Below are 56,144 nucleotides of genomic sequence, written 5' to 3'. Positions count from 1 at the left end.
AACCGGAGCGCGGGGTCGTCGCGCAGGGTGCGGGCGACGCGCAGCAGGTGCTCGCGTTCGATGTGGAAGGTGGCCTCACCGCGGTCGACGACCGTCTTCTCGATGACGTTGGAGGGCAACAGGCCCTGTTCCTCCAGGGCGCCCTCCAGCTCGTCGGCGACCTCGTCGAACCAGCCGCCGTAAGGGCGGGTCGCCGGTCCCGGGAGCCGGACCGAGCGGACCAGGCCGCCGTAGCCGGAGGTGTCGCCGCCGTTGTTGGCGCCGAACATGCCGCGCTGGACGCGGATCTCCTCGCCGCCCTGGCCGCGCTGGCCGGGGAGGTTGTCGGCGGCGAGGTCCTTCTCGGGGTTGACCCCGTTGTGGCCGTTCGCGTCGCTCACCGCAGCAGCCCCTTCATCTCGATCAGAGGCAGAGCCTTGAGCGCCGCCTCCTCCGCCTCGCGGGCCGCTTCCTCGGCGTTGACGCCGAGCTTGGAGCTCTGGATCTTCTGGTGGAGCTTGAGGATCGCGTCCATCAGCATCTCGGGGCGGGGCGGGCAGCCGGGCAGGTAGATGTCGACCGGGACGATGTGGTCGACGCCCTGGACGATGGCGTAGTTGTTGAACATGCCGCCCGAGGAGGCGCAGACGCCCATGGAGATCACCCACTTCGGGTTGGGCATCTGGTCGTAGACCTGCCGCAGGACGGGCGCCATCTTCTGGCTGACCCGGCCGGCGACGATCATCAGGTCGGCCTGGCGCGGTGAGCCGCGGAAGACCTCCATGCCGAACCGTGCAAGGTCGTACCGGCCCGCTCCCGCCGTCATCATTTCGAAGGCGCAGCAGGCGAGGCCGAAGGTGGCGGGGAAGACGGACGCCTTGCGTACCCAGCCCGCGGCCTGCTCGACGGTGGTCAGCAGGAAACCGCTCGGCAGCTTTTCTTCGAATCCCATGACTTAAAAGCCCCTCAGTCCCATTCCAGGCCGCCGCGCCGCCAGACGTACGCGTAGGCGACGAAGACGGTGAGCACGAAGAGCAGCATCTCCACGAGCCCGAAAACACCCAGGGCGTCGAAGGTGACGGCCCAGGGGTAGAGGAAGACGATCTCGATGTCGAAGACGATGAAGAGCATCGCCGTCAGGTAGTACTTGATCGGGAAACGCCCGCCGCCGGCCGGCGTGGGGGTCGGCTCGATTCCGCACTCGTAGGCTTCGAGCCTGGCGCGGTTGTACCGCTTCGGACCGATCAGCGTGGCCATGACCACGGAGAAGATCGCAAAGCCTGCCCCGAGGGCTCCCAGTACGAGGATGGGCGCATACGCGTTCACCGCTCCTCGCTCCTCTCAGTCGGCACTGACTGGTGGCGGTTCGACCGGGCCCACTCGCCTCTTCCGTCACACGAACCCCGCACGTCCCGGGCGAAGATCGCGAACATGTGAAGCAGGTCACAAGCCCAGCTGCCTCGCATCTTATGCCCGTCGCTCTGTGATCTGCGACACGGGGTATTACACAAGCTTTGTGATCTCCACCACCTGACGATCGATCATGAAGTCGGATGAGTGGTGATCTTCGCACTCGAAGCGTTCAGCTGATCACGAGAGGTGACATTTTCGACCGTCCGCGCAGGCGGGAGAGGGTTTCGAGCGGGCGTCTCTATATCAAGAGGGTTCCTCTGCATGCAAATTCGCGGTGGACGGACCGCGCTGATAGAGGACCGCGTTCACACCTGAGAGGGAGGCGCGGGAGGTGATGTGGACGCGTGCACACGTTCACGAACTCGGGCGGGCTCGACCCGCGCACGAGACGCACCCCTACCGGTAACCGTTCCGTGACCTCCGCCACATTGATGAGAGGCCCCTGAGAACCAGGCTTGGCCAATCATCTCAACCGATGGTAGGTCGGGGGCAATTCGGACGTTATGGCGAAAGAACGTGATCACAGGTGTGATCACAGGCGCCCGCAATGTCCGTTACGGCGTCAATAAAGAATGACACGCACAGGATTCACGGCCCCGATTGAACAACTGTGGCGCAGCACACGTTTCTTGAAGATATGAAGGAGCCCCTGGTACCGGTTGTTCCCATGTCCCACACCGCTCACATACGCAGCCACCGGAAACCCCGCCGCAGCGCGACGACGAACATCGCCGTGCGCGCCGGAGTTGCCAGTGGCGTCCTCGGCATGGCAGCGGCGGGCGCGGCCTCGGCGAGTGCCGCCGAACCCGTGACGCAGACGCTCGAACTGCCCATCCTCACGGCCGATGTGGCCACCCAGGTGGCCCAGTCCGCCGACGCCACGCAGCAGGCCGCCGCGAACTACTCGCTCCAGGCCGAGCGCGACGCGGCCGCCGCAAAGGCCGCCAAGCAGGCCAAGTCGGACCTCGCTGAGGCCAAGAAGAAGGCCGAGGCCAAGAAGAAGGCGGAGGAGGCCCGCAAGGAGGCCGCTGAGCGCGCCGCCTCGCGCAGCGCCGAGCGGACCACGCTCAGCGCCACCACCACGTCCTCCAGCGCCTCCACGAGCACGTCCACGGCGACCGGTTCGGCCGCCGCTGTGGTCGCCTTCGTGAAGGCGCAGATCGGCGACGCCTACGTCTCCGGCGGCACGGGCCCCAACTCGTGGGACTGCTCGGGTCTCGTGCAGGCCGCCTTCAAGTCGGTCGGCGTCAGCCTGCCGCGCGTCTCCCAGGACCAGTCGACGCAGGGCACCCAGGTCTCGCTGAGTAACCTCCAGCCCGGCGACATCCTCTACTGGGGCAGCGCCGGCAGCGCGTACCACGTGGCCGTGTACGTGGGCGACGGCATGTTCGTGGGCGCGCAGAACCCCTCCAGCGGCGTCGGGGAGCACCCGCTGGACTACGACCCGCCGACCGGCGCGGTGCGGGTGCTCTGACAACAAGGGCAACCCGAGACAAGCCGAGGCAACTCGGGCATCGCACAAGCACGGTAGGGCCGCAGCCGCTCGGGGGCAGCGGCCCTTCCGGCACGCCCGCCCCGCGAAGGCCGCCCGCGGCCGCCCTGCGGCGGGCCGCCCCCTACGGCGGGTCACCCCCCGCCGCGAGACGCCCTGCCGCGAGTCGTCCCGCTGCGGGCCGCCCTTCTCCCGGTTTTCCACAGGCCCCCCCGCCAGGGTTTTCCACAGGCCCGCCCGCGATCCGGTGACTCCTGGGATTCTCGATGCATGCCGCTCTCACGGAGCGGCCCGAGACCCGAGAAGGGGACACCGCGATGCCACGCGTCTTCGTCCAGGGCAACCCCCTGGACCACTACCCCCGTCACGCCCCCGAGGCCCGGCGCGGTTCGGTGCGCCGGATCACCGAGACCGGCGAGGAAGTCCTGCACAAGCCGTGCCGGGACGTCACGGAGTTCGGACCCGACCTCGCCGCACTCATCGACGACATGTTCCTCACCATGTACATCGCCGATGGAGCCGGTCTCGCGGCCAACCAAGTCGGGGTCGACTTGAGGCTGTTCGTGTACGACTGCCCCGATGACGACGGTGTCCGACATGTCGGTCACATCGTCAACCCCGTGCTGGAGACACCGGACCCGGCCGGGCGACGGCTGCTCGACGACAGCGAGGGCTGCCTGTCGGTACCGGGTGCCGTCATGGACGTACCGCGCCCGGACCGGGCGGTCGTGCACGGGCAGGACAAGGACGGCAATCCGCTCACCCTTGAGGGAACGGGGTATTTCGCCCGCTGCCTCGCGCACGAGACCGACCATGTGAACGGACGCGTGTTTCTCGACCGGCTCTCGGGGCGGGACCGGAAGGAGGCACTGCGGCAGGTGGCGGCCCGGCGGGAGGAGGTCTACGCCCGCAGAGCCGCCAACATCGAGGCGCTCACCTCGTAGCGGCGCCCACCTCGTACCGGCAGTCACCCCGTAGTGGCGCTCACGCCTTCGGGGCCACCTTGCTCAGGCCGTTGATGATGCGGTCCATCGCGTCGCCGCCGGTCGGGTCGGTGAGGTTCGCCAGGAGCTTCAGGGTGAACTTCATCAGCAGCGGGTGGGTCAGGCCGCGCTGGGCCGCGATCTGCATGACCTTCGGGTTGCCGATGAGCTTCACGAAGGCGCGGCCCAGCGTGTAGTAGCCGCCGTAGGTGTCCTTGAGGACCTGCGGGTAGCGCAGCAGGGCCGTCTCGCGCTGGCCGGGCGTGGCCCGCGCGTGCGCCTGGACGATGACGTCGGCGGCGATCTGGCCGGACTCCATGGCGTAGGCGATGCCCTCACCGTTGAAGGGGTTCACCAGGCCGCCGGCGTCGCCGACGAGGAGCAGGCCGCGCGTGTAGTGGGGCTGGCGGTTGAAGGCCATGGGGAGGGCCGCGCCGCGGATCGGGCCGGTCATGTTCTCGGGGGTGTAGCCCCAGTCCGCGGGCATGGAGGCGCACCAGGCCTTGAGGACCTCGCGCCAGTCCAGTTCCTTGAAGGAGTCGGAGGTGTTCAGGACACCCAGGCCGACGTTGGAGGTGCCGTCGCCCATGCCGAAGATCCAGCCGTAGCCGGGCAGCAGGCGGTCCTGGGGGCCGCGGCGGTCCCAGAGTTCCAGCCAGGACTCCAGGTAGTCGTCCTCGTGACGGGGGGAGGTGAAGTAGGTCCGGACGGCCACGCCCATCGGGCGGTCCTCGCGGCGGTGCAGGCCCATCGCGAGGGAGAGGCGGGTGGAGTTGCCGTCGGCGGCCACGACGAGCGGCGCGTGGAAGGTGACTTCGCGCTTCTCCTCACCGAGCTTGGCGTGCACACCGGTGATCCGCCCGGTGCGGTCGTCGATGATCGGGGCGCCGACGTTGCAGCGCTCGAAGAGGCGGGCGCCCGCCTTCTGCGCCTGGCGGGCGAGCCGTTCGTCGAAGTCGTCGCGTTTGCGGACCAGGCCGTAGTCGGGGAAGGAGGCGAGATCCGGCCAGTCAAGCTGGAGGCGGGTGCCGCCGCCGACGATGCGCAGACCCTTGTTGCGCAGCCAGCCGGCCTCCTCGGAGATGTCGACGCCCATGGCGACCAGCTGCTTCACCGCGCGTGGGGTGAGTCCGTCGCCGCACACCTTCTCGCGCGGGAACTCGGTCTTCTCCAGCAGGAGCACGTCCAGACCGGACTTGGCGAGATGGTACGCCGTCGTGGAGCCGGCTGGCCCCGCGCCGACGACGATGACATCGGCGGTGTTTTCGGAGAGGGGCTCGGTCACGGCGGGGGCTCCCCAAGGCTCGAAATCTGCGTGCCGACCGGCACTGGACATGGGCAGTCTATTCAGCGGTACTGATCACCCGGCTGAAGGGCTGCCCCTGTGAACCGAGCTCTCCCCGCGGTACGGCTGCGTGTACCCACGCACGAAGACGCGTTCGCCTGGTACCGGGTCTTCGACGACCCGGACGTCATGGAGTTCCACGGCGGCCAATCCGCGGAGCTGTCGGTCTACGAGGAGCTCACCGCCCGGCAGCGCCGGCACGACGCGGAGTTCGGTTTCTGCCTGTGGACGATGGCCGACGAGTCCGGGCGGGTCGTCGGCTTCACCGGCGCCCAGCCGTGGCCGCGGGACTGGGGGCCCAGGGGCGAGATCGAGATCGGCTGGCGGCTCGGCCGGGAGCACTGGGGCCAGGGGTACGCGACGGCGGCGGCGCTGACGACGCTGGAGCGGCTGCGGGCGGCGGGCGTGCCGAAGGTGGTGGCGATGGTGCGGCCCGGGAACGAGCGGTCGGTCGCGGTCGCCCGGCGCCTCGGAATGGAGCTCGCGGAGACGTTCCCGCACCCGAGGCTCCAGGAGGACACGCTCTGTTTCCGGCTCGACCTGCGGGATGATAACGCAGAGTAACGATCTGTTACAGAAAGACACCTGGCGCTTCCGGGTGCCATATGCCGGGGGTTACCCTTCCAGTACCGCTGGGGGTGACATCTGTGCATATAACACCCAAAACACCCGAAGTGCGCGTACCGCGGCTGGTCGGACTGATGGCCGTGGACGCGCGCGAGACCGCCCAGGCGCGGGGGCTGTTCCTCAACGCGCCGGACCGGCCGGACTTCCATCTCGCCGTCGTCGACTACGTCGTACGCCAGTTCCCGCAGCCCGGTGCCGAGGTGCCGCGGGACTCGATGGTGTACGTGTGGTTCGACTTCGGTGAGGGCGAGGGCGGCGGAGGCGTGCGCGAGCCACGCATCCCACGGCCACCGACGGGCGGTCTGCAACGGGAGCTGGACCGGCCCGGTGACACCTTCGAGGTGATCGGCGGGTGACGCCCGGGACGGGACTCAGGCCTCCCGGAAGCGGGCTCAGGCCTCCTTGAAGCCCCGGTGCAGGGCGACGACCCCGCCGGTGAGGTTGCGCCAGGCCACCTTCGACCAGCCCGCCTCGCGCAGCCGTCCGGCCAGCGCGGGCTGGTCGGGCCAGGCGCGGATGGACTCGGCGAGGTAGACGTAGGCGTCCGGGTTGGAGGAGACCGCGCGGGCGACCGGCGGCAGCGCGCGCATCAGGTACTCGGTGTAGACGGTCCGGAAGGGCGCCCAGGTGGGGTGCGAGAACTCGCAGATCACCACCCGGCCGCCGGGCCGCGTCACCCGGTACATCTCCCGCAGGGCCGCGTCGGTGTCCTGGACGTTGCGCAGGCCGAAGGAGATCGTGACGGCGTCGAAGGTGTCGTCCCTGAAGGGCAGCCGGGTGGCGTCCCCGGCGGTGAAGGGCATCCAGGCGGTGCGCCGCTTGCCGACCTGGAGCATGCCGAGGGAGAAGTCGCAGGGCACGACGTAGGCGCCGGCCTGGACGAACGGCTGGGAGGAGGTGCCCGTGCCGGCCGCCAGGTCGAGGATCTTCTGCGCGGGCCGCGCGTCGACCGCCCGGGCGACCTCCTTCCGCCAGTGCCGGTCCTGGCCGAGCGACAGCACGTCGTTGGTCAGGTCGTACCGTTCCGCCACGTCGTCGAACATCGAGGCGACTTCGTGCGGCTGCTTGTTCAGGGAGGCGCGGGTCACCTCGCCATTCTTGCAGCCCGCCGTCACGGCAGAAGCCGGGGCTTCTTCTTCGCCGCCACGTCCTCCACCCAGCCGCACAGCAGGATGAACACGGCGATCAGGATCCAGCCGACGCCGAACATGAACCACTGGCTGTCCAGCGGGAGCCACTTCTCGAACGCGGGCACGTTCCACATCTGGTCGATCAGCGGAACCGCCAGGATCAGCGCGATCTCGTGCCAGAGGTAGATCGTCACCGCGCGGGCGTTGAAGACGGTGACCGTGCGGTCCAGCCGCCGGAAGCGGGTCAGCCAGGCGAAGTCGATCCTGAAGTACGCCTTCGCCCACATCAGCAGCAGCACGAACCCGGCCGACCAGAAGGCCTGCGCGAGGGGGTTCTCGTCCAGGTCGTAGGTCCCGAAGTCGGCCTGGTGCGAGAAGGCGTACCAGCCGCCGTACCCCATCGCGGCGAGCGAGGCGACGACCACCAGGGCCGGCTTCATCCGCTGGAGCACGCCGTCGCGGTGGGCGAAGCCGAGGATCCAGCAGAAGAGGTACGTCGACAGGTCCCACAGGGCGCTGCCGAGCCGGTTGTCCGGGCCGGACCAGACGAAATTCAGGATCAGGATCGGGACGAGGGAGAGGACGAGGACCGGGACGGGCGCCTTGCGGAAGATCCACAGCAGGGCCGGGGAGAGGAGCACGAACCAGAGGTACGTCCGCAGGTACCAGAGGATCTCCCAGGCCTGCTCGCCCCACGCGTTGCCCGGCGGGTCGCCGAGCGGCACGACCCAGTAGACGATCTGCCAGCCCGGCATCCAGTCGTGGACCAGCATCGCCAGCACGACGAAGAGGCCCCAGAACCAGAACGGCGGGAGGAGACGGCGCAGCCGGCTCTTGACCACCTTCAGCGCCGGACGCTCCAGGGACTTCGCCATCAGCGTGCCGGCCAGGCCGAACATGATGCCCATGGACGGGAACACCATGCCGCACCAGGCCCAGCCGAAGGTGTGGTAGGTGACGACACGGATCAGGGCGACCGCGCGGAGGGTGTCGAAGTAGCGGTCCCTGCCCGGGGGCTTGGGCTGCGGATCGGGAGCGGGTGCCGGTCCCTCGGCACGAGGCTCGGACTCGGGCCTGGGCTCGGGCTCCGGCTCCACCGCCGGAAGCGGGGCCGTCTGCTCCGCCACCGGGGCGGGCCCGTACTCGACGTACTGCTGTTGCTGCGGATACGGCTGTTGCGCGTACTGCTGCTGACCGTAGCCGCCGTGGTCGTAGCCGTAGCCGTAGCCCTGCTGGTACGGGTTCTGCTGCTGGTCCCAGGTCATCAGCCGCTCACTCCCGCCGGGGTGCCTACCTCGCCGGTGCGCTTGAGTTTCTGCCAGCGCAGGCGGCCGCCGGTGAGGGCGGTGATGCAGGAGTGGATGAGGACGAGGTACATCATCTGACGGTAGGCCAGCTGCTGGAGGGGCATCATCAGGAGGTAGCGGTACCGCTCCTTGTCCAGCCGGAACGCGTAGGCCGCGCAGCCCAGTTGGATGCCGAGGACCGCCAGCCAGGCCAGCAGGGCCGCCTCGAAGTCGACGAAGATCATGGAGTAGACCGTGAAGACGTCGATGAGCGGGGCGAAGACGGGCGTGACGATCTGGAAGAGCACCACCAGCGGCATGCCGACCCGGCCGAAGCGGCCCGAGGGGCCCTTGTCCGTCAGGGACTTGCGGTGCTTCCACAGGGCCTGCATGGTGCCGTACGACCAGCGGTAGCGCTGGGACCACAGCTGCTTGAGCGAAGCGGGCGCCTCGGTCCAGGCCTTGGCGTGCTCCTGGTAGACGACCCGCCAGCCCGCGCGGTGCATGGCGATGGTGATGTCGGTGTCCTCGGCGAGGGTGTCCTCGCTCATCCCGCCGACCTCCAGCACCGCCTCGCGGCGGAACGCGCCGATCGCGCCGGGGATCGTCGGCATGCAGCGCAACAGGTCGTACATACGGCGGTCCAGGTTGAAGCCCATCACGTACTCGATGTGCTGCCAGGCACCGATGATCGTGTTGCGGTTGCCGACCTTGGCGTTGCCGGCGACCGCGCCGACCTCGGGGTCGGCGAAGGGCTGCACGAGGTGTCGTACCGTCTCCGGTTCGAAGACCGTGTCGCCGTCCATCATCACGACGATGTCGTAACTGGCGCTGCGGACGCCGTTGTTGAGGGCGGCCGGTTTGCCGGCGTTCTCCTGGCGGATGACCCGGACGTTGGCCATACCGAGCTTGTCGGCGGCGGCGCGGGCGATCTCCGAGGTGCCGTCCGTGGAACCGTCGTCGACGACGATGACCTCGATCGGGTGCGTGCTCTGCGCCAGCGACTCCAGGGTGTTGGCGATGCACTCCTTCTCGTTGTACGCCGGGACGATCACGCTCACCGGTCCGGTGACCGTCGGCCCCCAGCTGAACCGGCGTTTGTTGCGCAGCCGGTAGTGGCGGCGGGCGATGAGCAGCATCATGCCGAAGCGGCCCATGACCGCGACGCCGACGACGAAGAGCAGGACCGACAGCACCGGCAGCGCCCATTCGGCGATCGCGACCGCCACGAGGAGCGCCTTGCCCTCGTAGAGGGTCATACCGGTGGCGGTGCGGTGGGCCGCCTGGAGGCCGGTGGTGAGGGAGTTGCGGTTGCTGTTGCCGTTTCCTGTGCCCGTGCCCGTGCCCGTGTTCGGGGTGTTCTCGCCGTTCGGGGCGGTTCCGCCGGGCGGGGTGCCGGTACCGGTGCCGTTTCCGCCGGCGTTGCCGGTGCCGGAGCCCGTTCCGGTGCCGGTGAGGGCGCCGGCCTCGGCGACTCTGGTGGCGGCCGTGCCTCCGGTGCTCCCGGTACCCCCGGTGCCACCGGCCGTCGTGGCGGACCGCCCGTTGCCCGTGCCCTGCTTCTGGATGACACCGCTGATGGTGGTGAAGGTGTAGCCCTTCGCCTTCATCTTCTTGATGTACTGCGGCAGCGCCTTGATGGTCTGCGAGCGCTCGCCACCGGCGTCGTGGAAGAGCACCGAGGCGCCCTTGTTCTTCTTCGGCGTGGCCCAGTTGATGATCTTGGAGACGCCCGGCTTCTTCCAGTCGTCGCTGTCGGTGTCGACGAAGACGCTGGTGTAGCCCTCCTTGCCGAGCTTCTGGTAGACGGGCCAGCTGTAGTTGTCGATGGCGTCCGTCTCCGAGGAGTACGGCGCCCGGAACAGGGTCGTCGTGATCCCGGCCGCGCCCGCGAGCGCGAGCTGGGTCTGCTGCATCTCGCGGTTGGTCCGGGCGTCGCTCTGGTACGACAGGTCGACGTGCGTGAAGGTGTGGATGCCCACCTCGTTGCCCTGCTCGACCATGGTCTTCACGATGCTCGGGTAGCGCGACACCATCGAGCCGACCAGGAAGAACGTGGCCGGGATGTCGTACTGGTCGAGGATCTTGAGGACCTGCGGGGTGTAGGTCGGGTTCGGGCCGTCGTCGAAGGTGAGCGCGATGGTCTTGGAGGGGACCGAGACCGTGGTCGCCTGGCCGCCCCGGAAGGTGAGGATCGGGCCGCCGTCGAGGACCTTGTCCGGCACCTTGCTGGAGCTGGCGCCGGTACGGACCCGCTGGTCGCCGCCGACCTCTGCGCGCAGATAGCCGTCGAGCAGCATCACGCAGGTCAGCGCCAGCAGGAGCAGCAGGGCGAGGATGACACGTGGTTTCTGCAGCGCCGCGGCCCGGCCGGCCGCCCGCTCGATGCGGGAGGGGGCGCGCCTGCGGCCGCGCGAGGAGGTCGGTGTAGTCATGGGAAAAGGGCCTGCGTTCCGATCAGTTGGCAGCGGCGGACGCGGATTCGGATGCGGATGCCGACGGGGTGGCGACCGTCGAGGGCGGCGCCGACGGGCGGCCGCTGGGCAGGCCGGCCTGACGGCCGATGCCGCCCTGCGGGCGCTCGCCGCCGGGGGCGTTGCCCGCGCGTGCGAAGCCGGGGATCAGCGAGTCCGGGGTGAGCGAGGTGCCCCAGCCCATGAAGGCGGCGCCGAGCACGCCCGTGTAGGCGAGGCAGACGACGCCGAGGAGAAGGCCGACGCGGCGCAGCAGCTTGGACCGGCGTCCCGAGGAGTCGACGAACACGGGCCCCTCGGCAGACCCGTTGCCTTGTTTGCGGCGGCGACCGCGCCCGGCGGCGCGGCTTTCGATGGCAGGCTCGGATTGCATATCCCGAGATATTAGGGAGCCTTTATGTGACCGCCTTCGGAGTTCTTGTGAGGCGCCCATGAGAAACGCCTTAACCTGTCTTTTCACTGAGAGATTCTGTGAACACCTGCGGAGACCGCCGGGGAGGGGAAACTTACTCAACGCCCCTTTTGTGGCGCCCCATTCGCCCGATACACACCCTTCATTCCATGAGTTTTCTATGTATCGATCGAACCGTTGAACACCATGTATGTGTGAGACGTTTTCCTTTCGAATCAGGGTTTGTTTCGACTCTGAGACACAAATCACGAGAGCGGGTGCATCTTAATGCGGGGTTTCCTGAGGCCGGCCGCTGGGCTTACCTGCCTGTTTGCCATGGCAGTGACGGGTTGCTCCTCGGGCTCCGACGGCACGTCGGACGCGGCGCCCGCACCGTCGAAGCGGAGTTCGGCCTCGCCGAGCGCGACCGACGAGTCCGACACATCGGGCACATCAGGCACATCCGATACGTCGAGTACGTCCTACGCTCCTTACGTCAGCGCGACGGAGGCCGCCGACACGGACGACGCGGGCTCGCCGTCGGCGTACAACCTGGCCTTCGTGATCTCCGGCGGCAGCAGCTGCACACCGAAGTGGAACGGGACGACCGCGATCGGCAGTTCGGCCGTGAAGTCCCGCATCTCCCAGCTGAAGCAGGACGGCGCGTCGGTCCGGGTGTCCTTCGGCGGGGCCTCGGGCAAGGAGCTCGCGACGACCTGCTCCAGCGCCTCGAAGCTCGCCGCGGCGTACGGCGCCGCGCTGGACGCCGCGGGCTCCACCCAGGCCGACTTCGACATCGAGGGCGACACGCTGACCGACTCCGACTCGGTCGCCCTGCGGTCGCAGGCGATCGCACAGCTCCAGAAGGAACGGCCCGACCTGGAGGTCACCTTCACCCTGCCCGTGATGCCGTCGGGGCTCGACTCCGACGGCCTCGCGCTGCTGGAGTCCGCGAACAAGTACGACGTGCAGGTCTCGACGGTCGACATCATGACCATGAACTACGGCGAGTCGTACGACGGGGACATGGGCGGCTACGCGGTCACCTCGGCGAAGGCCACGCACACGCAGCTGAAGAAGGTGTTCGGGCTGTCCGACGTGGGGGCGTGGGGCGGGATGGCGCTGACCTCGATGATCGGGGTGAACGACGTGGACGGGGAGACGCTCACGTTGTCGGACGCGGCCGACGTGCGGACCTTCGCGGAGGAGAACGGGATCGCCTGGGTCTCGATGTGGTCGACGTTCCGGGACCAGCAGTGCGAGAGCGGGAGTTCGGGGGATGACGACGCCGCGACCAACTGCAGTGGTGTCAGCCAGAGTTCGGGGGCGTTCGCGAAGGCGTTCGCGGGCTGAGCGGCGTCTGCTCCGCTACTTCCGTCTGTGGACGAGTCGTCCCGCGCAGACGGTCGCGAGGCACGCCTCCGTCTCGTCGAACACGGCCAGGTCGGCTCTGGCTGTCTCGACGAGCCGTGCGGGGCGCGGTGCGGAGACCACGGAGACGTCGTTGCGTTCCGCCGCCGCCCGGAGTCCGGGTGAGTCGACGTACGCCTCCAGGACCACCACCGCTCCCAGCTTCAGCACGGCGTGCACGCGCTCGCGCGGGCTGGGGGCGTCCGGCAGGGGGCCGTCGTGGAGCCGGGCGGGGCCGAGGGACCCCGGCCACCGGCGTACCCGCGCCTGCGGGAACCGCTCGCGCAGCTCCTCGTACGTCCCCACGGCACCGATCCGGTCCTGTACGACCACCACGGCGCCGTTCTCGATCGGATCGGAGTCCCAGGCGACGAAGACCCGGTCCGCCGTGTGAATCGTCTCCACGGCCCGGTCAGTTGGAGGTGAGGAGCTTCAACTCCGGGTGCGCCGTGCCGCCCTCGATCGCCGTCGACGAGATGTGCGACATCACCCGCTCGTCCACGGGGTCGTTCGCCGGGTCGTCGTGGACGACCAGGTGCTCGTACGTCGTCGCGCGCTGTGCCGGGACACGGCCCGCCTTGCGGATCAGGTCGATGATCTCCAGGCGGTTGGAGCGGTGCTTGGCGCCGGCCGACGAGACGACGTTCTCCTCCAGCATGATCGAGCCGAGGTCGTCGGCGCCGTAGTGGAGCGAGAGCTGGCCGACCTCCTTGCCGGTCGTCAGCCAGGAGCCCTGGATGTGGGCGACGTTGTCGAGGAAGACCCGGGCGATCGCGATCATCCGCAGGTACTCGAAGAGGGTCGCCTGCGTGCGGCCCTTCAGATGGTTGTTCTCGGGCTGGTAGGTGTACGGGATGAAGGCGCGGAAGCCGCCCGTGCGGTCCTGGACGTCCCGGATCATCCGCAGGTGCTCGATGCGCTCGGCGTTGGTCTCGCCGGTGCCCATGAGCATCGTGGACGTGGACTCCACGCCCAGCTTGTGCGCCGCCTCCATGATCTCCAGCCAGCGCTCGCCGCTCTCCTTGAGGGGCGCGATGGCCTTGCGGGGGCGCGCGGGCAGGAGTTCCGCGCCGGCGCCCGCGAAGGAGTCGAGGCCGGCCTCGTGGATGCGGGTGATGGCCTCTTCGACCGAGACGCCGGAGATCCGGGCCATGTGCTCGACCTCGGACGCCCCCAGGCTGTGGATCACCAGCTGCGGGAACGCGTCCTTGATCGCCTTGAAGTTCTGCTCGTAGTACTCGACGCCGAAGTCGGGGTGGTGGCCGCCCTGGAACATGATCTGGGTGCCGCCCAGCTCGATCGTCTCCGCGCACCGGCGCAGGATGTCGTCGAGGTCCCGGGTCCAGCCCTTGGCCTTGTCCTTGGGGGCCGCGTAGAAGGCGCAGAACTTGCACGCCGTGACGCACACGTTCGTGTAGTTGATGTTCCGCTCGATGATGTACGTCGCGATGTGCTCGGTACCCGCGTACCTGCGGCGGCGTACGGCGTCGGCGGCGGCACCCAGCGCGTGCAGGGGCGCGTCGCGGTAGAGGGCGAGCGCCTCTTCCGGGGTGATCCGCCCACCGGCGGCGGCACGGTCGAGGACAGACTGGAGGTCGGCCTTCTCGGTCACCAGGGCGTCCCTTTCGTCAAGGGTTGTGGACAGACCCGGCCAGCCTACGCCAGCCGCTACGGCAGGTCCGCCTCGGTACGGCCGAGGAGGATCCGGTCGAAGAGGGCACCGCCGCCGTCCGTGCGCACGGCGAGCTGGGTGATCTTCATCAGGTCCGGGTCCTGTGCCCACAGGGTCCACAGGTCCAGGCGCACCACACTCCAGTCGGCCGGGACCTGCCCGACCGAGTGCTCGGTCAGCAGCGTGGGGGCCGGCGGCCAGTGGGAGATCCCGGCGTTCACGCCGAAGACCCGGCCGTCGTTGCGCGAGCCGTCCCCGATCCGCAGGCCGATGCCCGTGGTCTCGGGGCCGAGCGCCTTCCAGGCGAACTGGAGATGGCGGTACTCGCCCGGAAGGCTCGGATGTTCCACGATCTTGAAGTCCCAGTCGTGCATCGAGTAGCCGAAGGCGGCATAACTGGCGGGGTACTGGCCGCCCGGCAGCGGCCCCGGCACCCGCAGGCACCTGGTGCTGCCGGAGTACGCGCCGCCCTCCTGGATCTCGACGCCCCTGCCGCCGATCAGCAGGTCGTGTACGTCGTCCTCGCGGTCGTCGAAGAGGACGGCGACGGGGTTGTTCTCCACCACGTCACGGTGGGAGGGGCCCAGGACCCGGCCGTGGAAGACCAGTTCACCGAACCGGAGGTTGCCCGCCGGCCAGGTGCCGCCGCCGGTCGTGACGAACCGGAAGCGTCCCGAGCGCAGGTCGACGTCGTGGCTGTGCACGGCCCGGTCGGACAGCAGCATCGGGCCGTCCCGCCAGACGGCGTTCCGGGCGTCCCACCACTGGAGCAGCACGTCACGCATCCAGGACTCGGGGTGCGCGGGGTCCTCGGCGACGGTGACACCGGTCAGCTCCAGCTGGGAGCGGAACGTGTCCAGGGTGAGCACGAAGCGCTGGTCCGAGCCGCGGGCGCCGAGACCGCCGAGGAGCGTCGGATGCAGCCATGGCTCGGCGGGCGGAGTGGCACTGCCGTCGGTCAGGAGTGCGAAGGCCTCGGGCTTCGGACCCATGTCGTACTCGGGGTTGACCATCCTCATGGTGAAGATGGCGTGGGTGTCCGCGAGGAGGTTGGGGGTCAGGTCGTACGGCTCGGAGCGCGCGTTGCCCCAGTCCGTCCTGCGCACCACGGGCACCGGGTCGGGGGCCGTCAGCTTGGCACGGATGTCCGTCTCCTCCGGGGCCAGCCGGGTCCGCCAGCGCTCCTCGAGATCGGCGCCGTACCGGACGACTGTGCCCATCCAGGTGGCGGCGAGCAGATCGCCGTCCGGCAGCCAGGCCGGCACCGGGAGCGCCCGCAGGTCGGTGGCGGTCAGCAGGGTGCCGTCGCGCCGCAGCACGGACAGCGTGCCCAGCTCGCTGCCGACGGCGATCCGGGTCCCGTCGGGCGAGACGCGCGGGCGGCGCAGGAAGTCGTCCCCGGTGTGGGTCCACAGCAGGCCGGCCGTGGTGTCGTAGGCCCTCAGCTGGTTGCCGGTGGTGACCGCGAGGAGGGAGCCGTCGGCGGAGACGGCCAGCTCGGCGGCCGCGGTGGGCAGGGTGGTGACGAGGGCTCCGTCGCGGATCACGTACACGCGGCCGCCGTCGGCCTCCGACGCGATCACCGCCGTACGGCGGTCGCCGCTGACCGCTCCCGCGCCGAAGGCCCCGCCGAAGCTCGCGCCGACGGCGGTGGGGATCGTCCACAGGGTGGTGCCGTCCGCCGCCGAGCGGCCGGTGATGGTGTTGTCGGCGTAGGTGATCAGGGTGTCCTCGTCGAGGGCGAGGAGGCGAAGCGGCGTGCGGCGGTTCTCCGTCCACCAGGAATCCGCCCACTTCTCGTCGCCCTGGTCGTCCCACACGGCGAGACCCAGGTCGCCGGAGGTGGCGATCCAGGAACCGCCGGGCGCCACCGCGAAGTTGTTCAGGCCGTAGTCGTACCCCCATTCCGGCTTGGACCAGTCGGTGGCCTTCTTGGGCAGGCCGAACAGGGCGAACCGGCGCTGCGGTCGGCCGGCGGGGTCCAGCACGTAGAGGTGGTAGCCCTCCGGGGAGTTCAGGTCGAAGCCCTGGACGGCGAAGCCGTCGGGGCGGGCGGTGGGGCCGTAGGCGAAGTGGTGGCCGAGGCGCCGGCGCCAGCGGGTGCGGCCGGTGGCGAGGTCGAGGCCGTAGAGGTTGTGGTCCCAGTCGAAGGTGTTGAGGGCCGCGGTACTGCCGTCGGCGGCGACCGCGATGTCCCTGACGTGCGGGCCGAATCCGTCCTCCGAGGCGGTCGGCAGCGGGGTGTGCAGCAGCGGGACGATCGCGTAGAGGCGGGCCGGTACGGTGCGCAGGTCCGCCGTGAAGGTGCCGCCGAGCAGCGAGACCGGCTTGCCGGTGAGCACGTCGACGACCTGGTGCAGGGCGGGCAGTCGTACCGTCAGCTTCGCCCGCACGGGCAGGCGTTGGGCGCACAGCAGCCCGACGCGCCAGGCGGTCCCCGGTTCCCAGTCCGGCATGGTGTTGTTGACGGCCCAGATGTAGGTGGTGTCCCCGGCCGTCCATTCGCTGAGCAGCACCTCCGGGTTGTCGCACTCGGCGACCGGGGGGACGGCGAGCAGCACCTCGGCGAGGGCGGCGCCCTGGGCGAGGAAGACCTTGCGGAGCCGGAAGTAGGCGGTGTCGTCGTTCTGCACGGTCCGCTCGAGGAGCGGCTGGACGTGGTCGAAGCCGATGCCCAGCGGATGGAAGTCCGCGGCGATGCCGGTGTGGCAGGTGGCGTCGGCGTACACCGTGACCTTGCCCGCCGGCGCCGGAGGGTCGGCGTGTACGGCCTTCAGGGCCTCCGCCAGCCGTGGCTCAGGGTCGACGCGCTGGCCCACGAGCAGGACCGCCTGGTAGCCGCGCAGCACATCGGCGGTGACGTCCTCGCTGTGGACGAAGGAGGCGGGCCGGCCGGCGTACAGGCAGGCGCTGTACGCCTCGTATAGCCGGGCGAAGTAACGGCTGAGGGTCCACCCGTCGAACCGCTCCAGGCGCTGCATGCGGGTGGAGACGACGATCGCGACCCGGTTGGCGCTCTCGGCGCCCGCGACGGCCGGGCCGAGGCGGCCGATCAGGTCGAACGCGGCGCGCTGGACGGAGGTCTTGCCCGCTCCGCCGGAGCGCGGCTCGCCGCGTTTGGGGCCGCTGCCGCCGGTCCGTTCGGCGTAGGCGGCCACGCCCTCGGTCTGGCGGACGCCCTCGTCGGGGACCAGGCCGGTGCCGTCCGGGCCGCGCAGCATCTGCTGGAACAGGGTCGGCAGGATCATTCCGCCGGTGCCGTCGTCGTTGGTCAGCTCCGGGTGGCCCCACACCGGTTTGCCGGGCCGCCGCAGGAAGTCGACCATGTGGGCGGTGGCCAGCGGGATCTGGATCTGCTCGCCCTGATAGTGCAGATCGACCTCGTCGGCCTCGGCGAACAGCGGCGCGGGCGGGGTCTGCACCGCGTAGTAGGGCCTGGTCAGCGCGCTGGTCAGGCCGGGCGCCACCGTGTTCAGGGTCTCGCGGAACTCGGCGGCCTCCGCCGGTTTGCGTCCGACGGTCCGGTCGGTCACGGTGTCGAGCACGGGTGCCCAGGTCCGGCCGCCATGGTCGATGGCGTTCACGGCGTCCGTGAACTCCTGCTTCTCCTGGGCGCCCGACGCGTCGGCCACGCCCACGGGGCCGTTCCACCAGTTGGCGCCCCAGGTCCAGCCGCGGAACGCGGCATAGACGCCCAGCCGGCCGGTGACCCTGGTGAGGTCGCTCTTGAGCGTGGGCAGTGTGCGGTTCTCGTAGTTCCCCGGCCAGTCGAGCGGCAGGAAGGTGTCGTTGACGTGGAGGACGGCCTGTTCCTCGATGCCGTGTGCGCCGTATCCGGCGATGACCCGGCGGCCCACGTCCTCCAGGCCGGCCTTGAGCGGGTGGACCGCGATCGGGGAGGCCGCGAGCCGTCCGGCGAGGTCGGTGCCGGTGTCGGCCGCGTTGTCCGTCTCGAAGGTGGCGGGCCAGCCGCTCGCGCCGAGCCGGTCGACAGCGAGGTTGAGGCCGAGCGCCCGGACCCGGTTCAGGTGGGCCTGGACCAGGTCCGGGAGGTCCGCGTAGCCCGGCAGCGCGCTGCTGACCGGGTTCGTGGCCCTCGCGCGCGGGTCGACGGGGAAGCAGGCGTGGTTGGGGGCGTAGATGTCGGTGTACAGGGTGAGGTGGAAGCCCGGCCTGCGGGTCAGGCCCGGCCCGATGTCGAGGTACTGGGGGGCGACGGTGAAGGTGAGGCCGGTCGGCGGCTCGGCGTCGACGGCATACCGTCCGGGCTCCAGGGTGCCGGTGTACTCCGCGTCGATGTCCAGCCGGCCGCTGCCCGTGCCGTCCAGGTCGACCTTCCACTCCCGCAGTGCCGCGCCGTCCCGGGTCAGCACGGCCCGTACGGCGGTCGGCAGCGGTACCCCCGGGCCCACCCGGGCCCGGACCGTGACGGTGACGGCCTCGCCGCGCCCGTAGTGGAGGCGGTTGACGTTGACCGGAGGGAGGGGATCGCCGTGCTCGTCCTTGTCGATCCGGCAGCTCATCAGGGACAGCGAGCCCTGTACGGTCCCGGCCGGGCGGATCTCCACGGTGCCGTCCACGACGTACTCGGACAGCTGTCCGGCGACATCGGGCGACACCCGTACCTGGTAGAGGCCCCGCGCGTCGGCCGGCGGGGTCACCGCGCCGCCGGTCAGCGGGAGTTCGGTGAACTCGGGGACGCCGAGGGGGCGCAGCCAGACCCGGAAGCGCGGCCGGTTCGGCCAGCGGCCCGGGGTGTGGGTGACGGTCAGGGGCATCGGCCGGCCGGCGGTCCACACATCGGAGTCGTACTCCACGGTGAGGCGCTCGACGTCGGCTTCCACGCGTGTGGCGTCCGTGCCACCGGCGGTGTCGTACACCTCGAACAGATAGCGGGGGTCGTTCCGCTTGACGTAGTACCTGCCCTCGCGGAGCCGCAGGTGCTGCACCTCGTAGCCGTCGCCGGGCAGCCCGATCGCGCCGTCCGTCTTCTGCCCGTCCGGCTGGTAGATCCGCAGCGGCTGCCGGCCCGTGCCCTTGAGGATCACATGGAGGTCGCCGTCCTCGGTCGTGTCGAAGCCGCCGTAGAGGTCGCCCGAGACCTTGACCTGGTCGGACCAGAGGCACCTGCCGGCGAGGTCGCTGGCGCAGACGAACCCCTCCGGGCTGTCCTTCTTCGGCCATGCGGTGTAGATGCGCCCGGCGTGCTCCGCCACCCGCAGGCCGACCGCGCCACCGGCCGAGACGGCCTCGGCCGGGAGGCCGGTAAGGGGGATCTCCTGGTCCAGGGTGCCGTCGGGCAGCAGCCTGAGCACGCGCCGCCGATGCTGGTCGAGGACGTAGAAGACGCCGGACTCCGCCGCCTCCAGGCCCGAGGGCGAGGTGTAGCCGAGGGTGTCGTCACCGGCGAAGTCGTCGTAGTGGCCGAGTTCGTTGAGCTCCTTGTCGTAGAAGACGACCCGGTGCTGGAAGTGGTGCTCCGCGATCGCGATCACCCCGGCCGCGTCGGCCGTGGCGAGCAGCGCGGCGGCGCCGGCCCGGGTGAAGCGCTGGTGCGTACCGTCCGGCGCCAGGCGCAGCAGCCGGCCGTCGGGGCTGCCCCCGACGACCAGATAGATGTTCTTGTCCCGGCCGTAGCCCAACTTCAGGTTCGGCACGTCGAAGACGGGGTTGTACCGGACACGATCTGCTCGATCTTCCGTACGCCCATGACGGCTCTCCCCCGATCCCCGACCACGCCCCGTGCGGCTCGGCGTCCTGCGGCTCGCTCCACGCGACCCGCCTCACGCGGCCCGCCCCACCAGGATCGCGATCACCGGAGGCAGGACACAATCACTGAATCGGGTGAAGTGTCCGTACGCCCGTGCCCTGGGCTACGCCGTGTACGCCCCCACCAGGAGCCCCGCGAACGCCCCCGCTATCAGGAACGGCCCGAACGCGATCGCCGTCTTGCGCCCGGCCCGGCGTACGACGACGAGCGCACCGCCGTACAGCGCGCCGAACAGGAAGCCCGCGAAGGTGCCGAGCAGCACGGTGGGCCAGCCGTACCAGCCGAGGACGGCGCCCATGCCGAGCGCCAGCTTCACGTCGCCGAAGCCCATGCCGCCGGGGTTGATGAGGAAGAGGACGAAGTAGGCGCCGCCGAGGGCGAGGGCCGCGTAGAGGGAGGTGAGCCAGTCGCCCGCGTGCTCGGGGAGCAGGGCGGCCGCACCTAGGAGGGCGAGGGCGGCGGCCGCGGCGGGGAGGGTGAGGGGGTCGGGGAGGCGCTGGACCCGGAAGTCGACCAGGGCGAGCAGCACGGCGACGGGGGCCAGGAGCAGCCAGACGGCCAGCTCCGGACGCGTGCCGGTGGCCAGGGCCAGCAGGACGCAGACCACGGCGGTGGCGAGGGCGAGGGGGGTGGTACGCGGGCCGTGGACGGCCTTCTCCGGTGGGCACGGCCCGCACCGCCCCCGGCCCAGCCACCCGCTGATCGGATGTCCGGCGGGGCACTCCTTGCGCCACTGCTCCCCCGCCGGTGCCGAGAAGCGGTACGCGGCGCGGGGCAGCAGGGTGCCGGCCGCCGCGCCCCAGAGGGCGGCGGCGGCCGGGAGGGCGAGGTCCAGGGCGGTCATCCGGTCGCGGCGGCGCCGTCGCGCCAGGTCGGCAGGAGTTCGTCGAGGAGGGCCTCGGTGCGCGGGGGCAGGCCGCGCGCACCGCTGCGGGTGACGAGGTCGGCGGCGAGGGCACGGACGCGGTCCGGGTCGCCGGTGGCGTGCGTGGCGCGCAGCAGCTCGTTCCAGAGGCGCTCGTCGGTCGCGGCGGTCTTCAGCGCCGCGCCGAGCGCCTCGATCGCCTTCTCCGCGCGGTCCTTCTCCAGGTGGAACGCGGACAGGGCGAGGCCGATGTCGGCGACCAGCAGCGGGAGCTGGGCGTCGATGATCTCGTGGGTGAGCCAGCGGTACCGGCCCTCCGCGCGGTCGGCGAGCAACGGGCCGCGCACCAGCACGAGCGCGTCGGTGAGGAGGCGGCCGCGGACCGCGCGGCTGCCGACGCCCTTGCCCTGGGTGGCCTCGTAGTAGAGGGAGCGCAGCACGTCCAGGTCGGAGACCACTGACTTGGCGAGCACGAGACGGCCGGTGGCGTCGGAGCGCAGCCGCGGGCTGCCGTCCGGGTCGGTGCCCAGCCAGGCCCGCAGCCGGTCAAGGAGCGCGTCGCGGACGTCCTCCGTCACCCCGCGCGGCCACAGCGCGGACGACAGCACGCGCGGGTGCACACCCTCGCGGTGCAGCAGGAGGAGCGCCAGGGCCTCGTGGAGGAGCGCGCTGCGGTCCCCGTCCGGCGTGTCGAGGCCCATGATCTCGTACGGTCCCACCAGCCGCGCGTACACCGCGGGCCGTCCCTGCTCGCTGATGTCGACGAGGAACGGCGGGGCGTTGGTCGGCCCGTCCGGGTCGCGCTCGGGGTCGGCCTCGACGAACAGTTCGACGACCGCGCGCTGCTGCACGGCGGGCAGCAGCTGGGCGTCCAGTTCGAGTCCGAGGAGCGGGGCGAGGAGCTTGCCGTCCGGGGTGATCTCCATCGCCCAGGAGGCGCCCGGCAGGTCGGCGCTCTCGGTGCCGACCAGGTAGCCGATGCCCAGCCGGGCGGCGTCGGCGGCGAGTTCGGCGAGCCGCACCGCGTCCTCGGCGGACGGCTGGGCGGCGAGCAGCACCAGGTTCGGCGCCCAGCGGGTGTGCTGGGCCGGGCCGGTGCGGCCGGTGAGGACCGAGTCGTGGCCGGCGGCGCCCAGTGCGCCGCGCCGCTGCCGGGTCTCCGCCTCCATCGCCTCGAACAGAGCCTCCGCGTCGTCGAGATGGCGCAGCCGGTTGGGTGCGAGCGGGGTGAGGTCGGCGCCGAAGCCGACAAGGGTGATGGTCATGCGGTCCGACCAGCCGTTGGTGGCGAGTTCGGCGGCGACCGAGGCGAACACGGCGGCCCGGTCGGCCTCCCGGCCGCTGAGCGAGACGATGCCGGGCACGGCCTCCAGGTTGAGCAGCAGCCGCGAGTCGTCCATGGTGCCGAGGCTGACCAGGCCGGGGTACGGCGCCGCGGCGTCGGTGTCCTCGTAGCGCTCGGCGTCCGCGCGGGACAGCGTCCAGAACGTCTGGTCCTGGCCGAGCTGCCAGGGCGCCGGGGGCTTGCCCGCGGGCTGGGCGAGTTGCAGATGCAGATCGCCGTGGCTGAGCCAGGCCGCGTAGACGACCGGCAGCGAACGGGACTCGGCGGTGAGGGCGGCGGCGAGTCCGCGCAGGGACCGGTCGAGCAGTCGTACGCCTTCCGGGTCCGCGCCGACCAGGAGCGCGTCCTGCACGTCCTGGGCGTCGCCGGTCGGGGTCGGCGGCTCCATGCCGCGCCGGCCGCCGACGGCGCCGAGCGCCGACTGCCACAGGGCCTGCCGGCGCCGGCGGCCGAGGGCGGCGAGCAGCCCGGCGGCGAGGAGGGGGGCGCCGAGCAGCGCCTCGGACAGCCCGAAGGCAGACCCGAAGAACGACCCGGAGGCCGATCCGGAGGCCGATCCGGAGGAGGCGTGGCCGGAGGCGTCGTGCGCCTGGGCGGGCGTGCCGGCGTCGCCTGCCTGGCGCTGGCTGGGCACCGAGATCTGCGCGGTGGCCCCGTCCTCGCCCGCGTGCTGCCCGCCCTGCTGCTGTTGCTGGTGCTGCTGGGCGTGGTCGCCGGTCCTGGCGTAGTCGCCGATCTGCTGCTGGACGTCCGGCGAGACATGCGCGTCGGGGTTCTCGACGAGCTCGCCGCCGTGGGCGTCGCCGGGCATCTCCATGATCCAGCCGGGCCGGATGAGGCTGGCCTCGGAGAGCCGGGAGCCGTCGGGCTGGACGCGGTCCTTGTTGAGCTCGTAGATCTCCTTGTACCGGCGGCCGTCGCCGAGGTGGCGCTGCGCTATCTCCCAGAGGGAGTCGTGGTGGCGGCCCTCGGGCGGCTGGATCCGGTAGTACTTCGTCGCACCGTGCGCGGCGGTGGTGGAGCCGTGCTCGGCCTGGGCCTGGGCGGCGGCATGGCCGGCCTGCTCGGCGAGGGCGGCGGCGGTGCTCTTGGCCTGCTCCTGCTGCTGGGCGAGGAGGCCGGGGGTCGCCTGGGCGGCGGCCACCGTGCCCTTCTGGTTGCCCTCCATGCTGTGGCCGAGCTGCGACAGGCCCGGGGTGAGGCTGGCGGCGGTGGCGCCGACCAGCAGCAGGGCCGCGACCAGCTGCCGGGCGAGCAGCTGGCTGGGGCCGGCGCCGGGGACCCGGCCGGGCAGGCCGACGCCGGAGACGGCGGCCTTGACCTCCACCAGCACGCAGGCCGTGAACTGGGCCCAGGCCAGCCACACGATGACCGTCAGGGTGTTCAGGAACGTGTCGACGCCGATCGGCTGCGACAGCCAGTCCATCGTCGGCGCGCTGTGCGGCAGGGGCCAGCCGACGGTCATGGCGAGGGCGCCGGGGACGCCGACGACGAGCGCGAGCAGCGCCACGAAGGCGACGAAGGCCTTGACGAAGTCCCCGAACGTACGCCGTCGCACCCGCACCGGCTGCGGGGTCCGGTTCCGCGGACCCGACGGGTTCCCCGTCGGTCTTCCCGTCGAGCTTGATGTGCTGCGTCGCGCCATGGCGGGTGTCCTGGGGTCGTGTGGAAGGAGTGGGCCGGGGGCGCATCGAGCCTATCGAGGTCCCCTTGACGATCCTATTGACTGGCACCGACAGCGTCGAAGGGAAGAACGGCGAACGCCTGCCCGTTTCCTCCCTTTTCATCAAGCGGGGCCCCAATGGCCGGAGTTGCCGCCACCCGGTCCGCACACCGCCTCTCCACATGCCCCACACAACCCCCCACCAGCGCACAAGGGACTGTCATACCCCCCTGGTAGCTTCGTTCCCAGCTGCACACATGTCGAACTCCGGGGGAGACTCAACCGTGGCCAGCCGCACCCTGACCCTGCCCGCCCTGACGGCCGCCGCGGCCCTCCTGCTGACCGCCTGCGGCGGAAGCGGTGACGACGGCAGGACCGATGACATCAAAGGCGCGGACACGCGGTCCGGCAGCCCGTCGGCGTCCGCCTCGGCATCGTCGGCCGCGTCCGGCGTCGAACGCCCGGTGATCACGCTGCCGAGCAGCTTCCAGCTGACGTTCGAGAACTGGACGATTAGCGATCCGGCGGAGCAGGCGGTACTCGACGACGCCAGGGAAGAACTCAAGGCGGGGTACGCGGCGATCATCGCGAACGACCCCGACAGCACCGACGTCTCCTTCTACGACAGCGAGGGCGTCGTCGGGCAGACCAAGGCGTGGATCAAGACGTACACCGACAAGAACCTCACCGTCATCGGCAAGTTGCCCGTCTTCGGCCCCAAGGTCGTCGTGGGCAGCGGCGGCAAGGGCGCGTCCGTCACCTACTGCACGGACGAGAGCAAGGCGTACACGAAGAACCGCAAGACGGGGAAGGAAGCGGGCAATCCCGCGGGCACCGACCCCTACGTCGTCTACACGGTCTCGATGGCGAAGAGCGCCCAGGGGGTCTGGCAGAACTCGTCCGTCCACTCGGAGCGGGGCGGGTGCTCCCGGTGAGGCCGCGCCTGCGGGGCATACCCGTGCTCGCCGCGTCGCTCGTCGTGGCCCTGCTGGGCGCCACGCCCGCCGTCGCGATCGGAGACGAGGGCACCGGCACGCGAGGCGGGGCCGACGGGAACGAGCTCTCCGCCTCGGCCAGTTACTCCCGTATCAAGGTCACCCGGATCAGTGGCCCCACCGGCGGCAAGCTGGGCTCCGTCACCGCCACGGACGTCAACTGGAAGCCGCCGCAGTGCTGGTACGAGCCCGTCTTCACCCCGCAGCAGCTGAAGGACTTCTCCGAGCGCGTCGGCGACGGTGACGTCGGCATGCGCACCGCGTGGTTCGGCAAGGGGCTGTGGACCGACCACTTCAAGGACGGCAAGGACACCACCACCATCTTCACCGAGCCGGCCACGGTCCCGGGGTACAAGAACTACAACCTCGGCAAGGACGGCCACTTCTGGCGCGGGGTGGCCCCCGACGGCATCGAGGCCATCGACGACGGCTCGCTGTGCAGCAAGCTGATGTTCTGGGTCCCGGCCGGGCAGGTCCCCGACGACCCCGACGCACCCACTCCCGAGACCCTCGCCGACTACGCGTACAACAAGATCAAGGTGCCCACCACCTCGGTCGAGCTGAAGCCGGCCGCCAGGTCCACCGTCAACCTGCCGACCTGGGCCTGGCTGGACAAGGGCCGCTTCCAGGAGGTCAAGGTCCGCGCGGAACTGCCCGGCACCGGCCTGTGGGCGGAGACCACCGCCAAGCCGGTCGCCCTGCATCTCGACCCGGGCACCGATGACGCCGAGACGTTTCCCGCCTCCGGCGACTGCACGATCAACGACGACGGTTCCATCGGCACCGAGTACCGGCCGGGCGACGCGGACAAAACCCCGTCCTGCGGCGTCCGTTACCTGCACGCCACCAACGGCACCCCGTACCGGCTGCAGGCCTCCGTCACCTGGCAGATCAGCTGGCGCGGCGCCGGCGGCACCGGTGGCGAACTCCCCGACGGCACCTTCGGCAACACGCAGGAGATCACCGTCCAGGAGATCCAGTCCGTCAACCGCTGACCCGCAGGGAGGACAGCAGGAAGCGGGTGAGGGCGGACGTGGCGAAGCTGATCGCCGCCACGCCCTCCTCCGCACGGAGTTCGACGACCGTGCGGGCCGGGCCGTACGGGCGGACGTGCACATTGCCGAGCACGGCCGGACCCTCCAGGCCCTCCTCCAGCAAGGCTCGCGCGAAGGTCCAGGTGACCTCCTCGCCGTCCAGGGAGATCCACGGCGGGAAGACGAAGTGCACGGCCTGCGGGTCGGCCGAGGTGTAGCGGAGGGTCGCGGGAACCGCCACCTCCTGCTCGTCCGCGGTGAGCAGGCGGGCGCCGGTGGGCTGTTCGAGCGTGATGGGCACGGGCTTCTCCGGGTGCGGTGTGGTGCGGTGCAGGTCGTCGTAACTGTGAGAGCGCCCGGCGTCCGTTTGATTACGCGGGAAACACAAGCTAGTTGAGTGACATGTGTCACTTTCTGAGGTGCTTGAAACTTTGCTTGAAAGTTCCGCCATCTACAGTGACAAGCCCTTTCCCCGCCCCACGCCGGCAACTGGAGCGTTCCGCCATGCACGACGGTTCCTCTGCAGTCATCAGCACCACCGCCTACGCCCGGATCTACGAGGAACAGCAGCCTCGTCTCGTCGCGTATGCCCGCTCCCTCACCAGGAACGCGTGGGTCGCCGAAGACCTCGTCGCCGAGGCGCACTTCCGGGTGTGGCGCCGACTGGCCGAGGGGCACGAGATCGACAACGTGTCGGCGTATCTGATGACGACCGTCCGGCACCTCGCGTACGCCGCCGGCGGTGCGGTGCGCGAGACGCCCCGGGATCCGCACGCCGGCGAGCAGGCCGAGGCGGGGCGGCACGGCGACGATCCGGCCGAGCAGGTCTCCTCCGTCGATCTGCTCGTGCGCGTGCTGGCCCAGTTGCCCGAACGCTGGGTCAAGGCGCTGTGGCTGGCCGAGGCGGAGGGGCAGTCGCTGGCGCAGATCGGGCCGCAGCTTGGCACCAAGGAGGGCGCCACCGCCGTCCTGCTGCACCGCGCCCGCGAAGGCATGCGGCAGGCGTTCCTGCGCACGCAGACCGGCGCGCCGGACGACCCCGCCTGCCAGGTCCACTGGAGCCGGATGCCGGCGTACGTGCGGGGCACGGCGACGGAACGACAGTCCGACCGGCTGCTCGCCCATGTGGACACCTGCGGCGACTGCCGCGCCCGCCTCGCCGCGCTGATGACCGCCAACGACCGGCTCCCGGCCCTCGTCGGCCCGGCTCTGCTGGTGTTCGCGGTCGGGGGTACGGCGGGCAAGTTCCTGCTCACCCTGACCGCCGCCGGGGCTGCGACGGGCGGGCACGTGGGCGGGGGCGGGCTGCTGCACGGCGTACGGCAGGCCACCACCGTCGGCGGTACGAAGGCGCCGGTGGTGGCCGTGGCGGGCGCGATGGCGGCCGGGGCGGCGGCGCTGGTGCTCATACTCGGCCCGGGCCAGTCCGCCTCGGCCCCGGCCCGGCGGACGCCGGTCGCGGACGCACCGGTGACCCAGGTGCCGGTGGCCGGGACGCCGGTGGTGCCAGAGGAGGCGCCCGCGGCGACCGGGAAGGGTGGCGGTACGGGGGCGGAGCGTGCGGGCGGGTCCGGGGATACGGCCGACCAGGTGCGTACGGTCGTCACCCGGCCGTCGGACACCGGTGGGTCCGCGTCGGATCCCGGCGGGAAGGCCGCCTCGGGTGGCGAGGGGGGCGGCGAGACCGCACCGCCTGTGACGACCGAGCCGACGCCGTCCGAGCCCACGGACCCGACGAGCCCGACGGAACCGACTCCTCCGGCCGACCCGTCTCCCCCGGTGGAACCCACCGAACCGACTCCCCCGGCGGAGCCGACCGACCCCGCGCCCCCCGCCGAGCCGACCGACCCGGCCCCCGTGGACACCCCGCCGACCGAGGACCCCGACCCGGCCCCGGCCACCCCACCCGCCGACGACGACTGCCCACCCGGGCACGGCAACGGCAACGGCAACGGCAACGGCAACGGCAACGGCAACCGTAACGGCCAAGTCCCGCAGCAGCGGCAACAGCCGTCGGCCCGGTAACCCTCAGCCGCCGACCTCGTTCTCCGCCGTCGCCTGGCCGTGGACCACGACGGCGCCGCCGTAGAACATGCCCGTGAAGACCGGTTCGTACGTCAACTGGACCTCGACCTGGACCTGTTGCGCGTCGGCGGCGATGCAGTGCGTGCCCGCGATGTCGGCGTTGGACATGTCCATCTCGCGGGCGAAGGTCTTCACCCGGGCGTCGCAGTCCTGGAAGTTGATCGGCGCGGTGCCCTGGTTCTCGTACAAGGCTTCCTTGTCGATGTCCTGCGCCGCGTACCGCGCCGCCTGTTCCGCGATGTCGGCGGCGCGCTCCCGCTTGGAGATGGACAGGCCGCCGTCGATGACGAAGGCAGAGAGGGAAAGGAAGACAAGAGTGAAGATGATGACCGCGCCGGCGCCGGAGCCCCGGTCGTCGAGGCGGAGCCGGCGCGCGGTCCACCAGGTGCGCAGCAATGCGATGCTCACGCTCACGCCGACCTCCGCAACGGGTCCAGCGGCGAGGAGAAGCTCGCGGTGAGGGTGGTCGGGATGTCCAGGCCCAGCATGGCCAGGCCCCGCACCTCGCAGCTCACCTCGACGGTGAAGATGGTGTCGGGCGCGAAGCCCGCGCTGGTCTGGACGACGGAGACCGGGCCGGAGCAGACGTCCGACAGGTCGGCCTCGGCGGCCTTGCGGGCCTCCGACAGGGCCGTGGCGTGGTCCTTCTGGATGGAGCCGGCCCGGGCCGCGTCGCGCGCGGCGCCGTCGATCGCGCCCCGCCCGTCGACGAGTTGGCCGAAGGCCACCAGGACGAGTATGAAAAGGATCATGACCGGGGCGAGGATGACGACCTCGACGGTCGACAACCCCCGGTCGTCCAGAGCGGTTTCGTGGCGGGTGGACATCTAGTTCGTATCCTCCACGAACCGCTCGACCGGCCCCGAGGACTGCGCGTGCACCGTCAGGTCCAGGCCCGGGAACACCGTGGGGATGCGGGCCGTGATCTCGACGCCGACCGTGTTCTGCTCCGGCTGGAGCATCTTCACGTCGGGCGACAGGACCAGCTGCGGCCCGAGTTGGCTGATGTAGGAGTCGACCACGTTCTGCGCCTCGCCGCGCCAGGCGCCGGGCTCGGCGTCGGCGGTGGCACGGGCTTTGCGGGCGCCCGCCTGGGCCGCCGCCTGGGCCACGTGGTCGGCGAAGAAGTACAGCGCGAACTGCACGGTCGCGAAGATCATGAAGAAGAGGACGGGGGTGAGGAACACGAACTCGATCGCGGTCATGCCCGAGTCACCGCGCGCGGCGGCAGCCCGGCGGCGCAGCCATCCGTTCACGTCCACAAAGACCCCCGTCATCCCCGTTTCGCCCCCGTCGCGTGCCTGGTCAGCAGGTCCCGCTCGCGTTGGCGCCCTTGATGCAGTCGCCGACCTTCTTGGCGCCGTCGCTCAGCGCGGCGTTGATGATGGCGGCCACGACACCGACGATCGCCACGACGACCGCGGAGATGATGACCCACTCGACGGCGGAGGCACCGCGGTCGAGTTCGCCGGAGCGGGCACGCTGCACGCGGCCCTGGAGAAAGGTGACGAGGAAGTCCATCGCCGGGATCCCGGTGCTGAAGTTCCTCCCGGTCAGGTTCCGTCCGCTCATGGTGGGTTCTCCCGTTACTTTGATCGAATCAGCAGTTGTCGAAGGTCTCTGGAACAGCTCACACCTGGAACACCCGCATCGCCGCCGGGAAGATCAGGAAAACCAGGAAGCCGGCGCACAGCAGCAGCTGGGCGACGAGCATCGACTGGGACTTCTCGCCCGCACTGCCCTCGATCTCGGCGAGTTCGCGGTGGCGCATGGTCTCGGCGCGGGAGGCGAGGGACTCACGGACCTTGGCGCCGTCGTCCGCGACCAGGGCCAGCGAGGCCGACAGATCCTTCAGTTCCTCGACGCCCAGCTCCTCGCCGAGCGCGCCGAGGGCCTGCCACTGGCTGACGCCGGTGATCCGGGCGTCGGAGAGGGCGTTGCGGATGCGCTGGTTGGCCCAGCCGTCGGAGATCTCCGCGGCCGCCATCAGTGCCTCGGGCAGGCCGCGGCCACCGGCGAGGCTCATCGACACCAGGTCGAGGTAGGCCCCGATGACCCGCTTGAGGTCCCGGCGCTTGTCGGCCGCGTCCCGTCGTACCTCCAGGTCGGGCAGGAAGAAGAACAGGACCGAGCAGACCAGGGCCAGCCAGACCGGGATGACCGGGCTGCGGCCGAAGCCCATCGTGTAGACGACGGCGAACAGGAACGGCCCGAAGAGCATTCCGCCGGCCGCGAGCAGCACCTTGGTCGCCAGGAACTTCTCCCAGCTGCGGTCCAGGACGGCGAGATCGGCGCGCAGCGAGCGCTGTTCCCAGCCCTGCTGCCGGTAGAACTCGGCGACCCGCTCGCCGACGTCGGCGCGCAGTGAGCCGAACCGGCCGGTGTCCCGGGTCCCCCGCGCCGACTCGTAGGCCGCGCCACGCGCCCGCATCGCGTCGATCCGGGCGACCTGGGCGACGGCGCTGCGCTTGGACGGCATCAGGGCCCGGATCAGGGCGTAGACGCCCAGTCCGAGGGTCACGCCGACGAGGATCGGCATCGTGAGGTTCATCGGCGTACTCCTTCCTCGCTGGGCAGCTGCTGGCCCGGCTGACCGGGCTGCCCGGGCGCGGTGCGGGGCGGTCGTACGAACTGGACGGAGGACTGGTCGCGAACCAGGAACCGTTCCGGGGTCTCGATGGTGGACAGCTTGCGCAGCCACCAGAAGCCGAGCGCGAACAGGGCGCAGACCAGGGCGAGGACCAGCTGGCCGACGGCGGTGCCGTACGGCTCCACGAAGTCGCGGTTGAAGACGGCGAGGCCGAGGACGAAGGCGACCGACACGGCGACGACGATCTGCACCGAGCGCCGGGTGGACGCCCGCTGGGCCATCACGCGCTGGCGCATGTCGACCTCTTCGCGCGACGACTTGGCGAGCGCGCCGAGCACCTGGCGCAGACCCGGGCCACGGAGGCGGGCGTTGAGGATGAGCGCCGCCACGATGATGTCGGCCGAGGCGTCGTTGATCTCGTCGGCGAGGTGCTGGAGCGCGTCGGGGAGCGGGGTGCGGGCGCGCAGCCGGTCGACGAGCGCGTCGAGGTGCGGGCGGAGGATGGGCGCGGCGGCGCGGGCGGAAGCAGGGATGGCCTGCTCCAGGCCGACCGCGCCGGCGATGGTGTCGCGCAGCGACTCGGTCCAGGAGGCGAGCGCCTCCACCCGCTTCATCGCGGCCCGCTCCTCGGCGGCGCCGCCGAACAGCTTGTCCCAGAAGAAGACCAGGACACCGGCGGCGACACCGGCCACCGCCCAGCGGGTCAGCAGCAGCACCGCGAGCCCGACGATGGCTGCGAGGGAACCGCGCTGACCGGCGAACCGGATGAGCTCGGCGGCCCGTTCGTTGGCTTTCTGCTTCTCGTGGTCGGGCTTGGCGGGCAGGCCGCGGACGGCCAGGATCAGCAGCGCGAGCCCGCCGCCGACGGCGACACCGCAGCCGAGGGCGTAGAGGACCGAGACGGAGAAGAGCCCGCCCATGGAGCCGAGGGAACCCAGGTTCATGTCACGTCACCCCCACGCCCCGTGCGGCTGGTAGCCGTAGGCCATCAGGTCCTCCAGGCAGGCTATGGGCGCATGCGGTACGACCCGGCCGTCATGGGCCTCCGCGAACACCTCGCTGGACAGCACCCGGCCGTCCACGCCGTTGACCTCACGGACCGAGGTGACCATGCGCTGGAGACGGCCGCCGGTCTGGTAGTTGTTGCGCCGCTGGATGAAGACGACGAAGTTCACCGCGCCCGCGATCAGCATCTGGCTGGCCTCGATGGGCAGTCGCTCGGAGGCCTGGAGGGCGTACGTCGAGATACGGTTGAACACTTCGCTGGAGCTGTTGGCGTGGATCGTGGAGAGGGACCCGTCGTTACCCTGCGACATCGCGTTGAGCATGGTGACGATCTCGTCGCCGAGGACCTCACCGACGATGACCCGGGATGGGTTCATACGCAGCGACCGGCGGACCAGCTCGGCCATCGAAATGGTGCCCTGCCCCTCGGAGTTGGGCAGCCGCTCCTCGAAGGCGACGACGTTCGGGTGCAGGTCGAGGAAGGTGTCGAGCCCGAGCTCCAGCGCGCGCTCCACGGTGATGAGCCGCTCGTGCGGCGGGATCTCGTTGGCGAGGGCGCGCAGCAGCGTCGTCTTACCGGCGTTCGTGGCGCCCGCGATCATGATGTTCTTGCGGGCGCGCACGGCGCAGGCCATGAAGTGCGCGACCTCGGGCGTCAGCGTGCCGTTGCCGACCAGGTCGGAGATGAAGACCTTGCCCATGCGGGCGCGGCGGATGGACAGCGCGGGCCGCCGGGTGACGTCCATGACGGCGGAGAGCCGGGAGCCGTCGGGGAGGCGGAGGTCGAGCTGCGGGTTGGCGGAGTCGAAGGGCCGGGAGGAGAGACCGGAATAGGCGCCGAGCACCTGGATGAGCTCGACGAGTTCCTCGTCCGTCTCCGCGACGGGTTCCCCTTTGGCCTCCCGCCCGTCGCTGTACCCGACGAACACCTGGTCGCACCCGTTGATGTCGATGTTCTCGACCTCGGGATCGTCCAGCAGCGGCTGGAGGCGGCCGACGCCGAACAGCGCCGCGTGCACGGCGGCCGCGTACTGCTCCTCGGTCTCCGCGTCCAGCGGGGTGCGCCCGGCGTTGATCTCCGCGCGGGCGTTCTCCTCCAGGATCTGGGCTATGACCGCGCGGGCGTACTGCCGTTCGTCCTCGGTGGACATCGGCGTGACGCCGGACACCTGGTCCTGGCGGCGCTGCTCGGCGATCCGGTCGCCGGCGTCCTGCCGGAACCGCTTGACCAACTGGTGGTCGACAGCCGTCATCGGCCGGCCCCCGCATGGGGCGCCTGCGTCGGTACGGACCAGGCGGCGCCGTACTGCTGGTGGAGGTCGGCGGTGACCTTGCGGGCCGAGCGGATGAGCAGGGACTTGTCGAGGCGCCCGCGCTTGCGGCCGGCCAACTGGTCGGCGCCGGCGGGGTCGTCGGCGATGGTGCCGACGACCCGGGCACCGGTCTGGGCGTGTACGAGCATGTCGTTGACCTGGTTGACCAGCTTGCCGGAGCCGGCCGGGTCGGCGATCAGGACGACCCCGATCAGCGGGGTCGCGAGGGCGGCGGCACCGCGCGGGCCGCCGTGCAGCTTCTGGGCGAGCGCGGCGGCACGATCCCGGACGCGGGCGAGGGCCTCGGGCTCGGTACGCGAGACCAGCAGGACGAGCGCGGCGTGCGGGAGGAGCTCCACGGCGGGGGTGTCGCCGCTGATCCGGCCGCAGTCGGCGATGACGTCGGCGGGCGCGTTCGGGGAGTCGGCGAGGGAGGCGAAGGCGTGCCCGAGGGTGGGCCAGAGCCCGGCGAGACCGGCGGCGTGCTCGGCGATCCCGAGCCCGACGAGGACCTCGAGGCCCCCGCTCAACGGCTGCACGTGGTCCCAGAGTTGGTCGGGCACGAGCCCGCGCCGGGCGGTGGCGGCGATGGAGAGCATGCCGGTGTTGGGGTTGAGCGGTCCGCCGTGCGCGGCGGCACTGCGGTAGACCAGGTCGCCGCCGGCCGGGTCGGCCTCGGCGAGCAGGACCCGGCGCGGCCAGACCGCGGCCAGCGCGACGGCAGCGGTGGTGACGCCGGGGGAACCCTTGTCGGCGGCGATTGCGATGAGCGCCATGGGGTGGGGGCCGCCTTCTAGTTGCCGTTGCCGGGTACGAGGACGAGGGCGACCTCGCCGCCTGACGCGGCGTCGGCCAGATCGGCGGCCTTGTCGCTGTCGACGGTGAGCGTGATGGCGTAGTTGGTGCTGGCGGTGAAGTCCGAGCTGCTCTTCTCCCCCGGTACGGCGCTGACCTTGGCGTCGCCCGTGATCAGCGAGTCGGTGCCGGAGGAGGAAGAAGACGACGAACCGCCGGAGGAGGAGCCGCTGACGCGGTAGGCGGCGACGGTGTCGCCCACTTCGAGACCGGTCGGGTACTGACCCTCCTTGAGGGCCAGGCCGACCGTGGACTTGCCGGCGGGAAGCTTGGTGCCGCTGCCGAACATCTCGCCGACGGCGACGACACCGGCCGGGATGGTGGTGACGGCCTTCAGCTTCTTCAGGCTCTCCAACTGGGACCACTTGACGTAGTGGATGCTGGAGTCGTCGGCGACCATGACGGAGGTCACGTTGCTTCCGTTCACGGACGAGCCGGCCGGAATCTCATCCGTGATCTTTATGACCTCGATCCGCTTGCCGGCCTGCAGCACGAGCGTCGTAGCCCCCAGCGCGCCCAGCAGGATCAGCAGCACCGCGAGTGCGGCCAGCGCCGGCTTGCGCTCGCGCGGCGCGGTGGGAAGCCGGTCACCGACCGAAGGCTGAGCCGGACCGGCGGAACGACCGGCGCCCGCCCCCGTACGCTCCTGGATCTTCACGCAACCGCTCCCCGTTAAAGCCAAGACTTTGTCTGTCAAGAACTCTGAAATGCCGTCAACGCTCTCCACACCGCGAAAGCGGACACTCCACACGAATCACCCCGAAATCGGCTGATTACTCCGCCGCGGGGTGAGTGTCAAGCGATCGCACCGTATCAGCCGCACATAAGCCCCTCAAGGCGCGGCCGGACTCCTTGACCTCACTGAAATCGTCGTTGCGATCTGCAACGAGGGAGGCCCTTGGGCCAGTTGGGAGTAGGGGGCCTCGGACACGAGTCGAGCTGTGCGCCGGCGAATCCCGAACGCCCTGCTCGCACACCCTCCACGCCACGAGCCCTCACCACGCACCCATGAGGCCTGCACGAATCACTCACGTCGGCTTGACCGACACATGCCATGATTTTTGCCTGGCGGGTGCAGATGTCGGACAGGACCGGCCCTGCGCGTGGTGGCGGTCCCGGCCCCGACGGTTCGTGGCGGCAGTGCCCGAACTGTCGCGGGTGGGACGGCGGTTGCGGCGGCGGCGTCCGAATAGGATCAGCCGGCCGGGTGAAGGTTCGCCGGCATGAATGACGGGGAGGGTGCCGGGCCGTGATCGAGCCGTCGTACCGCCATCACTGGAAGCCCCCGGAGGGCGAGGAGCTCGTCACGCGCGGCCGGGTGTCCTTCGCGACCGGGGCCGCGGGGCGCGTCGAGGGACGACGCTGGTTCCGGGACCCGGAACGGCGGGACATCCAGGGCGAGTTGGCGGGGTGGCCGGCAGGGCCGACGTGTCGCCGACGCTCGTGGTTCGACCGCGTGGTGTGGGACGGCGTGGTGGCGGTGTTCGCCCTCCTGCTCACGCTCGTCTTCGGACTCCTCGGAGGCAGCCCGGCCCAGCCCGACGGCCTCGGCAGGAGCGAGGACCCGGAGAACGAGGAGAAGGACTTCCCGGTGCTGTGGGCGGCCCCCGGCACGATCGCCCGCACCCTCCCCTGGCAGCTGGACCCGGCCCGCCGCCCCGACCCGGACGTCACGGAGCTGGTCCTGACCGACCGCCGGTTGCTGGTGCTCGGCGGACTGAAGGACCCCAGGCAACCCTGGGAGGAAGTCCTCTGGGAGACGGACCTCAGCACGGTCACCGCAGTCGAGCGGCGACCGTTCAGTGCCGGCAAGCGGGACTTCGGGATCACCTTCACGGACGGCTCCTGGTGCCGTCTGACGTCCTTGGAGGGCGAGGGCCTGGTCCAGCGCCTGGCGACGGCCGTCGGCAGCGAGGTGCGGTGACGTGGGCGGATCGGCCAAGCCCAGGCGCCCGAGGGCCGCTCCGGCCGCATCGCGGGTCCGGGGGCCCGGCGCGAAGAAGGCGAAGAAGGACCGGGACGCTCTCTTCGGGTGCCTGATGTTCCTCGGCATCGGGGGCGGGATCGTCCTGATGGCGCTGGGCACCATGCTCTGGGGCGACGACGCCTGGCAGTGGGCGGCACGGAACTGGCCGGGCGGTGCGTACGCCTTCGCGGTGTGCCTCGGTGTGGCCGCCCCGCTCCTGGTCGCCCTCTTCCTCCGGGCACTGGACGGCGTGGGCCGCAAGGCCTGGAGGACCAGCCCGGCCCGCACCCTGGCCTGGACGGTTCTCGCCGTCCTGGCAGTGGCGTCGCTGTTGGCCTTCCTGTCCCTGGCCTTCGACGCGATGGACAGTGGCAAGCGCAAACACCGTTCGGTGGCGCCGAGTTGGGTGTTCGCCCACTACCCGTGGCTGTGGGCGGTGGGCATCGCCTCGACACTCGCTTCGGCGGTGCTGCTGGTGTGGCTGATGGTGGTCCTGAGCCGACGAGCCGACGCTGCTAGGACGTGACCCGAACCGTCTCCGCCAGCTCGTCGGTCAGCTCGCACAGGGTGTCCGTGTGGGCCAACGCCCGCCAGGACGTGAGCAGGACGAGCCCCCATGTCTCGTCGGCGCGGATGCCGTACGCACAGGTCTCCAGCACCGTCCCCAGTCCGTCCCGGCCGACGTCCTGGACGTACGCGTGCCGGACCCGCACCGCCGGGCCCGCGGGAAGGGTACGGAGCTCGGCCTCGGGCGGGCGGTAGGAGACCGGGGTGGGGGCGGCGAGGTAGCGCTGGAGCAGGTCGACGGTCATCGTCGGGTACGTGTCGTCGGCGACCAGCGCGGACAGCTCGATCCGGGCGAGTTCGCCGAGGCGTGGCTCGGGGACGTACGACAGCGCCGTGATCGGGCCGCGCTCGCGGGAGTCGGCGGCGGCCTCGCGGAGTTCGGCGGCGAGGGCGTCGAACAGCTTCGGCTCGTCGTCGTCCTGGCCGGCGAGCCCCCGGGCGGCCTCCGCAGCCCACCCGCGCAGATCCACGGACGACCGCACGGGCAGCGCGAGGGCGTCCTCCGGTGTCCGCATATGAACGGTGGCGGCGGCGAACTCGGGCATCAGGCCATCCATTGCAGGGTGCGGGCGACGGAGTCGAACAACGTGACCAGGGCCTCCACCAGCGGCTCCAGCGGCGGTGCCGTCGGGGTCGAGAAGGAGAGCAACAGCCGCTGGCCGCTGTGCGGGACGGCGAGGTAGACGTCCAGGTGGGCGACGGCGAGCTTGTTGCCGTCGAGGCTGCCGGGGGCGTCGGGGGCGGGTCGGCGGAGGTAGCGGTGGCGTACGGCGGGACCGGCGGGGAGGTCGACGAGGGTGACGTCGTCGTCACCGACGTGACCGGCGTCACCGGCGTCACCGGCGTCGGTGCGGAGGGCGAGGGAGCGGGCGATGTCGCCGAGGTCGCCGGGGTCGGTGCCGGGGGCGGGCCGCAGGACGGTCACGACCAGACCGGCGGAGACGGCAACCTGGCCGAGGACCTGGTTGACGACGTACATCTCCACGCCGCCGTTGGCCTGCGCGGCCTCGGCCTGTGCCCGCATCCGCTCCGCGAGCGCGGCCTCCAGCTGCGGGGTGGCCTGCGTACGCCGCAGCCCCCGCTTGACCAGCTTGTCGATGCGGTGCGTCCAGCGCTCCGGACTGTCCAGCACGATCCGCTCCCAGCCGTCGGGGACGGCGAAGCGGTAGTCGGAGGGAGGTGGGACGGGGGTGACGCGGGTTTCCGTGCCGTCGGTCATACGTCCGTTCCGCTCACCCGGCGGCCCTGTTCGCCCCGCCCGCCGCGCCGCTCGTTCGACCGGCTCAGCACAGCGGCGGTCACCGGGGTGAGGACGAGGACGGCGGCGGCGCCGAGGCAGACATACGCGGCGGCGGTCCCGCCGATGGCGGACTTGCCTCCGAGAACCGGCCGGTAGTGATCCGACGGATCGATCACCGCAAGGGTCCTGGCGCCGACCATGGCCTCGTCCGTACACCGCTTGTCGTTCTTGAACACCCTGCGGACCGCTCCGTCCGGGAGCGTGACACGGCAGTACGTGACGCGGACACCGTGCGACGCCTGCTCGTGCAGGGGCTTCGCGTAGGTGACCGTGGTCTCCTGCCCTCGCAGGTGCAGGTACCACTCGTCGGCGGCGTACGAGCCCATCCAGATCAGGGCGACATAGGCGACCGCGACGAGGCCGCAGGCCGCGAGCCCGCCGAGGGACCTGCGGGTCTTGAACCCCGCCCAGGCCACGGCCACACCGCAGGCGACACCGACGAAGAGCGCCGAGGAATTGACGACGTACGTGGACAGCAGGCACAGGACCACGCCGATGACGGCGGCCAGGAGCAGCCGTATCCACGGCCAGGCCCCTCTGCTCTCGTCCGTGCGCCGATCGCCGTCGAAATCCCACAGGCTGGAAGGGCGGGAGTGTTCCGCGAGGATGTGCTGCACGGCCTGCTCACCGCCCTCCTCAAGGGCGATGTCGCGCAGTCTCGGCAGGCCGAGCCCTTTCTCCTCGAGTTCGCGCTGTCTGCTTCTCGGGAGCCGGGCGAACTGTTCGTCGACGGTCTGACCGTCTCCAAGTGCCACTTTCCTCGTTCTCTCCTCGCCCTGGCGGGCCTCGCCGTGATCCGGTACCGCTGACGCCCTCAGCCGCCGGCGACCTTCCAGTTCCAGTTGTAGAAGGGAATGCCGCTCGACCCGAGGGGAGCTGTGTGCTTGAGACCGTCGAACAGGTTGCGCTCGATGGAGGCCGGCTCCCAGCCCGCCGCGGGCGCCAGGTTCACGATGCCCGCGCCCAGCGGCAGCACCTGGCTCGCTGCGTACAGGCCACCGGCCGACCACGCCTTGCCCTTGAAGACCGAGTCGGAGAGACCGCTCCACTTGGGCAGGTCCTTGGTGAGGATCGAGTCCTCGGTGCCACGCTCGGCGACGGCCGTGCGGATGTCGGTGAAGTACGCCTTGAAGTTGACGGACTCCTTGACGATCGACTTCATCCTGGGCAGGACGCTGTCCGGTCCCTTCGCCAGGGCTTCGCCGATCTTGCCCGCCTTGACTCCCGAGTTCGCCTGGGCGATCTCGCCGGCCAGTTTCTCGCCCACGCCCAGCCCCCGCAGGTTCAGGAACTCCCTGAGCGCCGACGATCCTCGTGCGGCGGTGGCCGCCTCCTTGAAGGTCGTCCCGAGCACCCGGCCGGCACCGAAGGACAGCACGCCGACCACGTCGATGGCGACGTCCAGCCAGGTGCCCTTGCCGTCCAGCGCGGAGACGGTGTCGCAGACGAGCGCGACCACGGAGGCGATCAGGGCCAGTGCACCGAGCACCTCGCCGAGGATGGGGACCCAGCTCAGCACCAGAGCGAGCAGGCAGAGCACTCCGGCGATCGCTCCCGCCCAGTGGCCGATGGTGGCGACCCAGTCCTTCCAGTTGTCCCACCAGTGGTGCTTGGGGTCCTTCAGGCCGTCATGGTCGATGGCGTCCCGTATCGCTTTGGCGGCGTACCCGGCCTGGGTGTCCCGGTAGTCGAGCGCGGCCCGAAGCTCCCGCTTGGCGGCGTCGAGCTCCCCGTCGGAGGCCTCCTTCTGCCGCTTCAGCTTCTGCTTATCGGGATGATTGTCGTCACTGGACGGATGCTGATCGATCTGCTTCTGGTAGTTACTGCTGTCGGTATCGGCTGCGGCGGCCTTCTTCAGCGCCGAACGGACCCGGTTCTGGGCATGGTTGAGGGCGGTGGCCCAGTTCTCCCGGACGGTGTCGGCGATGGGCTCGTACGGCACGGAGGATCCGAGGGCCGCACCCGCCGCCGCGTACCGCTGATGCGACTGACTGAGCAGCTTGACGGTGTCCCCGGTCTTCTTGGTGAACTCCCGCCCCGCATCGGAGTCCCACCCGTTCCCGTCGACGAGGTTGTTCAGCTTGCCGGCCTGCTCCTCGATCAGCTTGGCGGTGTCGGAGATCCGCTTGCCGAGCCGGGCCACCTCGTACGGATCCCCCGGCGTGAACTCCCGGTCGTCGTACCGAGCCGTCTGCCAGTCGACGCCGGAGAAGTCGTGATCGCTCACTTGTCCCCCGACTGGGCCTTGAGCAACGCGTCGGCGAGATGCTGATCGACCCCGTCGTAGGCCTTGGCCGCCTCGCCCGCGGTCTTCCCGAGAAACTCCAGCCCGTCGCAGAGCTGCTTGCGCTTCTTCTTCCAGTCGTCCGCGAAGTCACCCAGCGCGCCGGCCACATCACCGGACCCGATCTCGGCGCCGTACGAGTCGACGAGATCCTTCGCATGCTCAAAGCTGGACTTCAACTTCGCGACCGACCGGCTGATCTCCCGCAACTCGGTCGTGGACACCTTGACGTGATCCGCCACTACTACCCCCGTGAATACCTGCGTACCCGGCCGCCCCGCAGGACGCAGACGGCCACGGTCACTGTGGGGCGGGGGTTTCGGGTCCACAACCAATGGACCGCAAAGGGAGCTCAAAGGAGGGGGTGTCCGACCACCGACCCCAACCGACGCCCACACGACCTTCATGCCCCCACCACAAGCGTCGACATGAACCGGGGACATTCGACGGCCTCGCCGTCACCGGCCACTACCGAATCTTCAACTTCGAGGACCTCCAAGGACTCCCGCGGGCGACTGGCAGGTGACACGGCAGCTGGCAGAAGGCGGACAGGTGTGTGCACAGGTGACCGTCTTCAGCGCCGCCTCGCACGCGAAGACACAATCCGGACACAGTAACGGGGGGTTGGCACCCGTTGAGCCGGAGTTCTCCCCCTGCCTCACAGGTTCACGCTGGCGAAACCGTGAACCCCGCCGATAGCGTCTGTATCCTTGCCTGCCTTCATTCTCACGGGGAGTCCACAGTGAAGTGCCGCACACTGTCCGTCGCTGCCGCGCTCGCCGCCTCTGCAGCCCTCCTACTGACGGCTTGCAACGGCGGGGGTTCAAAGGCCAACGACAAGATCACCGGGGCCGACAGCGGCGACACGAAGGCATCGGCGTCGCCGAGTGCCGACAACACGGTCGCGAGGCCCGAGATCACGCTGCCGAGCGACCTGACCGACACCTTCGAAAGCTGGAAGACCGGTGACACGACCAAGGACGCGGCCCTTGCGGACGTCAGCCGACGGATCGACGCGACCAACTACGCCATCGCTCAGGGCGATCCCGGGCTTTCCGCGCTCAGCTTCTACTACAGCGGCGGCGCTCTCGCCGATGCCAAGGACTGGGTCGAATCCATCACGAAGGACGGTTACTCGATCACCGGCACAAACCGCTACTACAACGTCAAGATCGACGCCTTCGACTCGGCGTCGGCGGGTGTCGTGTACTGCGAGGACCAGAGCAAGGCCTTCGCGAAGGTCCGCAAGTCGGGAAAGATCATCAAAACGCCGGTGAACGACGACTCATACGTCATCTACACGACGCGTCTCGAAAAGAACAAGCAAGGCGTATGGCAGACGACGAAGCTCACTTCGGAGAGGGGCAACAAGTCGTGCACGCCGTGACATTCAGCAGCCGATACGTCGTGGCAGGACTGCTCTCAGGAGCCCTTGTTCTCACTGTCCCGGGAACGGCGTCCGCGACCTGGCCCCCGAGCGCAGGCACTCAAGGCAACACCAAACAGAGCGGTAGCTCCACCGCTGGCACCCTGGTTTCCAGAGTGACTTATTCCGGTTCGGTGCGTTCGGGCAACGGCGGCACCGCCGTGCAGCCCGTCACCGACTGGACCCCACCCGCGTGCTGGTACGAACCTCGCTCGGTCGCGGAGTTCAGGGACTACGTCGAGACGATGTACACGGACACAATCAACACCCCTGGCCAGGCCAACTATGCCAAGGCCGCGGTAGGTGAATTCCGGGACATCTACAAGGACGGCAAGTACAAGAACTACAACGAGGACGAGGCCGCCGACGGCAGCTGGTGGGTCGCGGTCCAGAACCCCGATCGCCTGGACGACCCCGCCAGTTGGCAGTGCAGCGACCTCCCCTTCTGGGTAGCGAACAACGACGACCCAGGAGTCCCCCAGGCCGTCACCCCCAAGATCCTGGCCGAAGCCGCCTACGACGCGATTCAGCTCCCCGATACTAAGGTGACCCTCGCTCCGGCGGACATCACTAAGGTCAACCTCGCCACCTGGGCCTGGCTCGACAAGACCGATTTCAAGCAGGTCTCGGTCACCGCCTCACTCAATGCCGGGGGCCTCAACATCCAGGCGACGACGACGGCCAAACCGATCTCCCTCAAGCTCGAACCCGGCACGAGTGACGCCGAGACCTATCCCGCTTCCGGCGTGTGCACCCTGAACCCGGATGGCTCCATCGGCGAGCCGTATGCCAGGGGTAAGGCCGATCGAACTCCGCCCTGCGGCATCAAGTACCTGCGTTCGTCGGGGGACGGGTCGTACCACCTGAAGGCAACCATCACCTGGCAGATCAGCTGGTCGGGGAGCGGGGGCGCGGGCGGTGACCTGCCTGACGGCACCTTCGGAACAACCCAGGACATCAAGGTCCAGGAAGCCCAGGCCGTGAACCGCTGACGGGATACATCTCCAAAAATGGACAGGAAGACCCTCGCCGGACGCATACAGAGCCGGCTCGGTGTCCCCGCCGAGTGTGCCGCCTGGTGCCGGATCGGCAAGATCCCCACGCCTCCGAAGGACGTGCACCGGGCGGCCGGCGACGGACCGCTCAGACCCGCGCTGATCAGGCCGCTGGGTGCGCTCGGCGTGATCCTGACCGGGCTTCTCTCTCCGCTGTTGCTCCTTCTCTTCCTTCTCTCGAAGGTTGCGGATGCGGAGGAGTGGCTGAAGGCCTCGGCGTTGGAACGCGCCAGGGCGCGAGTCAAGGCACGCGAGGCCAAGGAGGGGAAGGCCACCGTCCGCGCCCGCGGCCTCGACCAGGTCTTCGACGGCGACTGGAACAAAGCGGCGGGCCAGTTCCTGCTCCGCTGGTACAGCCACTCGGCACACCCCACCCGCGCCCTCGTTCTGACCCAGGACCGCATCATCCTCGCCGCCCCACCCAAGCGCGTCTCCGTACGACAGGAAGAACGGCTTCGTGTCGTCGCCGACATTCCGGCCACCGAAGCGGTCGTGGAGGATCCCCTCGCCGAGTTGCACACGAGCGACCTGCTGCGTATCCGGTTCAGAGACGGATCGTGGCTCACGGTCGTCACCGAGGAGACGCGCGGTGAGGTGCACATGCACGTGATGCAACAGCCCCGGCCGGGTAGCCACCGACGTACCTCTGCTGATTGAGCACGACGCGATTCCCCTTCGAGCTGCCCCACGGGCCCAGCAACGCCTGTGTCCGCTGGAACATTCGCGCTGGCGAAGCGAAGTCCTTGAAGATAACGTTGGAATCTCTTGACGAACTTCTGACTCACGGGGGAGTCCACTCTTGAAGTGCCGCCGAACGCTGCCGCACGCGCACTGCAGCGAAGCACACACCGCGAGCGCGCTGAGCGCCAGGCAGCCGGCCGCCGTCAACTCTGGGCGCGGAGGGGAATCTGCGCGTGGCTGACCGACTGGTCGTGGATGGCGGCGAACTCGCCCGTTTCATGAAACTCCTCAACAAGTCGAGCAGTTCGCTGAAGGGGCTGCGCAAAGCCCTGAGCGATGCCACCGTCACAGGGCTGGGCACGGACGACCTGGACTCGGCCTGCGAGGACTTCCAGGACGACTGGAAGTACGGAACCGACGAGATCGGCAAGCAGACCGAGGACCTCGCCAAAATCATCGGCGAGAGCAAGAAGAGCTACGAAGAGGTCGACAAGGCGCTGGAAGAGGCCTTGAAGAAGTCCAAGAACAGCGGTGCAGAGGGAAAGAAGTGACGTACACGCCGGGCCTAGAGCAGCCGCCGTATGCCAACTCCCCCGCCTCTCGGGACGGCGCTCTGCCCCAGGGCCTGAAATCCTCTCCGTCCATCCCAAACCCGGACTATCCGCACCTTGGCTTCAATCCCACGCCCGGTGACACCGACACGGTCCACGATCTCTACAAGAAGCTCGGCAACTGCGCCAAGGTCCTGGAGGAGTCGCATGGGCTCGTCACCAAGCTGATGGACGGCAGCTACTGGGAGGGGGACGCTGCCGTGGCCTTCCGCGAGCAGATCGAAGGAGGCCCCCTCCCGCTCAATCTGAAGAACGCGGCGCACTCCATTCGCAAGGCCGCTCGCCAGCTCAACAGCTGGGAGGGTGAGCTCGAGGAGTTCCAGCGGCGGGCCAAGAAGCTGGAGCAGGAGGCCAAGGATGCGCAGGACACCTTGGACGCGGCGAAGGGGAACGCCGCGAAGGCGCAGAACGACCCCGGCCTCAAGAGCAAGGGAAGCGCGCACGACACGGCGCAGAAGGGTCTGACCAGCGCCAACACAGCGGTGGAAACGGCCCAGTCCGAGCTCGGCAAGATCGTCGGTCGCGCGAAGAAGCTCGCCGAGGAGCACGAGGAGAAGGCTCGGTACCGCGCCGGAAAGATTCGCGACGCCACGCACAAGCTGGCACCGCACGAACCGGGTTGGCTGGAGGAGTTCGGTGACTGGTTCACCGAGAACCTGCCCGACATCCTGAGTTTCACCGCGGGTGTCATCGGCCTGGTGGCGCTGTTCGTGGCGACCGGCGGTGTGGCCGCGGCCGTCCTGCTGCTCACGGCCGCCGCGCTGAGCGCGACCGCTCTCACCATGCGGCTGAGTGACTCCGAGGTGCTCGCCTCCCTGAAGGACGGCTTCACCAAGGGGGAGTTCGACTCCGACTTCTGGGGCAATGTGGTCAGCCTCGGTGGCGACGTTCTTGGCGCGATTCCGGGTGTGGGCGCCGTGGGCCTGGGCGCCCGTGGAGCGGTGAACGCCCTGCGAGCCGGCGAGGAGGCGGTCACCCTCGGGAAGGTGATGACCACGTTCGGGAGCGAAACGCTGACGCACGCCAAGGCGATCACGGGCCTCGGAAATCCCGCATTGGACCTCGTGGTGCGTGGAGCGCGGGACTCGGCGCGGGCCGGTGAGATCGTGGAGATCACCTCGGCTTCGCTCGGCGTCGTCACCGCAGGATACGGACTGGTGTCCAGCGCTGTGGACGCCCTGGACAATGACGGCGCCAAGGACGGTGGCACCGGAGTCGACGGTGTGCGAAGCGTCCTGGACGGCGGTGCCTTGATCGACCTCGCACGGCATGTGTTCTGAATCGAAGAGCAAGAGAGAGCCCATATGAACCCCGCGGACCATCCCACAGCCTGGGAGCACCCTCCGACCCGGCGCGCCTGGGGCAAGCAGCTGGTGATGAACGTACTGGCTCTCCTCGCCTGGATCGCGCTGTGGTTCGCCCTGCTGGCCGTTCTGGCGGTGATCCTGGGGCCCGGATACGCGATCGTCGTCGTGCCGTTCCTGATCTACAGCTTCTACCGGGCCTTCCTGCAGCTCTTCGTCATCTCCGCCGCCTTCCGGATGCGTCGGGTCCTGCAGGTGTACCCGTGGCAGCTGTCCCGCGACGTGCGGTACGGCCTCACCAAGCGGTCCGATGTCGTCGGCAGGCAGTTCGGCTGGTTCGAGTTCCCGAACCCGGCCCGGCCGGAGGAAGCGCTACCCATGGTGTTCGGCCGGCACTGGGGAGTCGGCTGGTGGAGCCGCCGTATGTCACCCCGTGCGGCATCGGAGCTCAAGGCCCAGATCAGCGAGGTGTGGTTGGCCGGCGACCCGCGTTTCATCGGGGTGCTGGCCGCGCCCGCGTCCGACGGGGCGATTCCGCGCCGCTTCCGTTTCCTTCATCAGCAGACCGGGTCGGACGGAGGACTTCGTGGCGTCGCCGACTGGGGTGCCACCGCCGAGGACGTCGAACGCGGTCGTCGGGCCGGCATTGTGCCCGCCCGTCCCTGAATTCCGACACCGACGAAACCTTCGAAGAACATGGACACAGCACCCAATCTCATCATCGACGATTCGGCCAGTGACCCGAACGCCGGAATCTGGTTCGCCGTGCCTGGCGGTTTCACGGAGCTACCCATCGACGTTCTCCTCGCCAATCCCGCTTCCGCCGAGGCGGACCGCCTCCGTCAGGCGCTGTCCCCGCTGGTCGAGGCCATCCCCGACGGCGTCGCCAAGCAGCAGTTCATCGCTCAACTGGCATCGGGACAGCAGCTCCTCCGCGCCCTGCGGGAAGTGGGCACCGTGCACTGCGCTCTGGGCGTCCACCGCGACGACATCGCGGAAGGCAGCGGCGGGACGCTGCACTCCCTCTTCACCGTGTCATGGCGGGACATCGCCTGGGCCCCACGATCGGTGAGTGCGGCGCGGGCGGTGGCGACGGCCCAACACCATGCCCATGTCGAGTACCTGGATCTGCCCGGCGGACCGGCATCCATGGGTGAGACCGTGCGCACCCCTTCCATCGAGTCGGGCCTTCCGCCGACCCCGCTGCTCCAGGTCCACGCCTACCTTCCCCACCCAGACCACAAGCGCATGGCGGTTCTCACGCTGAGCACCACCGCGGTGGAACGACGTGTCCAATACCGCGCGATCCTCCACAGCATCGCGGAACTCACCAGCTTCGAATCGCCTTTGGACGAAGGACAGAAAGAGCAGTGAAGGAAGGGCGCGGGCACACGACCGACAGGGACCCGGCGCGCGGCACTCACCTGTGGGCTGGAACTCGTGCCGGGAAGCGTGGTCGGCAAGAGCCGCACCAGTCCCACGGCCCGTTCACCCCACTGGCGGAGCACCGTCCTCCTGATACCGTCGGCCTGAGGCGCCGAACTGCTTGCCGATTCCGTTTAGCGAACGGCAGAATCGGAACAACTAACCAACTGTCGGGAGGGTTCAGCGCATGGGGGACGTAACGTCTCGTACCGCGTTCGATGATCCGGCCACCCTGCGTGCGTGGCAGCGTGCACGACGGCGGTCTCTCTGGACATTCGCCCTCTGGGGCTTGTCCCTGCCCGGCTTCCCCTTGCTGGCGACGGCTTTGTGGCAGTCACCGGCAGATGGGTCAATCCCCGGCTACATCGTTGCTCCGCTGGTCCTTCTGTCTACAGTTGGACTCGTGGTGTCGGAGCGCCGTTTGTCGCGCGTTAAGCAGATGAAGGGCATCCTGGCCGTCTATCAGTGGAAAGAGCACCCTCCACTGAAGAAGGTGCTGCCAGGGGACGTCACGCATTTTCAACTTCCCGACCCGGATGCCCCGAACAAGAAGGTCAGCGTTGTCGCCCTGCGAAACGGGTTCGGCAAACGACGGCGGACCACGTTGACCGGCGCCCGAGCCCATGGGTTCGCCTTCGCCGGCGATCCGCGCTTCGGCGTGGTGCTGACGCCTCTGGGACAACATGAACTGATCGCCGTCCGTCCCAAACACCCGCAGCTCTCCGGTGGACGGCCGAATGGAGTTGACGAAGCGTCCTGGCAGTTGGCGCAGGCGGCTGGTATCGGCCACTGACAGTCACGTATCCAACTGTCCAGAGACCCCGACGAGAACAACGTGAGGTTCCCGTGCCGGAATTCCTGTACACCACACTCGACGATCAAGACGACGTACTCGACGGAATGTTCCAAGGGCATCTCGACGTCAAGGGAAGCGCCGGCAGTGCCACCTCGCGCAACCCTCGGCAGTCGGATGGCGGCGTCGGGATCATCCTCTTCCCGGCGCTTGTCGATCTGCTCGACGGTGTGAGCGAGCTGCTGCGACGCGGACGCGGCACATTCAAGTGTTCCGGCATCGGTCTGGCGCTGAAGTTCAAGCTCAAGGACGGGCGCATGACGATCAGTTATCGCTGGACGGTAATCGACGATTCGTCGCCGCAGTCCACAGCGTCCGCAATCTGGACGGCGGCTCAGCAACTGACAGACGGCATCCTCGGCCGTGTCACGGAGCCCACCAGGTACACCGAAAGGGCCGATGACGGAACTGATCGGTACATCGACTTTCGCATCCAGGTGAAGGAATCACTGGAGCGGTTCGAAGTAGCCAGGGCGCACCTCAGCCGTTGAACGCAGCCTTGGCGGGCAGGATACCCGGCTTATAGCCCAGACCGCTGTCGCCGTAGCCACCGACGGTGTCCATCAGTACGCCACTGGTATCGAATTTGGCGCCGAACACCGCGCTATTGACGGTGGCTTTGGTGACACTGGTGAGGAATCCCTGGGTGGCTCCCAGAACGGCCGCGCCCATCTTGGTTTTCCCGGCCAAGGCCATACCCAGATCCTGGAACTGCCCGCGCGTCATGTTGATCCGACCACTTCTGTAGATGGCTGTGGCCGCGCTGGGGAGGCCCTTACTCAAGCCCTTGCTCACCAGCGCACCGGAACCCACACCGACGGCATTGCTGACGAGGTTGCCCAGCGCGTTCTTCTTCACGTCACCCCAGCCGCCGTTCAGGGCATCCTTGAGCGTGTTCTTGAACTCGCCCTTGGCAAAGGCGAAGGCGACCTTACGGAAGCCCTTGAGGTCCTCGCCCGTGTGCCACAGTTTGATCAGGCGGGCGCTGGCGATCTCCGCTTTCCTGACCCTCAACGCCATCTTGAGCCCACCGGCGAGTTTGCCAGCCTTCGCCAACATGGACAGCTTGCCGACCACCGGGATGCAGTCCAGCGCGGCGAAGAGCAAATCACCCCAGCCCGCCTTCCCCTGGGCGAACTGGACGATGGTGTCAGCCAGCACGATCAATGCCGCCGCCAGGACGAACCACACCAGTGGGCCACCCATGAACAGCAGTACGATCCCGGCGACGGCCACGAAGATCTTGGCCACGAACACGGTAACTTTCCAGGCCGTGCCGAGCCAGTCCCCGACCTTCTCGTACCACTTCTTGTTGTGAATCCCAGCATCAGAGGCGCCGTGGATGTCGTGGACGAGTTTCGTCGCGGCCTTGTCCTGGTCCTTGCCGGCGTTCTCCGCCTTCGTCTTCAGCTCTGCCAACTGCGCGTTCAGGCTGTCGACCTGACCCTGCACCGCCTTCTGGTGCTGGTTGGCGTGCTGGGCGTCGCGTGTCGCCTTGCGGACCTTCTCCGGGTCGGGGGCCGCCGCGTTGCCGGCGGGGTTGTTGAGCTTGTCCTGCGCGGATTTGGCGTTGTTCGCCGTAGTGGTGGCACTCGCCAGCCGGGACTGCGCCCGGGTGAGGTCGCCGCGCAACGTCCGGGCCTTCGCGAGTGCGTGGTCCGCCGTCGTCTGGGCGTGCTCCAGCTTCCCGGCGTAGGTCAGCAGGGCGCCCGAGACCATCTCGTACGAGTCGTGCAGCTTCTGCAACTGGCCGGGCAGTTTCCCGATCTGCTCCTTGAACGCGTCCATGGCCTTGCCGGCCGACTCCTTGAGGACGGAGTCCTTCGAGGCGGAGCGGATTCCCCTGAGCACCGTGGCGACGTCTTCGACGAAGGTCTTGTACCGCTGGCCCTGGAGTTTGACCTCGTGTGGATCGCCGGGCGTCGGGTCGTCGTGCAGGTCGAGGTTGTGCCAGTCGGCGGGGCGGACCATTGGGCTCAGCTCTCCGTGTCGAGGTCGGCGCGGTAGACGAAGCGGAAGGTGCTGGTGATGAGGTCGAAGAGCTCCAGCATCGGCTCGACCAGCGCCAGTTGGGGCGTGCTGGCGCTGATGACGGCGACCTTCGGGTTGCCGCCCGGGAAGGGGATGAGGGTCTGCATCATCACCGCGCGGTAGCTGCGATTGTCGTCGGGGATCTCGACGTCCTCGATGCCTTCGGTACGCGCGGCCTGGCCGGCGTCCGGCAGCTCCACGAGGCGCACGCGACGCCACGGATCGGTCGGCCGACGGCCGGGGGCGATCGGCGCCAGGACGCCCATGAGCGTGTCCAGTCCCGTGACGGCGGTCTCGCCGGTGGTCTCGTTCACCGCCGCGCTCACGCTGACCGTGAGGCTGGCCACCATCGGCTCGTCGTCGACGATCTCGCACATGGAGCCGGAGTAGACGACGTTGTTCTTGCGGGCCTCGCGGGCCACCTTCTTCAGGGTCTTGACCAGATCAGCCTGGTGCTCGGCCAGCTCGGGCCGCTGCTTGACCCGCTCGGCCACCACATCGCGGATCGAGCGGTTCACCGTGGCGGGGTGGACGTCGAACTCGTACCAGGTACTGGGGACCTGGATGTTGATGCCGATGACGTCCCCGGGGGCCGCTCCGGCGAAAGGGTCCTCGGCGGCGGGCTCTTCGGTGCGGGGGGCGTCAGTTTCCACCCTTGCCCTCCTTCTCGTGCTTTCGGACGGCGTTCCGGAGATCGACGTCGAGCTTGGTCATCTTGTCGACGATCTCCTGCGCCATCTTCGCCACGTTCTCGAGGCCGACGTCGATCTCCTTGCGGCCGTCCTTCCAGCCGTGCATGAAGTCTTCCATCGCGTCGAAGGCCGCGCTCGAGCCCAGCTCTCCGTTGCCCAGTTTCCGGTCGACCTGGCCGGTGTCGTCCATGCGCTGTTTGATCGACCGCAGTTGACCCGCCAGATCGTCGAGGCCGGCAAGGCTCAAGGCCAGATCACCCTTGGACATGTTCGCTATCCCCCAATAGCCCGAATCGTTCCCTCGTCGCACAAGTCGCTTTCGCAATGCAGCCGTCAGAGCTTACTGCCCTTCTCCGACCCGATCACCAGCAACCGTTCCTTTGCAGCCGGCACGTTACAAGCGGATGCTGTGTCCACCGCCGACCTCCCGGGAAGCCGCACATGCAACGCGGGGGCACGGAACTCGGGCGACGAAGGAGTACGAACACTCCCGATCGCCCACCCCGGCCGGTTCACCTTGGCAAGGCCCCGGCTCCGACGACACCGTCAGCCACCTTGGACAGTCCTTTACCTCTTACAGCTTCCGCCTGGACGCACCGCGCCGCAGGAAGCCCGTCGGTGCGATGGCTGACCGCTCCTCATGCCGACGTGAACCAGCCGCCGTCGAGGCGGCGACCAGCCCCGACCTCCTTGGCCTGCCGGTCGCCAAGCTGCTCGTATGCCTCCTCGGACTTGTTTCAAGAAGTCCGAGAGACCGTGCAAGCCCTTGATCAGGTCACCCATGCAAGGTCCACGCCTCTGCCCTGACCCATGCCGATATCTCTCCCGTTGTGTTGCGGCCGCACCTGACCCGGCCGCCCCGCGGGGCGGACCATTCATGGCGTGTCCGGTTCACAACACATTGCCCCCGTTGGCAAGGAAGTTCACGCTGGCGAATCGAGAACCCCACAGATAGCGTTTGTGTCCTTGACGAACTTCTGCCTCACGGGGGATTCCATTGTGAAGCGGCGCCCATTTCCTGTTGCTGCCGCGCTCGTCGTCACCACGGCAGCACGGTTGACCGCCTACGGGGACGACGGCGACGGATCTGCGCTCCTCCCGTGACGGCACGTTCAAGCTTCGGACGACGATCCGAAAGGTCTTCTGGACAGGGTCCGGGAGCGTCGGCGGTGACCTGCTCGACGTCTCCTTCGGGACCACGCAGGATGTCACCGTCCAGGGAATCCAAGCCGTCAACCGCTGATCACAACCGGGCGGCACGCGGAGCAACCTGCCCTCCGCCCTACGGAAGAGACCGGAATCGACATGAGTGACCTGCGCCTCGAAGACACGATCTTCCAGGACCTGAAGAAGACCTTCTCGTCCATCAGCGACCGCATGGAAACGACCCGCCGCACGCTCCGCAGCTCTGACGCCTCGGCTGTCGGCGAGAGGCAACTCGTCGAAGACGTGCAGGACTTCGCCGACGACTGGAGCTACGGCATCAAGCAGCTCGGCAAGCACACTCACGGCGCCGTGAAGATGATCAACAAGATCGGCGAGAGCTTCGGCAAGCTGGACCTGGACCTGGCCGAGTCCCTCAAGGCCCCGAAGCAGAAGGGCAAGTGACGTGGCTGGGCAACGGCCTGCCTTCCCCCACATAGGCTGGGATCCCACGCCGGGCAGCGTGGAGGACACCCGAGACCTCGCCAAGCAGCTGGGCAAGCTGGCCGGCGAGCTGGGGACGGCGCTGTACGAGCTGGAGCGCATCGAGTGCGGGGCCTGGAAGGGCAAGACCGCGCTCGCGTTCACCGAGTACATCGGCAAGGACGTCACCCCGCTCGTCCGCAAGAGCCACGACTCCTTCGACAAGGCCTCACGCGCACTCCACCGCTGGGCCGACGACCTCCAGGACTTCCAGGACCGTGCGGACCGGCTGGAGAAGAGCGCCGGGGAAAAACTCGACGCGAAGGCCGAGGCCCAGGGCAAGGCCGGCAGTGACGGCAGCATGGAACTGGGCAAGGCCTCCAGCGCGGTGGACGGGGTGATCCAGAAGGTCCACGAGCTGGAGGAGGACTACCGGGCGGCCGCCCGCCAGGTCAGCAAGGAGCTGGACAAGGCCGGCGACATCGCACCGGACGAACCCGGCTTCTGGGACAAGCTCGGGAAGGGCATCGAGAACGCCTGGGACGCCACCGGCGACTGGATCAAGGATCATGCCGATCTGATCAAACTGGTCGGTGACCTACTGGGTGACCTGAGCGGCATTCTGACGGTACTGGCGATCGTCACAGCGCCGTTCGAGCCCCTCGGCGCCATCTTCGCCGTCGCGGCCGTGGTCAGCAGCGGACTGGCACTCGCCACCCATCTCGTGGCGAAAGCGGCTGGTGCGGATGTCGGCTGGACGAGCATCGGACTCGACGCGCTGGGGGCGATCCCGGGCATCGGGGCCTTCAGCAAGGGCGTCAAGGTCGCCGACGAGGCCACCGCCGTCGCCCGTGCGGCCAAACTCGGCCGCGGCTTCGAGGGGTTGGGGACCACCGGCCGGAACATCATCGGCGTGGGTGAGCGGGTCGCCGGCGCCAAGAGCTTCAATGTGTTCGGCAAGACCGTCGGCCTGTGGGGCACCAAGTCCGGAGGGCTCATCAAGGCGGAGGGCATCATGAACCGGATGAGTCTTGTCGCCGAGAACAACATCCGTAGCGGGCAGTGGCTGGGCACCCGCGGCATCCCGGGACTGAAGAAGATCGATTCCATGAGCGTGCTGGGACGGGGCATCGACTCGGCCATCAAGATCGCACCGAAGGCGTTCTCGATCCCGTCGCATATCGGTGACCTGGGGGACCGTTTCCACGACTCCGCCAAGGCACACTGAGAGGACATAAGGCTGTGGACTGGTATCCGGCCCCCGGGGAAACTCCGCGCATGCGTGTCGAGGTCGCCTTCGCGACCGGCATCGCACCCCCCGTCGCAGGACAGCGCTCATTCCGTGACACCAAGCGGCAAGACATCGAAGCCGGGCTCGGCTGGCCCCCCGGTCCCGGTTTCGCCCTTCGGGGCAAGCCCGAGCGAGCCGGCGTACGAGCCCTGGACATCGCGTTGCTCGGTATCCCGCGCCTGCTCAACATCGTTGCGAACGCCGGCGCCGCCAGTGGCACCCTGTTCGGCGAGCCGACCGGCGTGGGCGAACCCCACGAGCCGGAGAACGAGGTGGACGACTTCCCCGTCATGTGGGCGGCTCCCGACAGCACAGCCCGTACGCTTCCTTGGCAGCTCGACCCTGCTCGTCGGTCCAAGAAGTACCGCACCGAGCTGGTGCTCACCGATCGGCGGCTGCTCGTCCTGGGGAGGGACACGTCTGCCGAACCGGCCCCCACCGACGAACTGTGGGTGACGGCGCGTGATTCTGTCGCCGACATCGAGCGCATGCCTTACTCGGAAGGCCAGTCCGACGTCAGAGTCCGCTTCACTGACGGATCGTGGACGCGTTGGAAGGTCCAGGAGGCGGCCAAGCTCTCGGGACGCTTCCACGACGACCGACTGCCGGTGTCGGAGGACGAGCTCACACCGCCGCAGCGCGAGCGACTCGCGACGCTGGTCGCATCCCCTCCCCTGCATGTCTCGCGATCGATCGGCAGGGTGCTGCCGATCACTGAACCACCGTCTCTGGAACGCTTCTCCGACGGCACCGTGATGGTCGAACTACGTGTCCCCATCTCCAACGGCACGGTCCAGACCGTCACTCGCTATCTGTCCCCGGCCGGTTCGGACGACACTTCAAAGGACCGCCTCCCGTGACGAACCCGACCCAACTGACCGTGACCGCGGCCGAACAACACATCCCACCGATGACGTTCATCGCCCCGGACGGCTTCCATGCCCTGCCCGTGGACATCTCCGGCGAAGAGCGCACGGGGGCCGTGACAGGTTTCGTCCGCGACCTGTATCCCGGTGGCAACGACGTCCTGTGGCAGTCGACCGCCCCCTTCTACGAACTGGTCACAGAGGCCATGGCCTCGGCAGGGCTCGCCTACTCGGCCTTCGGCATCTTCGCCCTGGGCACCGACGGGGTGGCGCACTGCTCCTTCAGCATCGCCGCGTACGCCTCCGACCAGCCCGACCCGGACACCGCCGCGCAGGGCATCCTGGCCATCCTCAGCTCCGACGCGACGAATGACGCCCGCTGGCTCGACCTGCCCTGCGGTCCGTCCGTCGTCTGCATCACGGTACGGGAACTCACACTCAGCCCCGAGGTCACCGCGACCGGCGAGCAGATCACCCTCCACACCGGCCAAATCCAGGTCCACATCCCTTTTCCAAAGGACCCCTACACGGCTGTCCTCACCCTGGACACCGCCGCCCTCGACCACTGGGACGAGTTCTGCAACATGATGACGGCCATCCTGCAGACCGTCTCCTTCACCGACCCGGCGGACGACGCGGGGAGCCCAAACCATGAGCCGCTGAGTGCAGAATCCGCCCGAACATGAACAGGACGAGCGCAGCCTGCCGCGTACAACGCCAACTCGATCGTCGTCGGGTCCGGCGATTTGAGGGCGACAGACGCTGAGGAGATCACCACGGCCCGGCGGCGGAGCCCACCAACCTTGAGCGGATCGCGGAAATTCGAACCGCCCTCCTTGAGAAGGCGAGTTGGATGGCCCGAGCCACTGCCACTCCATGTGTTTCCGGGCAGCCGATTTGCTGGCAATTTCGCTATTTCGGCGAGCTACATGGCGGCGGCGAACCTGCGGACGGTGCCATTCCCCACTCCTGAAAATGACACGTACTCAGCAGGACAAGGCGACGGAGGAGTCGACGGACCCCCCTTGGGGAACTGAGCCCCATGAACTGGTAGGTCCTGTGCCGGCGACCTGAGAAGAAGTGGTTCGGCCGGCAGGCGGCTACCGCCGAGTAGCCGAAGCGGCACAAAGACATCCGAAGAGGCTGCGCGGCACATCGCACGACCTCGTCAGGTGTTCGATTCGTTCTCTTTCGGTGCGTCAGCCTTTGACTGTTCGACGACGAAGGATCCCTTGCCGCGCACGGTGACGATCAGGCCACGCTCGCGAAGTTCCTGTGCGGCACGGCGTGCAGTGAGACGTGCCACTCCGTACTCGTCGGCGAGGTGGTTTTCGGAGGGGATGGGTCGGTCAGGTGCCAGATCTCCGGACGCGATCTTCCCGGCGATGACGTCGGCCAACTGAATGTAGAGCGGCCTGGCGCTCATCGGGTCCAGAGGGGTCATCGGCTCTTCCGTATCGCTCATATGTCCAACGTAGAGCTGTAGTGACCTGCACAATCGTGTGGATCCCTCTGCACTTGTATGCAGAGGGCTATAGCCCGGTGTAGCGTCGAGACGACAGACCCCGGCGAGGTGGCTAGACCTCCCGGGGCACGGCCAACGCTTACAAGGAGCGTCGACATGCACGACCTTATCCCCCGCGCCCTCCAATGGCTGCGCCTCCTCTTCGCCCCCGGCACCGGGAAACGGCGCCGCCGTCCTCACCGCCCACCATTCCCCCACGTCCACCTCACCCTCGTACGCTGCCCCCTCACCGCCGAGGCCTCGCACCTCCCCCACCGGTCGCCGTACGGCCTGGCCACTCTCCTCGACGGTGCCGAGTCCGCCCTTGTCCGCCCCTACCTCACCGCCCACGAGCGCGAGGCCGCCCTCCAGCAGCGTCGCCGCCTTGCCCTCGTACTCGCCGCCGACTTCGGGATCGACCTCGACCAGCACGTGATCGGCGCGCCGGAGGTGGCTGCGTGATGGAACAGCCAAACAGCCACGCGCACGCCCCGACCTCCCCCCGCCTGCTCCCCTGGCCCACCCCCGAAGGCAAACCGTGTTACCTGGTCACGGACAACAACGGCGGGTATCTCTCCCGCCTCGCCGACGACCTGGAGACCGCCCAGCTCGCCACCGGCATCGACGTCCTGGGCCGTGCCCGCCAGGTGCTGGACGACCCGATGTCGCCGTACACCGAGGTCCGCTACGCCGGCATCCGCCTCGCCGAGTGCCTCACCGACGCGCTGCGCGTCGCGGAGTCCCGGGGCATGCGCTTGGTCGTGCCGGACGATGAGGAGAACCGCGAAAGCGCCTACGGGCAAACAACGCATAACGCAGGGAGCGAACTGCGGTCGTAGCCACGAGTGTTGGGCGACGCTGAGAATGCCGACGGTGCGGGCACTGAGGATGCCGATGAGCGAGGACAAGATCGCCCCGCTGGGGTGGTCCCAGCGGGGCG

Annotated in this window: 57 protein-coding genes (1 of these 57 running past the window's edge); 25 read left to right on the top strand and 32 right to left on the bottom strand. The window is 69.2% G+C overall.

Translation table 11 applies throughout. The features are described from left to right. The 3 genes in view from ACGFZQ_RS05430 to ACGFZQ_RS05420 are tightly spaced (at most 14 nt apart) and all read right to left on the bottom strand, a layout consistent with a single transcriptional unit that may run on beyond the window. Positions 1-380, bottom strand: the 5' portion of a protein-coding gene (locus ACGFZQ_RS05430) for an NADH-quinone oxidoreductase subunit C (RefSeq protein ID WP_393839293.1). It extends 364 nt beyond the left edge of the window; the window shows 380 of its 744 coding nt (coding positions 1-380); the start codon lies at positions 378-380; its stop codon lies off the left edge, out of view. Further along, positions 377-931: a NuoB/complex I 20 kDa subunit family protein gene (locus tag ACGFZQ_RS05425; protein ID WP_393839292.1), complete on the bottom strand. Its 555-nt coding sequence runs from the start codon at positions 929-931 to the stop codon at positions 377-379. Before ACGFZQ_RS05425 ends, ACGFZQ_RS05430 begins: the two co-directional genes overlap by 4 nt. A 14-nt stretch (positions 932-945) precedes the next feature. Further along, entirely contained in the window at positions 946-1,305 is a 360-nt protein-coding gene (locus ACGFZQ_RS05420) for an NADH-quinone oxidoreductase subunit A (RefSeq protein ID WP_086791863.1), read from the bottom strand. Between the two features lie 754 nt (positions 1,306-2,059). Between ACGFZQ_RS05420 and ACGFZQ_RS05415 the strand changes: the two genes are divergently transcribed. Beyond that, entirely contained in the window at positions 2,060-2,866 is an 807-nt protein-coding gene (locus ACGFZQ_RS05415) for a C40 family peptidase (protein WP_351740871.1), read from the top strand. A 335-nt stretch (positions 2,867-3,201) separates the two neighbouring features. Next, complete coding sequence (def, locus tag ACGFZQ_RS05410; RefSeq protein ID WP_393839291.1) at positions 3,202-3,828, top strand: peptide deformylase; 627 nt, start codon at positions 3,202-3,204, stop codon at positions 3,826-3,828. Between the two features lie 40 nt (positions 3,829-3,868). Here the strand turns inward: def and ACGFZQ_RS05405 are convergent, their stop codons facing one another. Continuing rightward, the gene (locus ACGFZQ_RS05405; RefSeq protein WP_393839290.1) at positions 3,869-5,203 is read right to left on the bottom strand and encodes a geranylgeranyl reductase family protein; all 1,335 of its coding nucleotides are present in this window, start codon (positions 5,201-5,203) and stop codon (positions 3,869-3,871) included. A gap of 48 nt (positions 5,204-5,251) precedes the next feature. Here ACGFZQ_RS05405 and ACGFZQ_RS05400 point away from each other — a divergent pair, with 48 nt between their 5' ends. Beyond that, a complete protein-coding gene (locus ACGFZQ_RS05400) occupies positions 5,252-5,776 on the top strand; it encodes a GNAT family N-acetyltransferase (protein ID WP_393839289.1) in 525 nt (174 codons plus the stop codon). Between the two features lie 110 nt (positions 5,777-5,886). Continuing rightward, positions 5,887-6,195, top strand: a complete 309-nt coding sequence (locus ACGFZQ_RS05395; protein ID WP_351740881.1) for a PASTA domain-containing protein — start codon at positions 5,887-5,889, stop codon at positions 6,193-6,195. Positions 6,196-6,231: 36 nt separating this feature from the next. Here the strand turns inward: ACGFZQ_RS05395 and ACGFZQ_RS05390 are convergent, their stop codons facing one another. From ACGFZQ_RS05390 to ACGFZQ_RS05375, 4 genes are read right to left on the bottom strand one after another with little or no spacing between them, the layout of a single operon-like run. Beyond that, positions 6,232-6,927: a demethylmenaquinone methyltransferase gene (locus ACGFZQ_RS05390; RefSeq protein ID WP_351740884.1), complete on the bottom strand. Its 696-nt coding sequence runs from the start codon at positions 6,925-6,927 to the stop codon at positions 6,232-6,234. A 23-nt stretch (positions 6,928-6,950) separates the two neighbouring features. Continuing rightward, entirely contained in the window at positions 6,951-8,234 is a 1,284-nt protein-coding gene (locus tag ACGFZQ_RS05385; protein WP_393839288.1) for an acyltransferase, read from the bottom strand. Then, on the bottom strand, positions 8,234-10,690 hold the full coding sequence (locus ACGFZQ_RS05380) for a bifunctional polysaccharide deacetylase/glycosyltransferase family 2 protein (RefSeq protein ID WP_393839287.1): 2,457 nt from the start codon (positions 10,688-10,690) through the stop codon (positions 8,234-8,236). Before ACGFZQ_RS05380 ends, ACGFZQ_RS05385 begins: the two co-directional genes overlap by 1 nt. 22 nt (positions 10,691-10,712) lie before the next feature. Next, positions 10,713-11,102: a hypothetical protein gene (locus ACGFZQ_RS05375; protein WP_351740893.1), complete on the bottom strand. Its 390-nt coding sequence runs from the start codon at positions 11,100-11,102 to the stop codon at positions 10,713-10,715. Between the two features lie 306 nt (positions 11,103-11,408). Between ACGFZQ_RS05375 and ACGFZQ_RS05370 the strand changes: the two genes are divergently transcribed. After that, complete coding sequence (locus tag ACGFZQ_RS05370; protein ID WP_393839286.1) at positions 11,409-12,473, top strand: chitinase; 1,065 nt, start codon at positions 11,409-11,411, stop codon at positions 12,471-12,473. Between the two features lie 15 nt (positions 12,474-12,488). Here the strand turns inward: ACGFZQ_RS05370 and ACGFZQ_RS05365 are convergent, their stop codons facing one another. The 5 genes from ACGFZQ_RS05365 to ACGFZQ_RS05345 all read right to left on the bottom strand — a co-directional run bounded on the left by ACGFZQ_RS05365 (position 12,489) and on the right by ACGFZQ_RS05345 (position 23,827). Beyond that, positions 12,489-12,935: a hypothetical protein gene (locus ACGFZQ_RS05365; RefSeq protein WP_393839285.1), complete on the bottom strand. Its 447-nt coding sequence runs from the start codon at positions 12,933-12,935 to the stop codon at positions 12,489-12,491. Positions 12,936-12,942: 7 nt separating this feature from the next. Next, positions 12,943-14,142, bottom strand: coding sequence for a cyclic dehypoxanthinyl futalosine synthase (gene mqnC, locus ACGFZQ_RS05360; RefSeq protein WP_393839284.1), 1,200 nt, complete (start codon positions 14,140-14,142; stop codon positions 12,943-12,945). Positions 14,143-14,198: 56 nt separating this feature from the next. After that, entirely contained in the window at positions 14,199-19,859 is a 5,661-nt protein-coding gene (locus ACGFZQ_RS05355) for a hypothetical protein (RefSeq protein WP_393839283.1), read from the bottom strand. 216 nt (positions 19,860-20,075) lie between these two features. Then, positions 20,076-20,816, bottom strand: a complete 741-nt coding sequence (locus ACGFZQ_RS05350; RefSeq protein WP_351740907.1) for an A24 family peptidase — start codon at positions 20,814-20,816, stop codon at positions 20,076-20,078. Next, positions 20,813-23,827: a BTAD domain-containing putative transcriptional regulator gene (locus ACGFZQ_RS05345; protein ID WP_393839282.1), complete on the bottom strand. Its 3,015-nt coding sequence runs from the start codon at positions 23,825-23,827 to the stop codon at positions 20,813-20,815. The genes ACGFZQ_RS05350 and ACGFZQ_RS05345 overlap by 4 nt, the downstream gene beginning before the upstream one ends. Before the next feature lie 302 nt (positions 23,828-24,129). Between ACGFZQ_RS05345 and ACGFZQ_RS05340 the strand changes: the two genes are divergently transcribed. Both ACGFZQ_RS05340 and ACGFZQ_RS05335 read left to right on the top strand, forming a co-directional pair. Then, positions 24,130-24,780, top strand: coding sequence for a hypothetical protein (locus ACGFZQ_RS05340; RefSeq protein ID WP_393839281.1), 651 nt, complete (start codon positions 24,130-24,132; stop codon positions 24,778-24,780). Next, positions 24,777-25,835: a hypothetical protein gene (locus ACGFZQ_RS05335; protein WP_393839280.1), complete on the top strand. Its 1,059-nt coding sequence runs from the start codon at positions 24,777-24,779 to the stop codon at positions 25,833-25,835. The genes ACGFZQ_RS05340 and ACGFZQ_RS05335 overlap by 4 nt, the downstream gene beginning before the upstream one ends. Here ACGFZQ_RS05335 and ACGFZQ_RS05330 read toward each other — a convergent pair. Further along, on the bottom strand, positions 25,825-26,175 hold the full coding sequence (locus ACGFZQ_RS05330) for an SsgA family sporulation/cell division regulator (RefSeq protein WP_351740918.1): 351 nt from the start codon (positions 26,173-26,175) through the stop codon (positions 25,825-25,827). The genes ACGFZQ_RS05335 and ACGFZQ_RS05330 overlap by 11 nt on opposite strands. 203 nt (positions 26,176-26,378) lie before the next feature. On the opposite strand from ACGFZQ_RS05330, the gene ACGFZQ_RS05325 reads away from it, so the two are divergent. Then, positions 26,379-27,899 (top strand): sigma-70 family RNA polymerase sigma factor, encoded by a 1,521-nt coding sequence (locus ACGFZQ_RS05325; RefSeq protein ID WP_393839279.1) that lies wholly within the window; start codon positions 26,379-26,381, stop codon positions 27,897-27,899. A gap of 3 nt (positions 27,900-27,902) precedes the next feature. Here the strand turns inward: ACGFZQ_RS05325 and ACGFZQ_RS05320 are convergent, their stop codons facing one another. The 9 genes from ACGFZQ_RS05320 to ACGFZQ_RS05280 all read right to left on the bottom strand — a co-directional run bounded on the left by ACGFZQ_RS05320 (position 27,903) and on the right by ACGFZQ_RS05280 (position 34,380). Beyond that, positions 27,903-28,367, bottom strand: coding sequence for a TadE/TadG family type IV pilus assembly protein (locus tag ACGFZQ_RS05320; protein ID WP_382528131.1), 465 nt, complete (start codon positions 28,365-28,367; stop codon positions 27,903-27,905). A gap of 2 nt (positions 28,368-28,369) precedes the next feature. Then, complete coding sequence (locus tag ACGFZQ_RS05315) at positions 28,370-28,786, bottom strand: TadE/TadG family type IV pilus assembly protein (RefSeq protein ID WP_393839278.1); 417 nt, start codon at positions 28,784-28,786, stop codon at positions 28,370-28,372. Then, complete coding sequence (locus ACGFZQ_RS05310; RefSeq protein WP_393839856.1) at positions 28,787-29,164, bottom strand: TadE family protein; 378 nt, start codon at positions 29,162-29,164, stop codon at positions 28,787-28,789. A 100-nt stretch (positions 29,165-29,264) separates the two neighbouring features. Further along, entirely contained in the window at positions 29,265-29,516 is a 252-nt protein-coding gene (locus ACGFZQ_RS05305; protein ID WP_351694538.1) for a hypothetical protein, read from the bottom strand. A gap of 73 nt (positions 29,517-29,589) precedes the next feature. Next, positions 29,590-30,510 (bottom strand): type II secretion system F family protein, encoded by a 921-nt coding sequence (locus tag ACGFZQ_RS05300; RefSeq protein ID WP_393839277.1) that lies wholly within the window; start codon positions 30,508-30,510, stop codon positions 29,590-29,592. Beyond that, entirely contained in the window at positions 30,507-31,493 is a 987-nt protein-coding gene (locus tag ACGFZQ_RS05295; protein ID WP_393839276.1) for a type II secretion system F family protein, read from the bottom strand. Before ACGFZQ_RS05295 ends, ACGFZQ_RS05300 begins: the two co-directional genes overlap by 4 nt. Before the next feature lie 6 nt (positions 31,494-31,499). After that, positions 31,500-32,807: an ATPase, T2SS/T4P/T4SS family gene (locus ACGFZQ_RS05290; RefSeq protein WP_351740934.1), complete on the bottom strand. Its 1,308-nt coding sequence runs from the start codon at positions 32,805-32,807 to the stop codon at positions 31,500-31,502. Next, positions 32,804-33,643 carry a hypothetical protein gene (locus ACGFZQ_RS05285; protein WP_351694080.1) on the bottom strand — a complete coding sequence of 280 codons (840 nt, stop codon included), beginning with the start codon at positions 33,641-33,643 and terminating at the stop codon, positions 32,804-32,806. Before ACGFZQ_RS05285 ends, ACGFZQ_RS05290 begins: the two co-directional genes overlap by 4 nt. A gap of 17 nt (positions 33,644-33,660) precedes the next feature. After that, positions 33,661-34,380, bottom strand: coding sequence for a hypothetical protein (locus ACGFZQ_RS05280; protein WP_393839275.1), 720 nt, complete (start codon positions 34,378-34,380; stop codon positions 33,661-33,663). Between the two features lie 591 nt (positions 34,381-34,971). Between ACGFZQ_RS05280 and ACGFZQ_RS05275 the strand changes: the two genes are divergently transcribed. Together ACGFZQ_RS05275 and ACGFZQ_RS05270 are read left to right on the top strand one after the other, a co-directional pair. After that, a complete protein-coding gene (locus ACGFZQ_RS05275) occupies positions 34,972-35,646 on the top strand; it encodes a hypothetical protein (RefSeq protein ID WP_393839274.1) in 675 nt (224 codons plus the stop codon). 1 nt (position 35,647) lies between these two features. Next, on the top strand, positions 35,648-36,214 hold the full coding sequence (locus ACGFZQ_RS05270; protein WP_393839273.1) for a hypothetical protein: 567 nt from the start codon (positions 35,648-35,650) through the stop codon (positions 36,212-36,214). Here the strand turns inward: ACGFZQ_RS05270 and ACGFZQ_RS05265 are convergent. From ACGFZQ_RS05265 to ACGFZQ_RS05245, 5 genes are read right to left on the bottom strand one after another with little or no spacing between them, the layout of a single operon-like run. Beyond that, a complete protein-coding gene (locus tag ACGFZQ_RS05265) occupies positions 36,204-36,800 on the bottom strand; it encodes a hypothetical protein (protein ID WP_393839272.1) in 597 nt (198 codons plus the stop codon). The genes ACGFZQ_RS05270 and ACGFZQ_RS05265 overlap by 11 nt on opposite strands. Then, a complete protein-coding gene (locus ACGFZQ_RS05260) occupies positions 36,800-37,474 on the bottom strand; it encodes a hypothetical protein (RefSeq protein ID WP_393839271.1) in 675 nt (224 codons plus the stop codon). Before ACGFZQ_RS05260 ends, ACGFZQ_RS05265 begins: the two co-directional genes overlap by 1 nt. Beyond that, a complete protein-coding gene (locus tag ACGFZQ_RS05255) occupies positions 37,471-38,310 on the bottom strand; it encodes a hypothetical protein (protein WP_393839270.1) in 840 nt (279 codons plus the stop codon). Before ACGFZQ_RS05255 ends, ACGFZQ_RS05260 begins: the two co-directional genes overlap by 4 nt. Positions 38,311-38,369: 59 nt before the next feature. Further along, entirely contained in the window at positions 38,370-39,782 is a 1,413-nt protein-coding gene (locus ACGFZQ_RS05250; protein ID WP_393839269.1) for a hypothetical protein, read from the bottom strand. Further along, on the bottom strand, positions 39,779-40,081 hold the full coding sequence (locus ACGFZQ_RS05245) for a hypothetical protein (RefSeq protein WP_393839268.1): 303 nt from the start codon (positions 40,079-40,081) through the stop codon (positions 39,779-39,781). The genes ACGFZQ_RS05250 and ACGFZQ_RS05245 overlap by 4 nt, the downstream gene beginning before the upstream one ends. Positions 40,082-40,581: 500 nt before the next feature. Between ACGFZQ_RS05245 and ACGFZQ_RS05240 the strand changes: the two genes are divergently transcribed. From ACGFZQ_RS05240 to ACGFZQ_RS05200, 9 genes are all read left to right on the top strand, one after another. Further along, positions 40,582-41,226, top strand: coding sequence for a hypothetical protein (locus ACGFZQ_RS05240; RefSeq protein WP_393839267.1), 645 nt, complete (start codon positions 40,582-40,584; stop codon positions 41,224-41,226). Next, positions 41,172-42,257, top strand: coding sequence for a hypothetical protein (locus ACGFZQ_RS05235; protein WP_393839266.1), 1,086 nt, complete (start codon positions 41,172-41,174; stop codon positions 42,255-42,257). The genes ACGFZQ_RS05240 and ACGFZQ_RS05235 overlap by 55 nt, the downstream gene beginning before the upstream one ends. 18 nt (positions 42,258-42,275) lie before the next feature. Continuing rightward, positions 42,276-42,977, top strand: coding sequence for a hypothetical protein (locus tag ACGFZQ_RS05230; protein WP_393839265.1), 702 nt, complete (start codon positions 42,276-42,278; stop codon positions 42,975-42,977). A gap of 257 nt (positions 42,978-43,234) precedes the next feature. Continuing rightward, a complete protein-coding gene (locus ACGFZQ_RS05225) occupies positions 43,235-43,552 on the top strand; it encodes a hypothetical protein (protein ID WP_393839264.1) in 318 nt (105 codons plus the stop codon). After that, complete coding sequence (locus tag ACGFZQ_RS05220) at positions 43,549-44,892, top strand: putative T7SS-secreted protein (protein ID WP_393839263.1); 1,344 nt, start codon at positions 43,549-43,551, stop codon at positions 44,890-44,892. The genes ACGFZQ_RS05225 and ACGFZQ_RS05220 overlap by 4 nt, the downstream gene beginning before the upstream one ends. Positions 44,893-44,916: 24 nt before the next feature. Next, positions 44,917-45,582 (top strand): hypothetical protein, encoded by a 666-nt coding sequence (locus ACGFZQ_RS05215; RefSeq protein WP_393839262.1) that lies wholly within the window; start codon positions 44,917-44,919, stop codon positions 45,580-45,582. Positions 45,583-45,612: 30 nt separating this feature from the next. After that, positions 45,613-46,290 (top strand): hypothetical protein, encoded by a 678-nt coding sequence (locus tag ACGFZQ_RS05210; protein ID WP_393839261.1) that lies wholly within the window; start codon positions 45,613-45,615, stop codon positions 46,288-46,290. A gap of 454 nt (positions 46,291-46,744) precedes the next feature. Next, the gene (locus tag ACGFZQ_RS05205; protein WP_393839260.1) at positions 46,745-47,134 is read left to right on the top strand and encodes a hypothetical protein; all 390 of its coding nucleotides are present in this window, start codon (positions 46,745-46,747) and stop codon (positions 47,132-47,134) included. Positions 47,135-47,187: 53 nt separating this feature from the next. Further along, a complete protein-coding gene (locus ACGFZQ_RS05200) occupies positions 47,188-47,685 on the top strand; it encodes a hypothetical protein (protein WP_393839259.1) in 498 nt (165 codons plus the stop codon). Here the strand turns inward: ACGFZQ_RS05200 and ACGFZQ_RS05195 are convergent. Genes ACGFZQ_RS05195 through ACGFZQ_RS05185 form a run of 3 tightly spaced genes read right to left on the bottom strand, consistent with a single transcriptional unit; the run spans position 47,675 to position 50,185 of the window. Continuing rightward, positions 47,675-49,165 carry a putative T7SS-secreted protein gene (locus ACGFZQ_RS05195; RefSeq protein WP_393839258.1) on the bottom strand — a complete coding sequence of 497 codons (1,491 nt, stop codon included), beginning with the start codon at positions 49,163-49,165 and terminating at the stop codon, positions 47,675-47,677. The two genes, ACGFZQ_RS05200 and ACGFZQ_RS05195, sit on opposite strands and share 11 nt — an antisense overlap. A gap of 5 nt (positions 49,166-49,170) precedes the next feature. Then, positions 49,171-49,878: a hypothetical protein gene (locus ACGFZQ_RS05190; protein WP_393839257.1), complete on the bottom strand. Its 708-nt coding sequence runs from the start codon at positions 49,876-49,878 to the stop codon at positions 49,171-49,173. Beyond that, positions 49,868-50,185: a hypothetical protein gene (locus ACGFZQ_RS05185; RefSeq protein ID WP_393839256.1), complete on the bottom strand. Its 318-nt coding sequence runs from the start codon at positions 50,183-50,185 to the stop codon at positions 49,868-49,870. The genes ACGFZQ_RS05190 and ACGFZQ_RS05185 overlap by 11 nt, the downstream gene beginning before the upstream one ends. A gap of 1,037 nt (positions 50,186-51,222) precedes the next feature. Between ACGFZQ_RS05185 and ACGFZQ_RS05180 the strand changes: the two genes are divergently transcribed. Genes ACGFZQ_RS05180 through ACGFZQ_RS05165 form a run of 4 tightly spaced genes read left to right on the top strand, consistent with a single transcriptional unit; the run spans position 51,223 to position 54,386 of the window. After that, positions 51,223-51,525, top strand: coding sequence for a hypothetical protein (locus ACGFZQ_RS05180; RefSeq protein ID WP_393839255.1), 303 nt, complete (start codon positions 51,223-51,225; stop codon positions 51,523-51,525). Between the two features lie 58 nt (positions 51,526-51,583). Further along, positions 51,584-52,771: an enoyl-CoA hydratase/isomerase family protein gene (locus ACGFZQ_RS05175; RefSeq protein ID WP_393839254.1), complete on the top strand. Its 1,188-nt coding sequence runs from the start codon at positions 51,584-51,586 to the stop codon at positions 52,769-52,771. 50 nt (positions 52,772-52,821) lie between these two features. Beyond that, positions 52,822-53,694 carry a hypothetical protein gene (locus tag ACGFZQ_RS05170; protein WP_393839253.1) on the top strand — a complete coding sequence of 291 codons (873 nt, stop codon included), beginning with the start codon at positions 52,822-52,824 and terminating at the stop codon, positions 53,692-53,694. Then, on the top strand, positions 53,691-54,386 hold the full coding sequence (locus ACGFZQ_RS05165) for a hypothetical protein (RefSeq protein ID WP_393839252.1): 696 nt from the start codon (positions 53,691-53,693) through the stop codon (positions 54,384-54,386). Before ACGFZQ_RS05170 ends, ACGFZQ_RS05165 begins: the two co-directional genes overlap by 4 nt. A gap of 482 nt (positions 54,387-54,868) precedes the next feature. On the opposite strand, the gene ACGFZQ_RS05160 is transcribed toward ACGFZQ_RS05165, so the two are convergent. After that, positions 54,869-55,165, bottom strand: coding sequence for a GntR family transcriptional regulator (locus tag ACGFZQ_RS05160; protein WP_351694119.1), 297 nt, complete (start codon positions 55,163-55,165; stop codon positions 54,869-54,871). 156 nt (positions 55,166-55,321) lie between these two features. Between ACGFZQ_RS05160 and ACGFZQ_RS05155 the strand changes: the two genes are divergently transcribed. After that, a complete protein-coding gene (locus ACGFZQ_RS05155) occupies positions 55,322-55,666 on the top strand; it encodes a hypothetical protein (RefSeq protein WP_393839251.1) in 345 nt (114 codons plus the stop codon). Continuing rightward, positions 55,666-56,043 (top strand): hypothetical protein, encoded by a 378-nt coding sequence (locus ACGFZQ_RS05150; RefSeq protein ID WP_393839855.1) that lies wholly within the window; start codon positions 55,666-55,668, stop codon positions 56,041-56,043. The genes ACGFZQ_RS05155 and ACGFZQ_RS05150 overlap by 1 nt, the downstream gene beginning before the upstream one ends. The last annotated feature ends 101 nt before the right edge of the window (positions 56,044-56,144 follow it).

Origin of the sequence: Streptomyces sp. NPDC048254 (genome assembly GCF_043201895.1) — a bacterium.
In the GTDB taxonomy this organism is placed as follows: Bacteria; Actinomycetota; Actinomycetes; order Streptomycetales; family Streptomycetaceae; genus Streptomyces.
Note: the sequence above shows the minus strand (reverse complement) of the source record. Positions and strands in the feature narration are given on the sequence as shown.

Excerpts from the sequence above, each read along its gene's own strand:
- ACGFZQ_RS05425 (WP_393839292.1), bottom strand. The coding sequence starts at position 931 with ATGGGATTCGAAGAAAAGCTGCCGAGCGGTTTCCTGCTGACCACCGTC.
- ACGFZQ_RS05415 (WP_351740871.1), top strand. The coding sequence starts at position 2,060 with ATGTCCCACACCGCTCACATACGCAGCCACCGGAAACCCCGCCGCAGC.
- def (WP_393839291.1), top strand. The coding sequence starts at position 3,202 with ATGCCACGCGTCTTCGTCCAGGGCAACCCCCTGGACCACTACCCCCGT.
- ACGFZQ_RS05405 (WP_393839290.1), bottom strand. The coding sequence starts at position 5,203 with ATGTCCAGTGCCGGTCGGCACGCAGATTTCGAGCCTTGGGGAGCCCCC.
- ACGFZQ_RS05385 (WP_393839288.1), bottom strand. The coding sequence starts at position 8,234 with ATGACCTGGGACCAGCAGCAGAACCCGTACCAGCAGGGCTACGGCTAC.
- ACGFZQ_RS05380 (WP_393839287.1), bottom strand. The coding sequence starts at position 10,690 with ATGACTACACCGACCTCCTCGCGCGGCCGCAGGCGCGCCCCCTCCCGC.
- ACGFZQ_RS05375 (WP_351740893.1), bottom strand. The coding sequence starts at position 11,102 with ATGCAATCCGAGCCTGCCATCGAAAGCCGCGCCGCCGGGCGCGGTCGC.
- ACGFZQ_RS05370 (WP_393839286.1), top strand. The coding sequence starts at position 11,409 with ATGCGGGGTTTCCTGAGGCCGGCCGCTGGGCTTACCTGCCTGTTTGCC.
- ACGFZQ_RS05350 (WP_351740907.1), bottom strand. The coding sequence starts at position 20,816 with ATGACCGCCCTGGACCTCGCCCTCCCGGCCGCCGCCGCCCTCTGGGGC.
- ACGFZQ_RS05345 (WP_393839282.1), bottom strand. The coding sequence starts at position 23,827 with ATGGCGCGACGCAGCACATCAAGCTCGACGGGAAGACCGACGGGGAAC.
- ACGFZQ_RS05325 (WP_393839279.1), top strand. The coding sequence starts at position 26,379 with ATGCACGACGGTTCCTCTGCAGTCATCAGCACCACCGCCTACGCCCGG.
- ACGFZQ_RS05315 (WP_393839278.1), bottom strand. The coding sequence starts at position 28,786 with ATGTCCACCCGCCACGAAACCGCTCTGGACGACCGGGGGTTGTCGACC.
- ACGFZQ_RS05310 (WP_393839856.1), bottom strand. The coding sequence starts at position 29,164 with ATGACCGCGATCGAGTTCGTGTTCCTCACCCCCGTCCTCTTCTTCATG.
- ACGFZQ_RS05300 (WP_393839277.1), bottom strand. The coding sequence starts at position 30,510 with ATGAACCTCACGATGCCGATCCTCGTCGGCGTGACCCTCGGACTGGGC.
- ACGFZQ_RS05295 (WP_393839276.1), bottom strand. The coding sequence starts at position 31,493 with ATGAACCTGGGTTCCCTCGGCTCCATGGGCGGGCTCTTCTCCGTCTCG.
- ACGFZQ_RS05290 (WP_351740934.1), bottom strand. The coding sequence starts at position 32,807 with ATGACGGCTGTCGACCACCAGTTGGTCAAGCGGTTCCGGCAGGACGCC.
- ACGFZQ_RS05285 (WP_351694080.1), bottom strand. The coding sequence starts at position 33,643 with ATGGCGCTCATCGCAATCGCCGCCGACAAGGGTTCCCCCGGCGTCACC.
- ACGFZQ_RS05265 (WP_393839272.1), bottom strand. The coding sequence starts at position 36,800 with ATGCCCGAGTTCGCCGCCGCCACCGTTCATATGCGGACACCGGAGGAC.
- ACGFZQ_RS05260 (WP_393839271.1), bottom strand. The coding sequence starts at position 37,474 with ATGACCGACGGCACGGAAACCCGCGTCACCCCCGTCCCACCTCCCTCC.
- ACGFZQ_RS05235 (WP_393839266.1), top strand. The coding sequence starts at position 41,172 with ATGGCAGACGACGAAGCTCACTTCGGAGAGGGGCAACAAGTCGTGCAC.
- ACGFZQ_RS05230 (WP_393839265.1), top strand. The coding sequence starts at position 42,276 with ATGGACAGGAAGACCCTCGCCGGACGCATACAGAGCCGGCTCGGTGTC.
- ACGFZQ_RS05215 (WP_393839262.1), top strand. The coding sequence starts at position 44,917 with ATGAACCCCGCGGACCATCCCACAGCCTGGGAGCACCCTCCGACCCGG.
- ACGFZQ_RS05210 (WP_393839261.1), top strand. The coding sequence starts at position 45,613 with ATGGACACAGCACCCAATCTCATCATCGACGATTCGGCCAGTGACCCG.
- ACGFZQ_RS05195 (WP_393839258.1), bottom strand. The coding sequence starts at position 49,165 with ATGGTCCGCCCCGCCGACTGGCACAACCTCGACCTGCACGACGACCCG.
- ACGFZQ_RS05185 (WP_393839256.1), bottom strand. The coding sequence starts at position 50,185 with ATGTCCAAGGGTGATCTGGCCTTGAGCCTTGCCGGCCTCGACGATCTG.
- ACGFZQ_RS05180 (WP_393839255.1), top strand. The coding sequence starts at position 51,223 with ATGAGTGACCTGCGCCTCGAAGACACGATCTTCCAGGACCTGAAGAAG.
- ACGFZQ_RS05170 (WP_393839253.1), top strand. The coding sequence starts at position 52,822 with ATGCGTGTCGAGGTCGCCTTCGCGACCGGCATCGCACCCCCCGTCGCA.
- ACGFZQ_RS05160 (WP_351694119.1), bottom strand. The coding sequence starts at position 55,165 with ATGAGCGATACGGAAGAGCCGATGACCCCTCTGGACCCGATGAGCGCC.
- ACGFZQ_RS05155 (WP_393839251.1), top strand. The coding sequence starts at position 55,322 with ATGCACGACCTTATCCCCCGCGCCCTCCAATGGCTGCGCCTCCTCTTC.
- ACGFZQ_RS05150 (WP_393839855.1), top strand. The coding sequence starts at position 55,666 with ATGGAACAGCCAAACAGCCACGCGCACGCCCCGACCTCCCCCCGCCTG.